The sequence below is a fragment of the Nocardia sputorum genome (assembly GCF_027924405.1).
GTDB classification, from domain to species: domain Bacteria; phylum Actinomycetota; class Actinomycetes; order Mycobacteriales; family Mycobacteriaceae; genus Nocardia; species Nocardia sputorum.
Map to the genome: position 1 here is coordinate 6,404,628 of NZ_AP026978.1, position 55,769 is coordinate 6,460,396.

Sequence of the window (55,769 nt, forward strand, 5' to 3'; positions counted from 1 at the left end):
GTACATCGAGTCGGCGATGGACTTCACGGTGTCGAGGCCGACCAGGTCGGTCAATGCCAGCGGGCCCATCGGGTGGGCGCAGCCGAGCACCATCGCCTTGTCGACGTCCTCTTTGGTGGCGAAGCCGGACTCGACCATGCGGATCGCCGACAGCAGGTACGGCACCAGCAGCGCGTTGACCACGAAGCCGGAACGGTCGGCCGAGCGCACGACCTGCTTGCCGAGCACGTCGCCGGCGAAGGCCTCGGCCCGCGTGGAGACCGACTCGCTGGTCTTGAGCGTGGTGACCAGCTCGACGAGCGGCAGCACCGGGACGGGGTTGAAGAAGTGCATGCCGACCACGCGCTCGGGGTTCGCCGTGGCGACCGCGATCTTCATGATCGGGATGGAGGAGGTGTTGGAGGCCAGCACGGCCGAGGGGTCGGTGACGACCTTGTCGAGTTCGGCGAAGATGCTCGTCTTGACCTTCTCGTCCTCGAGCACCGCCTCGACCACCAGCTGGCGGTCGGCGAAATCGCCGAGGTCGGAGGTGAACCGCAGGCGCCAGGCGGCCTGTTCGCGTTCGCGCTCGGTGATCTTGCCGCTGCTGACGCCACGATCGAGGGACCGCAGGATGCGCGCGCGGCCCGCCGCGGCCAGTTCCCGGGTCTGCTCGTACACCAGTACGTCGACGTGCGCCCTGGCACACACCTCCGCGATTCCTGCGCCCATCTGGCCGGCGCCGATGATGCCGACGCGTTGGATCTTTTCGCTGCTCACGTCCCGCTCCTGCTGGGTTGTCTGGCTCTGGGGTGGCTGGTCTGCGAAGGTGTCGCTCCGGTGTGAGCGCGCCCTTCGATGGTCCAAGGTATAGGGATGCCCTCCCCGCCGGGGCTGTTCAGCGGGGAGGGCAGTACACCCCTACCGGAGTAGAGGAATGTCGGTTTTCACGTCGGGAACCTCACTTCCCTCGGCAAGCACCTGATGTGTTTTCGAATGCCCCGCGCGTCGTTTCTCTGCGCGGTCCACGACGCGCGGGACATTCGACCAGCCGCGCCCGGGGCGCGGCCCGTCAACTCAGTGGAACTGGCCCTCTTCGGTGGAACCCTTGAGCGCCGCGGTGGAGGTGTTCGGGTCGACCGTGGTGGCGATGGTGTCGAAGTAGCCCGCGCCGACCTCACGCTGGTGCTTGATGGCGGTGAAGCCACGCTCGGCGGCGGCCTTGAACTCGCGCTCCTGCAGGTCGACGAAGGCGGTCATGCCCTCGCGGGCGTAGCCGTAGGCCAGGTCGAACATGCCGTAGTTGAGCGAGTGGAAGCCGGCCAGGGTGATGAACTGGAACTTGAAGCCCATCGCGCCGAGCTCACGCTGGAACTTCGCGATGGTCGCGTCGTCCAGGTGGGCCTTCCAGTTGAAGGACGGCGAGCAGTTGTAGGCCAGCAGCTGGTCCGGGAACTCGCCACGGACGGCCTCGGCGAACTTGCGCGCGACCTCGAGGTCCGGCACGCCGGTCTCCATCCAGATGAGGTCGGCGTAGGGGGCGTAGGCCTTGGCACGCGCGATGCAGGGCTCGATGCCGTTCTTCACACCGAAGAAGCCCTCGGGGGTGCGGGTGCCGTCCAGGAACTCACGGTCGCGCTCGTCCACGTCCGAGGTGATCAGGGTGGCGGCCTCGGCGTCGGTGCGGGCGATGATCACCGACGGCACGTCGGCGACGTCGGCGGCCAGACGCGCGGAGGTCAGGGTGCGGATGTGCTGCTGGGTCGGGATCAGCACCTTGCCGCCCAGGTGGCCGCACTTCTTCTCGGAGGCCAGCTGGTCCTCCCAGTGCACACCGGCGGCGCCGGCGGCGATCATGGCCTTCTGCAGCTCGTAGGCGTTCAGCGCGCCACCGAAGCCGGCCTCGGCGTCGGCGACGATCGGGGCCAGCCAGTTGGAGACGGCGGTGTCGCCCTCGACCTTGGCGATCTCGTCGGCGCGCAGCAGCGCGTTGTTGATGCGGCGGACCACCGACGGCACCGAGTTGGCCGGGTACAGCGACTGGTCGGGGTAGGTGTGGCCGGACAGGTTCGCGTCACCGGCGACCTGCCAACCCGACAGGTAGATGGCCTTCAGGCCGGCGCGGACCTGCTGGACCGCCTGGTTGCCGGTGAGGGCGCCGAGGGAGTTGATGTAGTCCTCGTTGTTGACGAGATCCCACAGGATCTCCGAGCCGCGGCGAGCGAGGGTGTGCTCCTCGACGACGGTGCCCTGGAGCTTCGACACCTGCTCCGCGGTGTAGTTACGGGTGACGCCCTTCCAGCGGGGGTTGGTGTCCCAATCCTGCTGGATTTCCGCGGCGGTCCTCGGGGTGCCGGTGGTCGACATCTGTGACTCCACTTCTTCGTTCGGTCCATGCCGCCCGGTCGAGCTACGAGGCAGCTCGTACTGCTGGAGCGGCAATTTGCAGGCTTGCTAGGCCCTTGGGGTGTACTTCCACACGATGGCACACGAAGAAATGGCCGTCTACCTGTTGTTAATGTGAATCTAAGCTAGGTTTTCAACAGGCTTTGCTAACCCTGCAAAATTTGCCACCGAATTGCAAAGGTGCAATCTACTGGCTGGTAGCCCTGACGTGGGGTTTTAGCGTAACGCTCGTACTGTTAGCGATCACCGGGCGGGTCCCCTTACCCCGGCGCCACCATTCCCAACTGTGAGGACCTTCACAGAACTCCTGTGGCCCACGCCACGCGTCGATCACCGGCAATGATCGCCCGGCTTCCTCGGTTCCGAACCGGAGCGCGTCTTCTCCGCCCGCGATGCGCGCTCCGCAGCTGCCCGCCATGCGCCCTCCGCAGCTGCCCGCTATGCCCGCTTCTCGGCACCCGCCATGCGCCCACAAAGCCGTCAGTCGGATTCCTCGGGCCATCCCCATAGCCGGTGTCGTCGCGCGGAGTCCGGCGTGATGCGCCCGGCCGCGATCAATGCCGCGAACGCGGCGCGCTTGCGAGGGCAGTCGTGGTCGCGATGCAACTGCATCGCGCGATGAGCATCAGAGAGCGTGAACGACTGCCCCGGACGATTACATGTCCACGCCTCCGGCCAGACCACCGGCCGCAACGAACAACGCGCCCGCGCAGGTCCGCGCGCGGGGCCGGGACGGCGCGGCCGGGCGATCGGCCAGACACAAGCGACGCCGACCACGACGAACGCGCCACCCCCGACCACCGCGAGAATGCTGTGCACTATCTGCCAGACGCCCACGGCTGCTCGCCTTCCACAGCACAGCCGTTGTCCGCGCCCGCCGGAGACAGCGCCAACTGCGCGAGCCCGTCGAGCACCTGCTGAAAGGTCGCCACTTCCGGCGTCCCTTCGAGCGCCGGTCCACGCCCGCTGTGGTCGAGCGGGAAAGCGATACCGCGACGATGAGCGCGTTCTCGCGGGCTGAACCGCTGCGGAACGATCCGGCCGCTCTGCACCAGCGTGGAGTAGGCGACCCACTTCCAGCCGCACCGCTCGATCCGGCAGGCACGGTGACGCTGCATCTGCTGGTGCGCCAGCTCGAGATCAGCGGACGCGCAGACGCGCGGCGGAGCCAGGATCACGTGTCGATGCATCACGCCGCCCCCGCTCCGGCGGTCGGAGAAGTCTGCGCCGACCGCGCCCACGTGCTCTGCGGGCAAACGGTTTCCAGATCGAACCCCACATCGCAGACCAAGGCGGGCTGGTTGTCCACCTGCTCGAGACCGAAGACAACGATCGCCTCGATCGCGAGCCCACTCGCGATCGCGAGCACGTACCCGACCGGATCAGCGACGTCGACCGGCGGACGAACCGTGTAGACGTAGTGATAGCCGAGCGTGCGAGCATGCCGCTGCACCGCGTCGGCATGCCGCGGTGCGTCCGCGCCGGACACGTCACCGCGAACCAGCCCGATCGCTTTCGGCTCTTCTCCACTCGCGGCCGAGCGAAGACACGACCCGACATCCACGACTTGCCTGTTCATCGATAACCCCCAGCATCTTCGTAGCGATACGTCCGACCTGCGGCACGGCGCGGTTCCCGCGAGCGCCCCAGCCGCCTGGCGCACACCGAGTACAGCATCATTCAGCCCGAAAATGGAGTGATAACAATATGATTGGACACAGACAGATTCACTCCAGATCAACTGGAATGACTTCATAGCACTGCTAACGAAAGGTGGGGGGTTCGCGTGGCAGCCCAGACGACGACTCTTCCGCGCAGACTGCTGGCTCGACGCCTCCTCGAGCTGCGCGAGAACGCCGGACTCACCAGGGACAAGGCGGCCAAGCTGTCCGAGATGAGTTCGCAAACGTTGTGGCGCTTGGAGAACGGCCAGGTCGCCATGGTCAAGAAGATGGTGATCCGAGCGCTGTGCGACGTGTACGACGCGAGTGACGACGACCGGCAGGCGCTGCTGTGGCTGGCGGAAGAGGCACGCAAGACCGGCTGGTGGCAGTCTTACAGCGACGCGATGTTTGCGAACACAGACTTGTTCGTCGTGCTCGAACAGGCCGCCTGCCGTGTCACGTCGTTCCAATTGACCCTGCTCCCAGGTTTGGTGCAGACAGCCGACTACCGACGTGCCGTTGCCAAAGCTTTCATCCCAGCGTTGACCGATGACGCAATCGACCGGCACATAGAGTTGCTCACCAAACGACAAACACGCCTTCAGGAACCACCTGACCGATTCAGCCTGGACGTGAGACTGAGCGAGGCGACGTTGCGCCACCAGATCGGTGGCGCTGCGGTCATGGCAGCCCAGTCCAGTCACTTAGCGGAACTGAGCGGCTTGCCGAACGTATCCATCCGAATCGTTCCGCTGACCGCCGGTTCCTACCTCGGGCTAGAGGCAGGTTCCTTTGTATTGCTCGAGTTTCCCGAACACCCGAACCCGTCGTTGACCGAGCCGCCTGTGGTCTACGTAGAGGGCTACACTGGGGCGCTGTACCTGGACAAACCCGACGAGATCGATCAGTACCAGACCGCGCGATCAAGTGTCGAGAGTGCGGCACTGAACGAGGACGAGTCCAGGGCGCTGCTGGTGGTAATTGCAGAGGAGTACGGAGCGTGAGTGCCGACCTATCGACGGCGAAGTGGTTCAAGAGCAGCCGCAGCGGCACGGGCAAGGACTGCGTCGAGGTCGCACATCTCACCGGAGGCATGGTCGGGGTTCGCGACTCCAAGAACTCCACCGGACCAGCGTTGATCTTCACACCCTCCGAGTGGGATACCTTCACAGCAACAATCACCGATGGTGGGTTCGACTTCTCAGAGTGAGCACGCTTCCCCCATAGACGACGCCGTCGGGGCACTACCCACCACCGAGCCGGCCGCCGTCCAGGAGGTTCACGGCACCGGCGGAGATTGCGTGGAGGTTGCGCACCTCGACGGCGGCATGGTCGGAGTCCGTGATTCCAAGGACCCCACCGGCCCGGCGCTGGTCTTCACTCCAGGCGCGTGGGACGCCGTCATCTCTGGCGTGCAGTACGGGCAGTTCCACCCGCCCGCCTGACCTCGGTTCTCGGAGTCGATGACGACGCCGGAAACACTAACGGAGTGGTTCGGCAGGTCAGCCGTCGATCCCCGACGAGTCGCAGTCCAGACATTCCTTGCGGGCTCAGCCTATCCCCTCGTCGAGATCAGCGCACATGTCGTTGCCGCGAGCCAGAGACCCACGCTGTCAATAGGTTTCAACCTTGACCATGCGGAAGTCGATACGTAACCTGAGTCTGGGATCTACCTCGGAATATGCATCCGAGACAGGGGGAACGATGTACTCGATGCGCTTCTATTCAAATGTGCAGTTGTGGAAATTTCTCGGAGCAGTTCTAATCTTATCCGCTGGATGGATTTTGGGCGTTGGAACGGGTGTTGCAAGCGCCGGTGTCGGCAGCTGCGAGGTCAACGTTCACAATGTGCATCAATCGAAAGGTTCACCTGGCCTGATGGACGTCAAAGGAACGCTCATCTGCCAGGGTGATGTCGAACGCGCAGATGTGTTCATCTACTACGTCAAAGTGGACGGGGCGGAGTGGGTTCGTATCGAGAGCAGCATTGCTCAGAGAACAGTGTACTCGCCTACAGCAGGAAAGAAATATACCGTCATGTCGCAGAATGGAACCCCCTGCGTACCAGGGGAGTACATCGGAGTAGCAGAAGGGTATCTGACCGTGGACGGGAAGACAACTAAGAACTATCAGAATGGGTTTGGGCCACGATCGACGGTGACCTGCTGATTCGCCGGCAAAGGAAGGGTGGCTAGACTTCGTGGATGATTTCGATCATGTCATGTCGGACTTGTATTCGTGGATGTCGACAGAGTACAGGACCGCCGGGCACATCTTGTTCGATGAAGGTTCGGATATCGTTACAGCGATTCCCAGAGGCGGATCAGGGTTATCCATCGCCTTGACCAAACAAGAGGAGGGAATTCGCGTTGATCTCGGACTCAATGTGTCATTCCTGGCACCACGAGACGACCCGTTCGAGCTATCCGACATCCTTGCTATCGTGAAATCGCTTATCGAGTCAGGGATTTCGATTTCGATTCCCATCAATCCGTTCGGGGAGCCGGTAATACGCTACACACTGGAATTCCAGAACGGCGTGCTGAGCTCGAAGGTCCCAGGACATGATTACGTAGAATTCACGATCGGAGGTTGGCCGCCGTTCGACGCTTCCCGATACATTTAGCACGGCATGAGCCCACTTCGATCGCATCGCATCGCACTATTCACGTCAACGAATGTAGTGCGGTTTACAACCAGCAGATTCCTACTGACAATCGCGCCGCCATAGACTCCGCTATCACCACCGCCCTATTCGAATTCTGACCCGAAACGCCCCTGACCGCAGACCGTGAGTGGCACACCAGCGTGGGGCCTTCTCGACGTATGCCGCAACCATGTGCCACTCGCGAACCACTCAGGAGGCGGGCGGGGGGTGGACCGCGCGCCAGTGTTCGGCGATGTCGATGCGGCGGGTGATCCAGACCTGGTCGTAGGACTGGATGTGGTCGAGTAGGCGCTCCAGGGCGGCGGCGCGGGCGGGGCGGCCGATGAGGCGGCAGTGCAGGCCGATCGAGAGCATTTTCGGACTGCCTTCGGCGCCTTCGCGATAGAGGACGTCGAAGGCGTCACGGACGTGGGCGAAGAACTGTTCGCCGGTGGGGAAACCGGCGGGTGAGGCGAAGCGCATGTCGTTGGTGTCCAGGGTGTAGGGCACCACCAGGTGGTCGCGGTCGTGTACGCGCACCCAATAGGGCAGGTCGTCGGCGTAGGAATCCGCGTCGTAGGCGAAGCCGCCGTGCTCGACCACCAGTTCTCTGGTATTCGGGGAGTCGCGGCCGGTGTACCAGCCCAGCGGCGGCGCGCCGGTCAGCTCGGTGAGGATGCGCACCGCCTCGGCCATGTGCGCGCGTTCGGTATCGCGATCGGTGAGCTGGTAGGACTTCCACCGCAGGCCATGGCAGGCGATCTCGTGGTCCAGTTCCCGGAAGGCCGCCACCGCCTCGGGGTTGCGTTGCAGCGCGCGGGCCACCGCGAATATCGTCAGTGGCAGTCCGCGTCGCTCGAAGACGCGCAGCACCCGCCACAGCCCGGCGCGGGAGCCGTACTCGTAAAGCGACTCCATGCTCATATGACGGTTCGGGAACGCTTCGGCGGGCGTCATCTCCGAGAGGAACGTTTCGGAGTGTTCGTCGCCGTCGAGGACATTGTTCTCGCCGCCCTCTTCGTAATTGAGCACGAATTGGACCGCGATCCGCGCCTCACCCGGCCATCGCGGGTCCGGCGGGTTCGGGCCGTACCCGACGAAATCCCTTGCAGTACGCTCGGCTCCGGCAGGCGCGACGCGCGGTATCGACTTTCGCTCGCTCATGCGCCGAGCTCGCCGTACAGTCGCAGCCGCGCCAATCCGCCATCCGGGTAGATGTCCAGGCGCACTTCCTCCACGGACGCGGCCATCGGCGCGATCGGGAACCGGTGCCTGGTGTCGGGTAGCAGGGCGGTGCGCGGCAACAGCTCCAGCTCGGTGCCGTCGTTGGTGCGGCCGGTGAGCCGGGCGGCGCCCGGACTGTTGCCGAGAAAGTAGGAGGTGTCCAGTTCGGCGAGCCGGATCAGTCCGGGTCCGGCCAGGCGGATGCGCACCCAGTCGTTGCCGTCGTCCCGGCGCCGGGCGGTCTCCCAGCCCTCACCCATGGACCGGGCCCAGCCGGGATACAGCAGCTGGTTGGGCGAGCTGTAGAAGCGATTGGAGCAGTCCAGCACCAGCGCGCCGTTCTCCAAGGCGGCCAGATCCAGCGGGCGGAGCCCGAGCAGACGCGGATCGGGCCTGCCCTCGCCGTGCACGCACAGCCTGGCCACGCCGCCGTCCGGGTGCATCGCGAGTTTCACGTGGGTCCAGCGCTTCTCGTTCTCGACCGGGAACAGGTTGCGGCTGTCCCCCGCGACCGGGGAGCGATCGACCAGCATCACCCAATCATCACGCGCGGCAATGGCTTCCGCTGGAAGATAGTCCTCGATCTCCAACGCGGACACCGAGACGGCGGGCGGATAGTTGCCCTTGAACCACGCGGTGTCCACGACGATGCCGCGGATCACGCCCGGCACGCCGAGCCGCACGATCGCGGCGTCGTCGCCGGGCTGCCCGCGGTGCCTGCGGGTCTCCCAGCCGTCGTAGATCTGCCCTTTGTGCCCGAAGGTGGACGGACGGTACTGCGCGGGGCCGGGGTTGATCAGGTTCTCCTTCTCCGCGAAGAATTCGTCGTTCGCCCAGATCACCGAGCCGCCGAGCGGCCGGACCGCCAGATCCGGCAGCAGGGTGAACTCCGCGTCCTCGCGCCCGGCGTCTCCCGGGATGACCCCGTTCGGATGGCCCGTCACGGCGTCTCCGCAGGCAGCGGCGCCCGTGCCGCCAGGGCACGCAGGACCGCCTCGGTGAGTTCCGCAGCGCCGGCGTCCGGGCGGGCGCCGCACTCGATGCCGCGCAGCACGGTCGCGGCCAGCGCTTCGGCGGTGGCGGGTTCGTCGACGACGTCGCCGCCGCGCCGAGCCAGGTAGTCCAGCAGGCGCGGAACCGCGACGTCGATCGCCCGGCGGAAGAAGTCGAAGGTGGCCAGCCAGCGGGTGACCAGGTGGCCCGGATGCATGTCCCAGCCCTGGTAGTACCCCCGCCGCAACGCCCGGGTGACCAGCCGGTGGTGGTTGCGCAGCGCGGCCGCGGGATCGCCGTCGGGCACGATCTGCGTGGATCCGTCGCACACCCACACCCCGGTCTGCGCGGCCGCCACCTGCATCACCGCTTTGGCGTAGTCGGCGGCCGGGTGGTCGAGCGCTTGATCCGGCGCGGCGACGCCACAGGCGGCAGTGTAGTCGTAGGTGCCGAAATGTAATGCGCTACAACGACCTTCGGAGAGAGTGAGCATGGCGGCTACCGGGGCCGTGCCGTCCGCGCCCAGGATCGCCTGCGGGCTCTCGATCTGCAGTTCGAAGCGCAGACTGCCCTCGGCGATGCCGTACGCGCGCTCCACCCCGACGCACAGCTGAACCAGAGCCGAAACCTGCTGTACGGCACGCACTTTCGGCACGGTGAAGACGAAGCCCGGGGGCACCCCGCCCACGCCCTCCAACACGAGATCCAGCGTGCGGAGCGCACGACGACGCTCGCCGCCGCCCAAGCCCTTCATCCGGATGCCGCTGCTCGCCGGACCCGCGGAGCGCCGCGCCCAGGCCGCGAGCACCGCACCCGCCGCCGTGGCCGCGCGGTCCTCCTCGGCGTCGGCGCGCAGGCCGTAGCCGTCCTCGAAGTCGATGCGCAGATCTTGAACCGGGTCCGACTCCAGTCGTTTACGCACGTCGGGAAGTGAGCCGCTGGCGTCGAGGGAGGCCAGCAGATCGTGGTGGCGGTCGAGCAGTTCGACCGCGGCCGCGCCCCACTCCCGCGGAGTCTCCTCCGCGACCCGGTCGGCCGGGACGTACACGGTGTGGATCGGTTGCGAGCGGCCGTTCGATCCGGGATACCTGCGGCGCAGTTCGGTGTCCACCGTGTCGAGCATCGACTCGATCCGCGCGCGGACGTTCTCCGGCACCTTCGTCATCGTGATCCCTTCTCCCGCAGTGCGGCCCAGACCCGGTCCGCGGTTATCGGCAGCCGGTACAGCCGCACGCCGACCGCGTCGCGGATCGCGTTGGCGAGCGCGGGCGTGACCGGGTTGTACGGCGATTCGCTCATCGACTTGGCGCCCAGCGGGCCGAGCGCGTCGGCGGTCTCGGCGAAGTAGACCTCCGTGCGCGGCACGTCGGCGAACTGCGGCACGTGGTAGTGCCGCAGGGTCCGCGCGCCGACCACGCCGTGCGCGCTACGCATGTCCTCGTACAGCGTGGTGCCGACGGCCTGCGCGACACCGCCCTCGACCTGCCCGCGGCACTGCACCGGGTTGAGCACCGTCCCCGCGTCGGCGGCCTGGATCGACTGCAGGATGCGCACCTGCCCGGTGCCGGGATGCACGGCGACGCGGAATGCCTGCACATTGAAGCTCACCGACCTGGGGCTGCCCCCGTGCTCGGCGTGAGCGACGAGATCGCCGCCGGTCAGCAGTTCGGCCGCGGGAAGCAACCGGTCACCGCAGTGCACGCCGCCGGAGGTCAGCGCGCAGTCCCGCTCCGGGACGCCCGCCAGTTCGGCCGCTCTGGCCAGCAGGAGCCCGCGCAACGCGCACGCCGCCGCGTACACGGCCTTGCCCGCGACCACGATGCCGGTGGAGCCGAACGCGCCGGTGTCGTGGTCCACCAGGTCGGTATCGGCGTGCCGGACCACGATGCGGGCGATCTCGGTGTCCAGCGCGGTGGCCGCGAGCTGCGCGTGCACCGTCGTCGTGCCGTTGCCGAATTCCGCTGTACCGCAGCGGATCTCGTAGCGACCGTCGGGCAACAGCGCGGCCGTCGCCGCCGACCGGTGGCCGCGCGGCGGGACGGTCGCGATCATCGCGGCGGCCATGCCGGTGCCCACCCGCCACTCGGGGCCGGGCGCATGCACGTCGTTGCCGCGCAGCAGCGCCCGTTCGGCGAGGTCCAGGCACTGGTCCAGGCCGTAGCTGCCGAACATGAGGTCGCTCTCGTTCACCGCCGCGCCGACGAACCGGTCGCCGGGCACCACGACGTTGCGGCGGCGCAGTTCGAACGGGTCCATGCCGAGCGCGTGCGCCAGCTCGTCCAGCGCCGACTCCACCGCGAAGATCACCTGCCCGAGGCCGTAGCCGCGGAACGCGCCGGAAGGGACGTTGTTGGTGTACACCACCCGCGCGTCGACCCGCTTGTTGGCGCAGCGGTACAGCTCCACCGACTCGCCGACGCCGTGATACATCACGCCGCCGCTGTGGTTGCCGTAAGCGCCGGTGTCGGCGAGTACGTCGACGGCCAAGGCGGTGAGTACACCGGTGGCGTCGGCCCCCGCCGTCACCTCGACCCGCATCGGATGACGGCACGTGGCGGAGGTGAACTCGTCGGAGCGGGTGAACTCGTACTGCACCGGTCTGCCGGTGCGCAGCACGGCCAGCGCGATCAGGTCCTCGGCCAGCATCTCCTGCTTCGCGCCGAATCCGCCGCCGACCCTGGCCGCGAGCACCCGCACCTGCGCCGCGTCCAGCCCGAACAGCCGGCACAGTTCGTCGCGGACCAGGAACGGCACCTGCGTGCTGCACCGGATGACGAGCCGTCCGGCGTCGTCCAGCCAGCCGACCCCGCCGTGCGTCTCCAAGTGCACGTGCTGTCCGCGTGGGGAGTACCAGACACCTCGCACTACCTGAGCCGCGGCGGTCAGTCCCGCCGCGACATCGCCCACCTCCCCGTGCAGCTCGGCGATCAGGTTGCGGGCGGAATCGGCGATCCGGGCCGAGGCCGGTTTGTCGCCGTGCAGTTTCGGCGCGTCGGCGCGCAGCGCGTCTTCCGGCTCGAAGACGGCGGGCAACACCTCGTAGTCGACTTCCAGCAAGCGGCATGCCTCACGGGCGATCGCGACGCTGTCGGCCACCACCGCGGCCACCCGCTGCCCCACGAACCGGACGGTCCGGTCGAGCACGTAGGTGTCGTCGGGGTCGTCGGTGCGCGCTTCGTGCCGCGCGGTGGAGAACGGCACGTCCGGCGCATCGGCATGGGTGAATACCGCGTGCACGCCCGGCAGCGCCTCGGCGGCGGCAGTGGCGATCGAGCGGATGCGCGCGTGGGGGTGCGGGCTGGTCAGCACGGCGAGGTGCAGCGGAGCGGTCGGCGGCGCGCTCTCGCCGACTCGTGACCGATCCTCCGCGCGCGAGCCGACCTGCGGTAGGTCCAGCGTGAACGGCTCGCTGCCGGACACGAGGCGCGGCCCGGCCAAGGCACCGCCACCGGAGCCCCCGCCGGTGACGGTCGGCTCGCCCAGCGCCGCGCGGATGGCGCGGTAACCCGTGCAGCGGCAGAGGTTCCCTTTCATCAATTCGGCCAGTTCGTCGCCCGGCACGTCGACCTGCTCACCACCCCGGAGCCCCGCTGCCGTGACCACCATGCCCGCGGTGCAGAACCCGCATTGGAAGGCGGCGTTGTCGACGAACCGGCGCTGCACCGGGTGCGGGTGCTCGGGCGTCCCGAGCCCGGCGGCGGTGACGACGGAACGCCCGTCGGCGCGATACGCGGGAAAGACGCAGGAGTGCACCGTCATTCCGTCGACCAGCACCGAGCAGGCTCCGCAATCGCCCGTGTCGCACCCCTTCTTCACCGCCAGGGCGCCACTGTCCCGCAGCGCCGTCCGCAGGCACTGGCCCGGCCGCGCCGTGACGTCGACGGTCCTGCCGTCCACTTCGAACCGCATCAGGATTCCCGCAGTTCGGCGGCGACCTCGTGGGCGAGCATCCCGGTGACGTGCGCGCGCCACTCGGGCGAGCCGTGCGGATCGTCGAACCAGAGGGCGGGATCGATGCCGTCCACGGCGTCGCTGATCGCGTCCGCGGTGAGCGGCTCGGCGAAGTCCAGGACGACGGGCCTGGTCGTGGCGGCCGTGATGGTGATCGCGCCGCGGCCGTCCCGTTCCCGCCGTCCCATCACCACGGAGCCGGAACGGCCCAGCGGAGCGAGCGCGATCTTCCGGAAACTCGTGCGCGCCAGCAGACTCGACCGCGGCAAGTGAATCGAGCGCAACACGTCACCGGGCCGCAACACCGTGCGTCCCGGCGCCAGGACGAACTCCCGCAGCGGAATGCTCCGATCGGCACCGTCCGCAGCCCATACCTGCGCCTTCCCGTCGAGCGCGACCAGCGCGCCGAGCACCGCGCCCGCGGGCAGGGCGAGGCAGACGTTCCCCCCGACGGTGGCGGTGCGCCAGATCTTGTGCGAGGCCAGCAGCGCCCGGCACGACCGTGCGAACAGCGCGGTCCCCGGCCACGGCTCGTGCAGCACCGGCATCCCCAGCTCGCGTCCCGGCGCCGCGCCGGCGAACTCGGCCAGGGTGCAGGTCGCCGCGATCTCCAGTCCGTCGTCCCGGATCTCGAACGAAGGCCACCCCAAGCCGGTGATGTCCACCAGCCGCACCAGTCGATGCTGCGGCTCGGAGAACAGGAAGGTCCCTCCGGCGAGCACCGCGGCCGACGGGCCGAGCGCCGCCAGGTCCGCCCGCTCGCGGGCGATCACCACCTCGCGGATCGTGTCCAGGTCCACGTCTCACCTCGTTCCTGCCTCTCCGTCACCGTAGAGCCAGTCGGTTGCCGCCATATTGCGCGCGACGCACATCAGATTGCGCGGCCGTTATCTCGCCACACGACGGCCGCCCGCGGGCGGGAACCATCCCCGGTCGAGCATTCCGTCCACCACGGCTCCCGCCCGGCCGCTACGAGCCGTCCGAGCCGACACTGCTTCAGTATCGCTCGTTCCACCTGACCAGGCACGACACCTCGCCCAGTCGGGCAGGTGCGATCTTCGTCAGGTCGGCAGGCGAGCCGCGCGCGCCCTCAACCCGCCTTCGCGAGCAACGCCGCCTGCGCCCGTGCCACCTCGCCGGCGACCACGTCCGTGTCGACCGTCCTGACCTCGCCGTCGCGCACCACCTCGCGTCCGTTCACCAGCAGCGCCGCCAGCGGCGGGGCCGAGCCGAGCACGAGGGCGGTCACCGGATCCTGGATCCCGGCGTGCGCGGCCGTGTCCAGGCGCCACAGCGCCAAGTCGGCCAGTTTGCCCACCTCGATCGAACCGATCTCGGCGGCGCGGCCCAGCACGCGAGCCCCGCCCATGGTGGCCAGTTCCAACGCGGTGCGCACGGTCATCGCGTGCGGGCCGCCCCGGTTGCGCGCCCACAGCAGCGCGTGGCGCGGCTCCTCGATCATCGAACCCGCCTCGTTGCTGGCCGCCCCGTCGACACCGAGACCCACCGGGACGCCCGCGCGCACCAGGTCGGCGGTGCGGGCGACGCCCGCGCCGAGCCGCGCGTTCGACGTGGGGCAATGCGCCACGCCGGTGCCCGTTTCCGCCATGGCGTCGATCGCGTCGTCGTCCAGGTGGACGGCGTGCGCGTACCAGACGTCGGGACCGAACCAGCCGAGCCGCTGCATGTACTGCGCGGGCGTGCAGCCGAAGGCCGAGGCGCAATAGTCCTGTTCGTCGGCGGTCTCGGCGAGGTGGGTGTGCAGCCGGACCCCTGTCGCGCGGGCCAGCGCCGCCGACTCGCGCAGCAGGTCCGGTGTGACCGAGAAGGGCGAGCACGGCGCCAGCGCGATCCGCAGCATGGCGTCGAACGACGGGTCGTGCCAGCGCGCGACGGCCTCCGCGCTCGCGGCGAGGATGTCGTCCAGGCGTTCCACCAGATGATCGGGCGGCAGCCCGCCCGCACTCGCCCCCAGGTCCATCGAGCCGCGACAGGGGTGAAACCGCAGACCGACCCGCGCCGCCGCGGTGATCTCGGCGGCGAGCGGGTCACCGCCGTCGCGGGGGAACACGTAGTGGTGATCGGTGGTGGTGGTGCACCCGGTGGCGGCGAGGGCGGCGAGTGCGCCCGTGGCCGCCACGCGGACCGCGTCCTCATCGATACCCGCCCAGACGGGGTAGAGCTTTCCCAGCCACTCGAACAGCGTGTGGTCGGTGGCCAGGCCCCGGGTGATCCATTGATAGAGATGCTGATGGGTGTTCACCAGCCCGGGCGTCAGCAGGCAGCCGCGCCCGTCGATGCGCCGCGCACCGCCCACTTCCGGCGGGTCGCCCGCGCCGACCGCGTCGATCCGGTTGCCGCGCACGACGACGTGGCCGCTGACGTACTCGGTCCCGTGCGGGTCCACGGTCGCGACGGCGCAGTCCGCGATGACGGTCACCTGGTCCACGCGAGGCCCGCTTCCGGCGCGTCGGCACGTGCCACGGTGGCGTGGATCAACCCGTAGGGCCGGTCGTCGGCGTGGTACACCTCGCCGCGGTTCTCGATGCCGAAGCGGGCCAGGTCGTACTCGAAGTGATGCTTGTTCGGCGCGGCGAGCCGGATCTCGGCCAGCACCGGGTAGGCCGCCAGCGCGGCCTTGCCCATTTCGAACAGGGTCTGTTGCAGGGCCTTCGAGTGCAGCGTCGCGAAGGTCTCCACCAGCCGCGCCCGCACGCCCGCGTAGACCTCGTCCCAGTCCACGCCCGTGCTGCTCGCGAACCGCCATTCGGCCACCAGCGCGGTGGCCAGCATCCGATCATGGGTCGGCGCGAGCACGGTGAAGTCGTCGGTCAGGAAATCCGCGAACTCCGAGCCGGTCGACTTGAGGATGGTCAGGTCCTTCACCCCGCCGACGACCCAGGCCCGTCGTTCGTCGCCGCTGCCGGTCACGGTGACGGCCGCGGTGCGCACGTCCGGCCCGCTGCGCACCCAGGTGTGGTCGTGCTCCACGCCGCCGACCGACACGCGCCGCCAGGCGTATTGGTCGACCTCGACGCGCGCGCTGCGCACCGGTTCGATGTCGGCGACGAAATGATCGGCCAGCGCGAGCGCGTAGTCCTCGATGGCTCGCAATCCCGGCTGCTTCGCGAAGGCGTAGGCCGTCTGCTTCTGCGTGTCGGTGGGCAAGACCTTCGCCTGGTCGCCGGACACGTACGCGTCGGCGAAATCACCGCGCAGCACGGTGGACACGTTCACGTCGCGGATCTCGTGCCGTGCGCTCTGCCGGTAGATGCGGACGATCCGGTTCTCCGCCTTGCCGTATCTGTGGCCGGTCAGCTCGATCGGTCCGGTCAGTTCCATGCTCGCTCAGCTCCCTCGATAGGTGGAAAAGGCGAAGGGCGACAACAGCAATGGGACGTGATAGCGCCGCTCATCGGTCATGGTGAACGTGATGCTCACCTCCGGATAGAAGGTTTCGACCCCCTGCCTCGTGAAGTAGGCGCCGGTGTCGAACACCAGCCGATAGGTTCCCGGTTCGAGCGCTTCGCCCAATGCGCGGATCCGCCCGTCCGCGCCCGTTTCGCCCGAATCGAGCTGGCGCGCCTGCTGGTACAACGTCACCGTGACGCCCGCGGCGGGCGTACCCCGCACCGCGTCCAGCACGTGGGTGCTCAGCGCGCTCACGACAGCTCCGCCAGCAGCGCGCGCAGCCGGATGCGGTTGATCTTGCCCAATTCTGTTCGCACGACTCGCCTTTCGGTTTCGGGATCATTGCGCAACCGGGCGGCGAGCAGCGCGAGCAGCTCCTCGCCCGACTTTCCGCTCGCGCACACCAGGTAGATGTGCCCGAACCGTTCCTCGTAGACGCGGTTGCCCTCGGCGAGTGCCGCGCGTACCGCTTCGTCCGCTCCCGCCACCCCGGCCTGCTCCCGCGCCGAGGCCGTGGAATGCGGCCGCTCCCCGATCCTGGGATGACCCGCCAGCGCCAGCTCGAGTTCGGACTCCGGCAGCAGCGCCGACAGCTCCTCCGCCGCGTCGAGCAGCGCCTCGACCCGCCGGTACGGACGGCCTGCGACCACCGACCGCGCGAAGCCCGGCGCCGAGCAGCAGCGGAGCACCGCCTGGTAGGCCGCGTCGTCGGACAGCGCGTCGAACGCCGCGATCCCGGGTCGCCGATCCGTCATCGGACCAGCATCGAATACGACCCGGCGAGCCGCCACCGGAAGGGGTCGGATCGCTGTCGGCGTGTCGCTCCCGGACGCGCCTGAGCACCGGGTTTCCCATCGTGCGGCGCAGACCGGCCGGTATTACCGTTTACGCATGGCCGACCCTGATCGCTCCGCCGTCGCACCGTGCGCCGGCGTCGTGCTCGCCGCGGGCGCCGGAACCCGCTACGGAAAACCCAAAGTGCTCGCCGAGGGCGGCGCATGGTTGCGAGCGACGGTCACCGCGCTGCGCGGCGGGGGCTGCGACCCGGTCATCGTGGTGCTCGGCGCGACCGGCCCCACGCCGCGGATCGTCGAACTGCCGCCGGGGGTGCGGCACGTCTGGGCGGCGGACTGGGCCACCGGTCTGAGCGCCTCGCTGCGGGCGGGTCTGATCGCCGCGTCGAGCACGCCCGCGCGCTACGCCGCGATCATGCCGGTGGACACCCCCGATGTCGGCGCCGACGTGGTCGCCCGGGTGCTGAACGCCGCGCTGGCGGCACCCGGCGGCCTGGCTCGTGCTGTGTTCCACAACACACCGGGCCACCCCGTTGTTATCGCCCACAAGCACTGGAACGCGGTGTGCGGGGCAGCGGCGGGAGATTCCGGAGCCCGGACATATTTGACCGGTAGAGACGATATGGTGTGCGTCACGTGCGACGATTTGGCGACGGGCGTCGATCGTGACTTCCCGGCCACGACCGCACGGTGATCGGAGCTAGCTGATGCGGGACATCGTCGACGACCTGTTGCGGGTGTGGCACTCGGGCCGGACCGGCGGACTTGGCACCATCGTGCGCACTGTGGGCGCCGCCCCCTTGCCGGTGGGCTCCGCGATGCTGGTCGATCCGGACGGGGGCGTCTACGGATCGGTCGCCGCGGGCGGGCTGGAGGAGATCGCGTACGAGGCGGTGCTCCAGGCGGCGCGCACCGGGCGGCGCGCGATGCACCGCTTCGGCGTGGCCACCGGCCTGGAGGCGGGCGCGAACGGCGAGGGGATGATGGACGTCTTCACCGAACCGTTCTCCCGAAGACACTTCCCGGAGTTCCCGGATGTCGCCGCCGAGATCGCGGCGCACCGCAGGGTCACCGTCTTCACGGTGGTGTGGAACTCCGATGCCGACCTGATCGGCCAGCACCTGATCACCGACAAGAAGCACGCCACCGAATTGGTGGCGCTACCGGATTCGGACGTCTTCGTCTCCTCGTTCGCCCCGCCGCCGCGCCTGATCATCTTCGGCGCCAATTCCTTCGCCGCCGCACTCACGGTGCAGGCCAAGCTACTCGGTTACCGAGTGACCATCTGCGACTCGCGCCCCAATTTCGCTACGCCGGACTCCTTTCCCGGCGCCGAGGTGGTGGTGGACTGGCCGCACCGCTACCTCAACACCCTCTCCGCGGCCGGAGAGATCGACAGCAGCACGGCCATTGTCGTGCTGTCGCACGATCCCACCTTCGAGATCCCGCTCCTCACCGTGGCGCTACGACTACCCGAGCTCGGCTATCTCGGCGCCATGGGCTCGCGCCAGGTGCATATCCGGCGCATCGAGGATCTCCAGGCAGGCGGTTTCGGCCCGGAGACGCTCGCGCGGCTGCATTCGCCCGCCGGATTGGACATCGGAGCGCGCACCGCGCCCGAGATGGCCGTGGCGATCGCCGCCGAACTGCTGGCCGCCCGCGCCGCGCAACCGGCGCGACCGGCCGACCCATACAGCGGCGAGATCCCGATCACGCCGCGAACCGCTGTGGGACTTGGTATCTGATCACTTCAGGCCGGGATTCTCGGCGTAGACCTCGCGCAGCACGGACAGATCGAACAGCTGCGCGGCCTTGATGTCGATCTTCGCACTGCGGAGCGCGGCGACGTTCTGCTCGATCAGCGCGTCGGTCATGGAGAGCAAACCGTTGGCGGCCGTGTCCGCCGAGACCACCAGATCGTTCTGCGCGACAGCCTCTTTCGTCTGCTCGGCCAGATCCAGCTTCTGGTCCTTGCCGTACACCTCCACCGCGAGCCGGGCCGATTCGGCCGGATCCGCCACCGCGTCCTTCCACCCCTTGATCTCGGCGGCCAGGAACGCTTTGAGCTTGTCACGCTCCTTGTCGATGGTGGCCTGCGCGACCGTGAGCGTCTCGGCGACCAGCGGCAGGTTGTAATCGGCGAACAAGAAGTGCGCCGTCGGAAAACCCTTCGCAGCGAGCGTGATCGGTTCGTTGGTCACGTAGCTGACCCATCCGTCGACCTCACCGTTGGCCAGCGGCGTGGGGTCGAATTGCGCGGGCACGATGGTGACGTCGCCCGGCTTCATCCCGTTGGCGGTGAGCAGCGCGGTGAAGATCAGCTGGTTGGTGTCCTGCACACCGATCTTGCGGCCCTTCATGTCCTCGGGCGTCTTGATCGGTTTCGCCGCGGAGGACACGATCGCGAACGGGTTCTTCTGATACGTGGTGGCGACGATCTTGGCGGGCAGGCCCTCCAGGATCGCCGGTGCGGTGGTCTGTGGCGCGGACAACCCCAGCCACACCTTCCCGGTGTCCAATCCGGCCTCCACCGACGTGCTCGCCGCGCCGCCCGCGATCAGGTCGACCGAGCCGAAACCCGCCTCTTTGAAATAGCCTTTCGAATCGGCGAAGTATTCGCCCGCGAATTCGATGTTCTTCAACCAGGACAGCTGTACCGCGACGCCGCCGTATTTCGAGCCGTCCGCGGTGGTGCCGCCGGACGAGTCGTCGGAGCTTCCGCCGCAGGCGGCCAGCGCCCCCGCGCCGCCGAGCGCTGCGCCGGCGAACGCGGAGTAACGGAGAAACGAGCGTCGGTTCAGGTGCCCGAACGTGGAGCGGTGCGCGGGTGTCATGGGCCGAATCTAGGGGCAGCGCGTTTCATTTTCTTTACTTTGGCGTTCCGGGCGAGGAATTCGCCGGTCTGTTCGCTCAGAGTCGTCCGGCTTCCGGGCCGAAGCGGGCGAGCACCAGGTTCTCGACCACGCCGACGATCGCGTAGAGCGCCACCGAGACCAGCGTGACGATGACGATCGAGGCCCACAACTTGCTGTACTGGAACGTCGGGATCGCCCGGATCAGACTGGCGCCCAACCCGGTGCCGCTGCCGAGCCATTCCCCCAGCAACGCGCCGATCAGCGCACCCGGCACCGAGATCCGCGCGGCGGCGAACACCGAAGGCAGCGCCGCGGGCACGGCCACCATGCGCAACCCGGTCCACCGTGAACCGCCGTACGCGGTCACCAGTTCCAGCGCCTGCCGCGGCGCGTTGCGCAGGCCCGCCATGATCATGACCAGGGCGGGGAAGAACACCACGATCGCGGCGAGCACGGCGACCCCCGCCAGACCACGGCCGAACACCAGCACGATGATCGGCGTGAGCGCCACCAGCGGCACCGAGCGCAGCAGCATCGCCACCGGGAGAAAGGTCTGCTCGACGGCGGCGAACGACACGAACAGCGCCGCGACCACCAGCGCGGCAAGCATGCCCGCGCCGAACCCGATGGCCGCGTCGCGCAGCGTGATCTGCAGATCGTCCAGGATCGCCTGCCGCGCGGCGGCGGCGTTTGGCGCGGTCACCAAGTAGCTCCAGATGTCGCCGGGCGTCTTGCCGACCCGCGGCCCGACCTGCGGGAACGCCCGCAGGAAGACGTACCAGATCACCAGCATCAACAGCAGCGAGGTGGCCAGCGGGAACAGGAAGATCCCGATGCGTCGCAGCAGTTTCATCGGGCGTCCTTCCCGTGCCGGCCCGGCCGGACGTTCATCGTGCTCCCTGCGCGGTCCACGGCGCGGCCAACCGTGCCGCCAGCGCCACCAGCGCGTAACCGAGCCCGGCCAGCGCCGCGGCGGCCAGCGCCATGCCCCAGGTGCGCGGCACGTTGTAGGAGGTCTGCGCGGCGGTGAGCGCCACCCCGATCCCGCTGTCCACGCCACCGAGGTACTCGCCGATGATCGCGCCGAGCACCGCCGACGGCGCGGCGATCTTCAACGCCGCGAACGTGCTGGGCAGCGCCGCGATCGCCCGCACCCGGTACAGCTGCTGCCAGCGTCCGCCGCCATAGGCGCGCACCAGATCCAGGCTGGTCCGGTCGGCCGAACGCAACCCGGCGACGGTGCCGACCATCGTGGTGAAGAAGCAGTACATCGCCGCCAAGAACACCGTGGGGGTGCGTCCGCCGAAGACCACCAGGATGATCGGGCCCAGCGCGAGCAGCGGCGTGCAGTAGCTCAGTATCGCCAGCTGGGTGGCCAGCGACTCGATCGGCGGCACCAGCACGATCAGGACGGCGAGCGCGATGGCCAGGCCGTTGCCCCAGACGAACCCTTGCAGCGCGCCGAGCGCGGTGATCCGGAAGTTGGGGCCGTACAGCTCCCATCCGTCGGTGTACATGGTGTGCAGCACCTGCCATGGGCTGGGTACGGTGCCGCCCGCGACCTCGAACGCCGCGAGCGCCCACCACACCGCGACCAGCCCGAGCACGCCGAGCACACCGCCGAAGCGCTTCATGCCGTGTCTCCCGTCCGTCGCACGCAGCGTGCGAAGAGATGCCGCCGCATCGGCCGGATGTGCGCGCTCGACCGCTGCCCGCCCGGTTTGCCGTGGCGCGGGCAGCGTTCGGGTCGGTGCTCGTTCATGCGACGCCTCCTTTGCCCGCGGTCCCGAACAGCAGCTCCGACAGATAGTCGTGCAGCTTGTGGAATTCCGGCGTCCGCATCATCTCCGGCAGCCGCGGGCGCGGAAGATCGATCTCGACCAGTTCCAGCACCCGCCCCGGCCGGGGACTCATGACGGCTACCACGTCGGAAAGGAACACCGCCTCCGCGATGCCGTGGGTGACCATCAACGTCGTCGCGGGCTTCTCGGTCCAGATCCGTAGCAACTCCAGATTGAGCCGCTGCCTGGTCATGTCGTCGAGCGCGCCGAAGGGTTCGTCCAGCAGCAGCACGGCAGGCCGCACCACCAGCGCCCGCGCGATCGAGACGCGCTGGCGCATGCCGCCCGACAGCTGCGCGGGCTTGGCCTTCTCGAAACCCTCCAGCCCCACCAGCCCGATCAGCTCGTCGATCTGCCCCGGCTCCGGCCTGATGCCCGCGACTTGCAAAGGCAACGCGATATTCGAGGCCACCGACCGCCAAGGCAGCAACGCCGAATCCTGGAACGCGATGCCGAGCGCATGCCTGCCGCGCAGCTCGCCGGGCGTCGCGCCGTCGATCAGCGCCGTGCCCGCGGTCGGCGTCTCCAGGCCCGCCAGGATGCGCAGCACTGTCGACTTGCCGCAGCCGGACGGGCCGAGCAGCGAGAGGAACGCGCCCTGTTCGGTGTGCAGATCGACACTCGCCAACGCCTGCACGGTCTTCCGCCCGACCCGGAAGGTCTTCGTCAATCCGCTGAGATGAATTCCGGTCCCCCCGGCGGTACCGCTCTCCGTGCTCATGACGGCCACGATAAGAGCACCCCGTTGCACGGACATTGCGAATCGCGCCGCCAGATTGCGCAATCGTTACGGTCCGCACCGCGGCTGCGAGGTGGATTTCGATCGCGGCGATCCGATCGGATGAGATACGCCCCGCGGCGGGTTACACGACAGGTGAACCCGATCATCACGCTGCTCGACGCCAAGCTGCACGTCGCGGGCTCGGAGATCCTCTGGCGCGAGGTGATCGGCAACGGCTTCGGTTTGGCGTCCGCGATCGGCGGCATGCGGCGGCGCGTGTGGGCCTGGCCGGTGGGCATCGCCGGGAACGCCCTGCTGTTCACCGTGTTCGTCGGCGGCGTGTTCCACACCCCGCAGCAGCTGAACATGGCGGGACAGGCCGGACGCCAGCTCATGTTCGTCGCGGTCAGCGTCTACGGCTGGTGGAGCTGGTACCGCCACGCGGCGCGGGAGACCGGTTCCACCCATCGCGGCGTCGACCCGCGCTGGGCGAGTACGCGCGAACGCGTGGTGCTCGTGGCCGCGATGCTCGCGGGCACGGCGGTGTTCGCTCAGATCTTCGCGTGGCTGGGTTCGTACGGTCCGTGGGCCGAGGCGTGGATCTTCACCGGCTCGGTCCTGGCCACCTACGGCATGGCACGGGGCCTGGCCGAGTTCTGGCTGATCTGGATCGCGGTAGACCTGGTCGGCGTTCCACTGCTGCTGCGGGCGGGCTACTACCCCTCCGCCGCCCTGTATCTCGTCTACGCGGGCTTCGTGGCCTGGGGATTCCTGGTCTGGCGGCGCGGCATCCGTCCCATCGCCGAGGCTTCGCGACCGCTGACGTCGGCCACGGCGAAGTAGGCTCGGGCGGCTACACCACGTCGACCCGCACGCCCGCCGCTCGGATGGCCTCCACCGCCGCCGGATCCGCGCCGGTATCGGTGACCAGCACCTGCACCTGCTCGATGCCGCAGATACGAGCCAGCGCGGTGCGCTCGAGTTTGTCCCCGGTGGCCACCACGATCACCCGGCCGGAACGCCGCACCATCTCGGTGGTGACCCCGGCCTCGTCGATGTGCCTGCACTGGGCGCCGCCCGCCACGGAGATCGCGTTCACGCCGAGCACGAGATCGTCGAGCCGCAGTTCGGCCAGCGCCCGTTCGGCCAGTGGCCCGTGCAACTCGTAGGATTCCCGCCGGGCCACACCGCCGAGGACGATCGTGCGCATGTGCGGCCGCAGCACCATCTCCCCCGCGATGTTCAGCGCATTCGTGACGATGGTGAGCTGCTCGTCACCAGCCGATCCGAGATCCGGGCGCCCGGCCAGCGATCTGGCCACCGCCGTGGTGGTCGTGCCGCCGTTCATCCCCACCACCGCGCACGGATCGACCAGGGACGCGGCGTGTTCGGCGATGCGCTGCTTGGCTTCGCCCGCACTCTGCCGATAACGGGCGGGCAGGTCATAGGCCACCGAGGTCGCCACCACACCGCCGTGCGTCCTGGTGGCCAGCTGCTGTTGGGCGAGCGCGGTGAAATCGCGGCGCACCGTCGCGGCGGACACGCCGAGCCGGTCGGCGGCCTCCTCCACCGAGAGCCGCCCGGATTCGGCGAGCAGTTCCAGCAACCGGCTCCACCGTTGCGGACGATCCGTGGGTCCGGTCATCTCACACCGGCCCGGTCGCGCGGGAAACCTGCTGTTTCGGCGAACACGCGAACAATATGACCACACCCCCGTGCCGGCCGTAGCGATCTCCCACGACCGGAGCCGGTCCGGTCCGGCTCAAGACACATCGGCCTCGACCGCGGGTCTCTCCCGAAGCACCGGTGTGGCGGGGAGATGTCCGGCCAGATCCCCCGTCGACGGATCGACCCGCGGGTGCGAAAGGCCGGAATGCACGAAATAGGCGATCTCCGAGCAGATTTCGTCCAGACTCACCGTCGAATCCGGCGCCGTGCTCTGCACCAGTTCCTGAGCGAGGGACGTGACCGCGCCGATCACCGCCAGCGCGAAAAGATCGAAGCGGCGCGGACCGGTCTCGCCGCGGCCGACGGCGCGCTCGGCCTCGCTGATCAGCAACGCCGACAGCAAGCGGCGCTGCTGCCTGCGCCACTCCTCCACTGCCGCGCTCACGCCGACCACCTCGACATAGCAGACTCGCGCCCGCCGGGCATCGGCACACGTGACACCCAGGTACGCGCGGAAACTCGCCACTATGCGCACGGGCAAGGGCTCGTTCTCGGTCGCCGCCAGGGCCGCGAGCGCGTACTCCAGCGCGCGGGAGGTGATGCGATTGCCCAAGGCGATGAGCAGGGCCTCGCGGCTGCCCATGTCCTCGTAGAAACTGCGCGTGGAGACGTTCGCCAGGGCACAGAGGCGTTCGATCGAGGTGGCCGCGTAGCCCTGGGTGCCGAATAGTTCGAGGGCGGCATCGATGAGGCGGGTCTGCCGCTGGGCAACCCGCTGCTCCTTGGACAGCCCGCCGTAGCTGCGACCGTCCTTGGGTCCGTGATCCCGCCGTGTCACCGTTCGATGCTACCGCGCGGCTACCTCCCGCCCGCGCGTGCGACGGTGCGGGCGTGGCGATTCCGTCCTCCGCGCGGTCCGGCGCGGGCACTATTTCACGCTACCCGCGGTCAGTCCCGCCACCAGGCGCTTCTCGATGACCGCGAACAGCAGCACCACCGGGATGATGCCGACGGTGGAAATCGCGAACACGTACTGCCACGCGGTGTCGTACTGACCGACGAACTTGGTCAGCGCCACCGACAGCGGTTGGTTCTCCGGCGTGGTCAGCACGACCAGGCTGGCGGCGAATTCGTTCCAGCACGCCACCAGCACGAAGATCGTCGCCGTCACGATGCCCGGCCAGACCAGCGGCAGACTCACCCGCAGCAGCGTCTGCGCGCGGCCGAGTCCGTCGAGCATGGCGGCCTCCTCGATCTCGACCGGGATCGCGGCGAAGAAACTGTGCAGGATCCACACCGCGAACGACAGGTTGAACGCGGCGTTCACCAGGATCATCGCCAGCCAGGTGTCGTTGATGCCGAGCGCGAAGAACTCCCGGATCAACCCGGTGACCAGCACCGTCGGCTGCAACATCTGGGTGACCAGCACCACCCCGAGAAACACTCCGCGCCCCGGAAAGCGGTGCCGCGCCGTGTAGTACCCCGCCGGGATCGCCACGGCCAGCACCAGCGCGGTGGCGCACACCGCGATGATGATCGTGCTGGCCAGGTTGAACGGCAGGGGCGTCTCCGGGGTGTCCCACATGGTGGCGTAGTTGTCCGGATGCCAGGAGCGCGGCAGATATGTCGGCGGAATGCGCAAGATCTCGGCCCTGCTCTTCAGCGAACCGAGCACCATCACGAGGAACGGCAGCAGGAACACCGCCGCGAGCACCACGCCGACCGCGGTGAGCTCCCAGCGGCGTCGCGCGGGCACCGCTTCGACGACCGGCGTCGCGGTTTCCCGTTCGAGCACCTCCACCTGCGCCGTCACCGGTCCACCTCGCGAGTCGGGCGGACCAGCTTCGCGTAGATCGCGATGACGACGATGATCAGCGCGAAGTTCAGCACGCTCATCGCGGCGGCCGTGTCGACCTGCTGGTTCTGCCGGATCAGTTTGAACGTCAGGGTAGTGGTGGTGTCCGCCGAGAACCCGGCGATGCTGCCGGTGATCACTTGCAGGATCGGCAGCGAGTTGAACACGTTGATGATGTTGACGACGGTCGCCACCGCGATCGCCGGACGCAGCTGCGGCAGGGTGAGATAGCGGTAACGCTGCCACGCGCTCGCGCCGTCGACCCGCCCCGCCTCGTCGATCTCCGCCGGAATGGATTGCAGCCCGGCCAGGATCGTGTAGGTGGTGAACGGCACCGACACGAACACCGCGACGCCCATCGCCACGAGGAACGCCTGCGTGGGCTGCTTGGTGAACCCGTAACCGCGGTCGAGCACACCGATGTCGACCAGGAACCGGTTCGCGATGCCGACGTCGGGGTCGAGCATGTAGTAGAAGATCGTCGTGGTCATCACCACCGACGCGGCCCACGGCACCAGGATCGCCATTCGCACGGCGGTGCGTCCGGGGAAGTCCTTGCTCAGGAACTGGGCCAGCGCCGCGGACAGCACCAAGGTGACCAGCACGACGCCGACCACCCAGACCACCGTGTGGACCAGCACCGAGCCGAGTTCCGAGATCCCGAACAGTGCCCGATAGTTGGCCAGCCCGGCGTTGCCGCGGTCCTGGCCGTAGGCGCTGAGGTCCCTGGTGCTGGTCCACACCATGTAGCAGGCCGGGAAGGCGACGACGGCCGCGATCAGGACCAGCGACGGCCCGATCCACGGCAGCGCCGCCGGCAATCCTCTGCGCCGCACGTCAGTTCGCGGCTTCCTGGATCCGGCGCAGCACCTGAGCCGGGTCCGCGCCCTGTGCGATGGTGCCCATCTGCTGACGAATGGCGCCCTGCGCCGCCGCCCATTTCGGGTTGTTGCTCGGATAGAACCGCGCCACCGGGAGCGTGGCGGCGAACGCCTTGGTCACCGGGTCCTCGGCGAGCGCGGCCGCGGCGCTCTGGGTGATCGGGATGAAGCCCTCGTGCTTGACGAAATCGGCGTACACCGCGGCCGAATAGAAGAAGTCGAGGAACTTCTTGATCGACTCGGCCTTCGCGCCGTCCTTCTTGAACGCCATCAGGTGATCGGCCACGCCGAGCGTGACCGGCGATCCGGACTTGGTCGGCGAGGGCGCGGTCGCGTACCGCAGGCCCGGGTTCTTCGCCAGGATCTGGCCGATGGTGGGCGGCAGCGCTTCGATCATGCCGATCTTGCCCTGGATGAAGGCGTTGATCACGTCCTTGCGGTCGGTCGCGCCCGGGTTCGGCTGGGTGGCACCGGCATCGATGAGCTCACGCATGGCTCGCACCCCCTCCAGGTTCGCGGGGGTGTCCACCGTGATCCGGTCGCCGTCGGCCCAGGAGCCGCCCGCGCCGAAGGTCCAGATGGAGGTTTCGCCCTGCGCCTCCTCGCTGCCCAGCGGCAGCCCGTACCCGGAGACGCCGCCGCCGAGCGCCTGGATCTTCTTCGCCGCGTCGGTCAGCTCGGCCCAGGTCTTCGGCGGCCGGGCGATGCCCGCCTTCTCGAACAGTTCGGCGTTGTAGAACAAGGTGCGGGTGGAGGCGAACAGCGGCAGCGCGTATTGCGTGCCGTTCAACGCCGCGTTCTGCGCGAAAGCGGGCTGGATGTCGGCGAGCACCGGCGCGGAGACGATGTCGGCGGCCGGGTAGAGCAGGCCGTCGCTCGCGAAACTGGCGTAGGCGTCGATGTTGAGCAGGTCCGGGGTGGTCGACGGCGACTGGAGCTTGGTGCGCACCACGTCGTTGATCGAATTCCAGGACTCCATCTGCACGTTGACGGTGATGCCCGGGTTCTGCTTCTGGAATTCGGCGACGATCCCGTCCCACAGCGCCTTGGTGCCCGTGGCGCCGTCGCTGTAGGCGGGGGCGAGGAAGTTGATCGTGGTGGCGGAGTCCGCGGCGGTTTTCGAACCGAACCCGCAGGAGGAGAGGGCCAGCGCGACGCCGGTGACCATCGCGACTCCGGCAAGCACGCGGTGAAACGGTCTTTTCACGAGCAGAACCTTTCAGATTTACCCACCCGGCGCCAGCGGAGCCGCCGATGATGGGAGGACGCACCGTCCGTGCACCTCAATGTAATCCGAATCGTGATCAAATGTGACCGATTTGATCGCATATTTGACATAAACGATCATCGGGATGAAGCTGTTCAGGTGCCTACGCCTGAGCCGCATCTGGCCACCGAAGTGGCGACCCAGCCGGACGACTGGACGCACGCCGCGACCATCGCAGCCGATCACCACGCCGCGCTACCGAGGCCGGGCGAGCGTGTCGCGGTGATCGGCTGCGGCACTTCGTATTTCATGGCACGCGCGATCGCGGCATTGCGCGAGGGCGCGGGCCGGGGGATCACCGACGCCTGGCCCGCCAGCGCCGTGCGCGCTCGCGACTACGACCGCTACCTGGTGATCTGCCGTTCGGGCACGACCACCGAGGTGGTGCGCGCCATGCGGGACATCCCCGCGCGCATCCCGCGCGCGGTGATCTGCTCCAGTCCCGGCACACCCGTCCTCGAACTGGGCGACCCGATTCTCATCGACCAGGTCGACGAGCGATCGGTGGTGCAGACCCGGTTCGCCACGACCACCCTCGCCATCCTGCGCAGCCATCTGGGCGAAGACCTCGCGCCGGTGATCGCCCAGGCGCGCGCGGTACTCGCCGAGGATCCCGCCGAATCGCTGCGGTCGGTCCGCGCTGCGGAGCAGATCAGTTTCGTCGGCATGGGATTCGCGGCGGCCATCGCCGACGAGGCGGCGCTCAAGCTGCGCGAATCCTGCCAATCGTGGACGGAGGCGTATCCGGCGACCGAGTACCGCCACGGCCCGATCGCCATCTCCGCACCGGGCCGCGCGGTCTGGGCCTTCGGACCCCTGGAGCCGGACTTCGCCGCCGACGTCACCGCCACCGGCGCGCACTTGGAACACCGCGATATCGATCCGATGGCCGACTTGATCCGGGTGCACCGGCTCTGCCTGCTGCGTTCCGCCGACCTGGGACTGGACCCGGACCACCCGCGCGGCCTGAATCGCTCGGTGGTGCTGAAGTCGTGACCGGGGGCGCGCGATGACGCCGCGGGCGGATACCGCGGTGCTGCCGAGCGACGCCCTGGTGCTCGGCGTGGACGTCGGCGGTACCACTATCAAAGGAGAGGTCACCGACGGCGCGGGCACGGTGCTGGCCGTGGGCGCCGTCGCCACGCCCCACGGCACCGCCGCCTTCGACGCCATGGGCGAATTGGGCGATCGGTTGCTGGCCGACCTGCCGGAATCCGACCGCCGCCGGGTGCGCCGGGCGGCCGTGGTGCTGCCCGGCATCGTCGACACCGCCCGATCGGTCGCGGTGTTCAGCAGCAATGTCGGCTGGCGGGACGTGCACGTGGGCGACCGCTTCACCGAGCGCTGGGGTGTGCCGACATTGATCGAACACGATGTGGCCGTCGCAGGTTGGGCGGAATGGCGGTACGGCGCCGGGCGGGGTTACGACAACGTGTGCGTCGTCGTTCTCGGCACGGGCATCTCGGGGACCCTGTCGGTCGGCGGACGATTGGTGCGCAGCAGCTACGGGCAGGTCGGCGAGTACGGGCACGTGCCGGTGCGGCGCGTGGGCGGATTGCCCTGCGCTTGCGGCAATACCGGTTGCGTCGAGACGGTCGCCTCGGGCGCGGCCATCGCGCGGGCCTACACCCGGCGCACCGGGCGCGAGACGAGCGGCGCGGCGGAGATCTTCGCGCTCATGTCCACCGACCCCGACGCGGCCGCCGTGGTGGCGGACGCGGTCGACGCGCTCGCCGACGGGCTGGTCGGCATCGTGCACGCGGCCTGCCCCGAACTGGTCGTCCTCGGCGGCGGGCTCGCCGGCGCGGGCGCGGCGCTCACCGAACCACTGCACCGAGCCCTGTCCGACCGGCTCCGCCTGGTCCCCGCGCCCCGAGTGGTGCTGGGCGAATTCGGCGCCCGCGCCGGACTGGCGGGCGCCGCCCTGTTCGCCCGTCGCGGTGCGTTGACATGACGGGTCGCGCGGATGAGCCAGTGCTACCCCACGCCGGAGAAACCGTCGCGCCGCGCCGACTTCCAGCGCGGTCCGAGGCCATTCGGCTGTTCACTCGATGCCTTCTGACCAGCACAGCCGAAACGCACGCCGACCGGTCCCGCCCGGCGGACGTCACCCACCTCGCGGGCCAGGGGGCACTGACATGACCGCACACACCGAGCTGATCATCCGAGGGCGCATCGTCTCGGCGAGCGTCGAACTCGACGACGGGGTGGTGCTGGTATCCGGAAACCGGATCGCGGCCGTGCGGTCGTTCGCGCAATGGCGAGCGGCGCATCCCGATTTACCTGAGCCGCCATTTTCTGGCACCGTGCTGCCGGGGCTTGTGGACATTCACAATCACGGCGGGTTCGGCTATCGGTTCGATACCGTGCACGCCGCGGACGCGCGGGCCGCCGCACAATCGCACCATGCGCACGGCTCCACCACAGTGGTGGCGAGCGTGGTCACCGGGCCCGCCGCGGAGATGGTGGCGCAGACCGCCACCCTGCGCGAACTCGCCGAAGAAGGCGTGCTCGGCGGAATCCACGTCGAAGGGCCGTTCCTGGCGCAGGCGCGCTGCGGTGCACAGGATCCGCGATTCCTGTGCGATCCCGATCTCGGGCTGACCGACCGGCTGCTGGCCGCCGGAGGCGCGCATCTGCGCACGATGACGCTCGCGCCGGAGCGTCCCGGCTACACGGCCGTCGCGCGGCGGCTGACCGACAGCGGTGTGGTGGTCGCACTCGGCCACAGCGACACCGACTATGCCTCTTTCCGGAATGTTCTGCGGCCGCATGGATCAGGAAGCATCGTGACGCACTTGGCCAACGGCATGCCGCCGCTGCACCATCGGGGCCCGGGCCCGGTCGCCGCGGCACTGGTGGCCGCGGCGGCGGGGGACGTCGTCGTGGAGCTGATCGGCGACGGCGTGCACGTGGATCCGGGCTTCGCCGCGCTGGTGTTCGCGACCGCGCCGGGGCGCGTCGCGCTGGTCACCGATGCCATGCAGGCCGCGGGCCTCGGCGACGGCGAGTACCGGCTCGGCCCGCAGCCGGTGACCGTGCAAGACGGGGTGGCGCGCATCGCCGGCGGATCGATCGCGGGCGGGGTCAGCACCTTGCTGGAGTGCGTCGCGCGTGCCGTCCGCGAATCCGGTGTCCCGCTGCGGGACGCGGTGCGCGCGGCCACGTCGGTCCCGGCGGCGGCGCTCGGGCTCACCGACATCGGTGACCTGCGGCCCGGCCGATTCGCCGACATATTGACAGTCAGTGACAATCTCCACTTGCGCGGGGTGCTCAGACGTGGACAGTGGTTGACGTGATCCTCACCGTGTCAATGAATCCCGCGTACGACATGACCTATCGCGTCGAACGCTTCGAACGCGGGCAGGCCCATCGGGTGCGGTCGGTGGAGCAGCGCATCGGCGGCAAGGGCATCAACGTGACCCGGGTGCTGAATCAGCTCGGCAAATACGCGAGGGCCACCGGATTCTCCGACCACGCCTTCGCGGCCGCCGCCGAGCTGGAGATGCCGGTCGACTTCGTGCACGCGCTGCCCTGGGTGCGCCGCACGGTCGTGATCAGCGAGTCCGAGGACGGCACCGCCACCGCGCTGTGGGAGCCGGGCGCCAGGGTCTCCAATCCGCACGCCGCGGAGCAATTGGCCGTCCGGGTGGCGGGCCTGCTGCCCGAGATCGCCGGGTTGGTCATCTCCGGGTCGCTGCCGGGCGGCATCGAACCCTCGCTGCCCGCCGAGATCGCCCGCACCGCCATCGCGGCCGACGTGCCGACCATCTGCGACGTCGACGGCGAGGCACTGCGCTTGGCGGCGCAGGTGCCGGGCATCGTCCTCACCCCGAACAACGCGGAGTTGCGCCGCCTCACCGGCACGCAGCCGCAGACCGACGATGAGATCCGCGCCGCCGTGCAGCCGCTGATCGACAACGGGGTGCGCGCCGTGATCGCGACCCGCGGTCCCGAGGGGATCGCCGCGGTGACCGCCGACGGCGCGTGGTCGGCGGCGCTGGCCGAACCGCTCGCCGGGAATCCCACCGGCGCGGGCGATGCCGCGGTGGCGGCCGTGATCGCGGCCCTCTCGTCGGAACCGCGCCCGGACTGGCCCGCCCTGCTCGCCGACGCCGTAGCCACCTCCGCGGCCGCCGTAGTCATCCCGGTGGCCGGTGAGATCGACCGCTGCCTGCGCACCCGCCTCGCCCCCACCGTCCGAGTCCGCGAACTGGACTTACCCACACCGCAGAAGGCTTCCCCATGACCGCCGCGCCCAGTAGCGCGCCGATCGCCCGTGGACCACTGCGCGCGGGCAGGCGGGACGCACGACGCGGGGTCGTGCCGCCGTGGCCCTCAGTCCGTCTTGCGTGGCTCACCCGGCGCAGCGTCGACACGGTACGCGGTGAACTCACCACGGACGCACCAGCCCCCGTTCCGCAGGACTGCGTCGAAGCGGCCCCGGGGTCGCAAGTACGCCGTTCGCTCTACCGAAAGCACGCACTATGCCGCTGACCTCGATACCCGACCTGATCGCCGTGGCCCGGCCTGGCGGGCTGGGCGCGTTCAACGTGATCACCCTCGAGCACGCCGAGGCGATCGCGGCCGCCGCGGAATCGGCGAAGCGGCCGGTGGTGCTGCAAGTTTCGGAGAACACCGCGCGCTATCACGGCGGCATCGCCCCGCTCGGGCTCGCCTGCCTGCGCATCGCCGCCGACAGCGACGCCGCGGTCGCGGTCCATCTCGACCACGCCACCAGTGCCGAATTGATCCGCCGGGCGGTCGATCTGGGCATCCGATCGGTCATGTACGACGGCTCCGCCCTCGACTACGCCGACAACGTCACCGCGACCACCTCGATCACCGCGTGGTGCCACCAACGCGGTGTGCACATCGAAGCCGAACTCGGGGAGGTGGGCGGCAAGGACGGCGTCCACGCGCCCGGCGCGCGCACCGATCCGGACGAGGCGGTCGAATTCGTGAGCGCCACCGGTGTCGACGCACTCGCGGTCGCCGTCGGCTCCTCGCACGCCATGCACACGCGCACCGCCGAACTCGACAACGACCTGATCGCTCATCTGGCCGCGAAGGTCCCCGTACCCCTGGTCCTGCACGGGTCCTCCGGCGTCCCCGACCACGGCCTGCGCGCCGCCGTCGACCACGGCATGACGAAAATCAACATCGCCACCCGCCTGAACATCCGCATGACGGCCGCCATCCGCGAGCGCCTCACGCAAGACCCCGGCCTCGCCGACCCGCGCGAGTATCTCACCCCCGGCCGCGCCGCCATCCGGTCGGAAGTCGAACACTTCCTCCGCCTCCTCGCCGTTTGACCCGCACGAGAACGCGTCCGAATGATTGGCTGAGGAGATGATCATTCGACACGTCACGGTCGACTGTTCCGACCCCTTCGCCCTCGCGTCGTTCTGGAGCGCCTTCACCGGATGGCCGGTAGCGGACGGCAACGGACCCGACGCCGACTGGGTCGTCCTGGAGGCGCCGGAAGGAACACCGGGACTCCTCTTCATCCGAGTACCGGAGACGAAGGTGGTGAAAAACCGCGTCCACCTGGACTGGATGCCCACTACCCGCACCCGCGACGAAGAAGTCGACCGCGCCCGCACCCTCGGCGCAACCCTCTACGAAGACCACCGAACCCCCGACGGCCTCGGCTGGGCCACCCTCCGCGACCCCGAAGGCAACGAATTCTGCATCGAACACCACCACTGACCCGCCACGAGTGGCATACCAACGAAAGGTTCTCTCGCCGGCTACACCCGCACCAGCGAGTGGCGGCGTAAGACCATCAGCTCCGGTGCGGTAAACCGCCCGAGGCTTCACCAGTCCGGGACCCCGTTGGACGGGAAGCACGATCACGGTCAAGTGAGCACCCCGACGGTGATCCGGCCCGTTTCGAGCATCCGATCGAACTTGTGCGTCTGACCCCAACGCCGACCACGAGTCGGTTCGCTCTGAAGGACCGAACTTGCTCACGTTCTGGGGCCGTTGAAATGCTGCTGCTCACCTGCGATCCCGGGCGGCTCGGGCACAAGCCGGGGTCGACCTGCCCGACGATGGTGCTAGAGTCGGCGACGTGACTGCCGGGTCGGCTATACGCCGTGAGCGAGATGGGTTCCCGGCAGCTCCTTGATCGTGTGGCGGGCTCGAGGCCCGCCCCCTCCATGGCATCACCAGATCGAAGTCCATGGAGAAAGGAGTTACACATGCCGCATCCACAGGTGGATGTGCGTTTCGACCACACGATCATCGCCGCTCGAGACAAACACGAGTCCGCACGGTTCTTCACCGAGATCTTCGGCTTGCCCGAGCCGCAGGATGCAGGGTTTTTCGTCGCGGTGTATCTGACCGACGGACGGGTGCTCGATTTCGCCGAACCGCCCATCGATTTCCCCGGCCAGCACTACGCATTCCTGGTCAGTGACGACACGTTCGACCAGATCATGGAACGCATCCGTGCGCGGGGTATCACGTACTGGGCCGATCCGCAGATGCGCAGACCCGGCGAGATCAACACCAATCACGGCGGCCGGGGCGTGTATTTCGATGATCCGGCCGGCCACCACCTCGAAGCGCTCACCGCCCGCTACGACGGCTACCCCAGCCTCACATGACGGGCCCGGGCTGCGCCAGACCTGTCCCCGGCGCAGCCCGGACCCCGGACTCCTACCGCTCGCGACAGCCGCTCGCATAAATGATCAGATGCGAGAGTTCTGCGACAACCCTGGACCGACCACCGAACCCGCAGGACGCCGCTCCTGGACTCCCCGCCACCAGCTCCCACACCTTATGCACTGAGGTAACCAAAAGAGATAACGAACAATGGTACGGACGTACCGTTGTGATCGGCCGGCGGCGCGTGCGAGGGGTTTGCGCGCCGTCGGCCGGTCGGGGTGGTGGGCAGGGCAGTTGCCCACCGGTGAGGCTGTCGATGGTCGCTTCGCATCGACGGGGCCACTCTTCCGGGTGGAGCTGTGTGTCGGATGTAGCGAAGCTGAGAGTCGGCTGGGAGATGCGTCAGGCGAGGTCGGTGGTGCGGAGTGCCGTGGTGAACGCATCCCACTCGGTCGGCGCGAACGCCAGCGTGGGTGACGCACCCGGCGCTCCTGCAAACTTGCTGTCGCGGACCTGAACTCGACCGCCGTCGAAGCAGACCTCTACGCAGGTCTGACTGTCATTGGAATACGAGGATTTGAACCAACCGGTACTGCTCACTCGATCGACTGTAATTCAGCGGCGGTCGCTCGAATGAGCGCCAACGATTCGTCACGGGGCAATGCGGTCGATCGTGCCCGCTCGAAGACGAAACCCAAGTCGCGCACTCTGGTTTCCTTTCGGCTCTCGTCGTCAACGATGATCTGGCCGAATACCGCCGACTCGTGCCACGCGAGCGTCGGCAACCGCGGGCTGGCGAAGTCCAGTAGATGGTAAGTCGAGCTTGCTGCGACGCTGTCTGCGGCGGTGAACGGAATAACCCGCAGTTCGATACTCGCGGAATGCGACTCGAGGACGTCGGCCAGGTGGATCAGTTGACGCCGTAGCACACCTGGACCGCCGATCTGCTGCCGGAGCGCTGCTTCGCCGACAACCGCCCGTAGGGAAACAGGTGCCTCGCCCGCCAGCCGTCGCTGCCGATGCAGTCTCGCTTCGACACGCTGATCGACTTCGATCGCTCGCACCGTCGCCCCTGCCGAAAGCATCAGTGCCCGAATGTATTCCTCACCTTGCAGCAGGCCAGGCATCATGAGGCCCTCATAGGTCCGGATCGATTCGGCGCCCCACTCCATCCCGTAGTAGCGAAGGATGTCGTCCCCGAACAAGGCCGAGTAACGGCTCCACCAGCCGCGTCCTCGTGCGGTTTCCCGCAGCGTCAACAGTTCCCGCTGTTCATCGGCATCGATCTCGAGGATGTCCAGCAGCCGTTCCAGCTTGTCCTTCGGGAGCAAGTTGCGCTCGTTCTCGATATGCGACCAGTACGCGGCCGAGACATCCAACGCTCTGGTGATCGACGCAGCGCCGATACCCAACTCCAGCCGTCGCTGCCGAAGCCGAAGCGCGAGCTCCCAACGCGCAACCGCAGGTGACAGCGCCATGTCAGCACGATACAGGCGGTAATGCCGTGCAATCACTTCCGTAAAGTGATTTGTATAGTTTACGATTCGAGTGTTGCGCATCACAGCGGGGGCTCTGCACGACTCCTCGCTCGGCGGGGATGGAGGGGGTTCGATGTCTGTGCACGTCGTCGACCGGACGTGGATCGTGAGTGATCAGACGCCGCATCAGGCGCGGCGGGTCAGTGACGACGCGTGGGTCGTGTCCTATCTGCGTGGCCGGATGGTGACCACAGAGCAGGCGGCGGCGGCTATCCAAGCGGCGGAGATGGTTTCGGCGACGGAGGAACTGGCCCGCCGCGTCGGACTCACGGCGCTGGAAGCCGTGGGGCTCGTCGTCCTCGAATCGCCCTGGGACACCGAGCCATTGCGCAAACGCTACCGATTGCCGCGTCCGGGCGGGCGGCATCGTCGATGATTCGCGTCCCGCGTGACGCCCGGCGCGACCATTCGATCCAGGGGGTTATCGCAGTGGAACCACTGCCGACCAAAGAGCTTGTCCTGCAAGCCTGCCGCACCGCGCCGCGTCGCGCCCACCCGATCCTGGAATCCGCCCACCTACTCGCGGGCTTGCACGAGCGCAGGCTGCGTTGCGACCTGGGCGGCACGAACGACATCGACCAGCACCGCGCCCGCCTCGTGCTCGCCATCGACCGCTGGGTCGCCACCGAGGCGCCGCCGCCGCACGGCGGCGCGCACATGCATACCGAAACCGTGGGGATGGTGGTCGACCGGCTCGCCCAGTTCTTCGCCTGCGCGCACGAAATCCTGTCCGGGGCGCCGGAATGGGCCGTACACAACGCCTGGGAGCGTCTCGCCGAACTGGCCATCGGCTACGAGGATCTCGCCTACGAAGTCGCGGCGGGCGTGCGCCGCCTGCCCTACCTCAGCGGCCCGCGCGAACAGACCTGACTCAGGCCGAGTCCGGGTCCGGCCAGGCGTTGGCCTCGACCCGGGCGCGCACCCGGGCCACGTCGGCTTCGGACGGCATGTCGTTGGTGATCTTGGTGATCATCACCTGGATGTCGGTCTGGTCGATGTCCGCGCCGCCGGAGCCGGTCAGCTCGGCGGCGATCCGGGCCACTTCTTCGTCGGACAGACGGCGGCGCAGCAGGGCGAGCAACGGGATGTAGTCGGCCTCCGGCACGCCATCGGGATATCCGGCCCGCAGCCAGCCGATGATCGCGCTGAGGAAGGGGTGCATCGGCGGCGGCTCGGTCAGTCGGAATCGGCGGGCGGATCGGCCAGCGGCCATCCCCCCGCGGCGAGGTGGGAGGCGACGCGTGCGACGTCGCCGTCGTCCGGTTGTTCCTTGGCGAACCGGGCGATGGCCTCCTCGATCTCCGCGTGCGTGATCTGGCTGGACGGATTGGACGCGACCAGTTCCTCGGCGATCGCCACCACCTCGTAGTCGGTGAGGTGCCGGTGCAGCACGGCGAACAGGGCCACGTAATCCGACTGCGGAACGCCCTGTGGGTAGCCTGCCCGCAGCCAGCCCACGACTTTGCCGAGCAACTTCGGCCGGACCGGGACCGGTTTCACTGGATCCGTCACGCTGGCACTCCTCACGCCTGGCCGAACAAATGGATGCCGAGTCTGGCGGCTATGAACGCTTTCGCGGTGTACAGGATCCCGCCGACGATCGCCACGACGACCAGCACGAAGCATGCCAGCGCGACCGCGAGCGCGGGATAGTTGCGCCGCACCGTGCCCGTACCCGCGTCGGTCGTCACGGTCATCGACCAGAACCGCACGCCGACCGCGAAGATCATCGGCAGACCCGCGCCGAGCACCACCCCGGCCAGGGTGACTTTCCACAGCGCGTTCAAATTCGTGACGAGAGTGTGCACGCTGATCCTCCTACACCTGTGATCGGTTCGAGTCCGCCGGTGCGGGCCGGTCCGGCGCGACCGCGGGCGAATCAGCCCCGTCACCTGGCCACTCGTTGACGTTGCCGGTGTGCACCGGGTCGCGCCGCGACCGCAGGTACATCAGCGCCGACAGCCCGATCAGGATGCCGAAGACCACGAGCACACCGGCCAGCCCGCCGATGAGATGGGCGATGGCCCAGCAGATCGCCCCGGCCACGGCGGCCAGCGGCAGCGTGAGCAACCACGCGACCACCATCCGCCCCATCACGGCCCAGCGCACTTCGGCGCCCTTGCCCAGGCCCGTGCCCAGGATGGAGCCGGTCGCGGTCTGCGTGGTGGACAGCGGCAACCCGAAGTGCGCCGAGGTCAGGATGATCGCGGCCGAGGCGGATTCCGCCGCGAGTCCCTGCGGTGAGTCGATCTCGACCAGGCCCTTACCCAGCGTGCGGATGATCCGCCAGCCGCCGAGGTAGGTGCCCGCCGCGATGGCGAGAGCGCACGCGGCCATCACCCACAGCGGCAGGTCGTCGTCCTTGGTGAGCGTGCCGTGCGCTACGAGCGCGAGGAAGATCACGCCCATCGTCTTCTGAGCGTCGTTGGTGCCGTGCGCCAGCGAGACCAGCGAGGCGGAGCCGATCTGCCCCCAGCGAAAGCCTTCGGTGACCTTCTCCTCCTCGGCGGCGCGGGTGATCCGGTACACCAGCCAGGTGCCGATCGCCGAGACCAGCGCGGCGACGACGGGTGCGAGCACCGCGGGCAGGATGATCTTGGCCAGCACGCCGTCGGACCCGGACGCCCAGATCACCCCGCTCCAGCCGAGCGCGGCCAGCGTCGCGCCGATCAGACCGCCGAACAGCGCGTGCGACGAACTCGACGGCAGTCCGAACAGCCAGGTGAGCAGGTTCCACAGGATCCCGCCGACCAGGCCTGCGAACACGATGACGATCAGGTCCTGGCCGCCGACGGCATCCAGCCGCACGATGCCCTTCGCCACGGTGGCCGCCACCGCCACCGACAGGAACGCGCCGACGAGGTTCAGCGCCGCCGAAAGCGCGACCGCCACTCTCGGCCGCAGCGCGCCGGTGGCGATCGAGGTCGCCATCGCGTTGGCGGTGTCGTGGAAACCGTTCGTGAAATCGAAGGCGAGTGCTGTGACGATGACGATCAGCAGAACCAGTAATTCGACGGTCACGCCTCCAGTGTGCTGCACCCCCGAACGCGATGGCCATGCCGGTTACCGGAAGTTCGTCCGACTCGCATGAACTAGTCTGGTTCGCCCCGCTCAGCCGGTTCGCGTGCAGTTCGGGGCGACCGGCCGACCGGCGAACCGATCGTCGATCCACGAGTTCGCGCCGGGGATGCCGCTGAGGCCGACCACGAAGTGTTCGCCGAGATAGACCTGGAAGTCCACCGGCGTCCCGGCGCCGCACCAGTCCGCGTAGAGCTTCTCCGCCCCAGCCAGCGGCACCCACGGGTCGTGCGTGCCGTGATAGAGGAACACCGGGACCGTCGGCGCGCTCGCGCCCAGCCGATTGGCGGCCAGGATCTCCCTGACCATCGGCAGCTCGGTGGGCGCGGCGGCATGGGTGAGCGCCTGCACCGGGATCGGCGCCACGACACCGCCGAACTCCTCCGCGACCATGCACAGGTCCTTGCCGATCTGGGCCAGCCGCCAGCCGTCGTCGTTCATCAGATCGAGCAGCTCCGGGTATTCCCGCGCAAGGCCGAGCGTCGCGGCGAGAAAGACTCCGGACGCCGCGTTGCGGCCGTTCATGGTGGACAGCAGCAGGTCGAAGTCGGCGGGGACACCGCCGAACGCCGCGCCCACCAGATTCAGCTCCGGCGCGTACCGCGGGGCCAGCTGGGCGGCCCACCCGCTCGCGATGGCCCCGCCGGAGTAGCCGGTGACCACGGTCGGAGCATCCGGTCGCAACCCGAACTCCGGCGTGTGCACCACGGCCCGGATCGAGTCGAGCACGGCGTGCCCGGCCATCAGCCCCGCCGCGTACGCCTGCCGCGGGCCCTGATGGTCTGGCACGAGCACGGCGTAGCCCTTGGACAGAGGAATCTGGGCGGCCCACAACTCGGCCCACAATTCGTTCCTGAGCTCGTACGACGGTGCGCAGCGATGCCCGAGCGAGTCGATCGCGGCATTCAGCGACAGCACCGGGCGCGGCCCCGGCCCGGGCCACGGCGCTCGTGGCACGAGCAACGTCGCGACCACGGGCACCGGACGATCCTTGGAATCGGTGGAACGGATCAGCAGTTCGGTCGACTGCAACGGCAACAGAGTCAGGCCGGTGCCGCCCCGGCGGGACGCCAGAATCGTTCCGGGCGGCAGACTCTCGAACCCTGGCGGCGGCGTGTAGAACGCATCGCCCAGGGGCGTGGGCAGGATCCCGGAATACTCCCGCGACGGGGTGAGGAACTGTTCGATCGGATTCGCCTGCGCGGGCGTGCCGACCGCGCTCACCGCCACGGCGCCCAACAGCGCCACGACCAGCCGGACCGACCGCCTGCACCGCAGAATTCGCATCATCCCACCCGCCCGCCGATTCCTTGTCCGGAAGTACGAACCGGCCGGACCACTGCATTGTGGCGGCCATCCGGAACCTTGCGCTGCCCATACTTACAGTGGCTCGACGTGCTCGGCACGCCGACACGCGCCCGCCGCGGGAGCGTCCGCGCTTCACATCACGGCAGCAGCGCGCGAACGGTATCGATGGTGTCCGCTTCGGCCGGTTCTTTGTCGGGGCGGTACCGCACCACACGCGCGAACCGCAACGCGACACCGCCGGGATAGCGCGGGCTGACCTGCACACCGTCCAGGGCGATCTCCACCACGAGTTCCGGCCACAGATACACCGTGTGCTGATCGCGCGAGCGCTCGTGGCGCGGGAATTCGGTGGTCTGCCACTGCAACAGCGCGTCGGTGAGTCCTTTGAACGTCTTGCCCACCATGACCGGCTCGCCGGTTTCCGGGTCACGCGCGCCGAGGTGCAGGTTCGACAAGTAGCCCGTGCGGCGGCCGTAACCCCATTCCGCGCCGAGCACGATCAGGTCGAGGGTGTGCGTCGGCTTGATCTTCTGCCAGGCCCGGCCCCGCCTGCCCGCCGCGTACGGCGCGGTCAACGACTTGATCATGACGCCCTCGTGGCCCGCGGCCAGCGCGGCGTCGAAGTACTCCGCGGCCGCCTCGGCATCCGGGCGCAGCAGTGCGGGGATGGTGTGCTCGCCCGCCACCCGCGTCAGCGCGGCGCGCCGCTCGGACAGCGGAGCGTCGAGCAGGTCCCGGCCGTCCAGGTGCAGGCAGTCGAAGAAGTACGGATGCAGCAGCAACTCCCGGGTGGAGCTCACCTCGGCGAAGCGGCTCATGGTCTCCTGGAACGGACGCGGCCGCCCGGCGTCGGTGAGCGCCAGCGTCTCCCCGTCCAGCACGACGCTCGTGCAGTCCAAGCCCGCGACCAGCTCGACCAGCTCGGGGACGCGCGCGGTGATCTCGCGCAGCGTCCTGGTGAAGATGCGCACCCGGTCGCCGTCCCGGTGCACTTGGATGCGGGCGCCGTCCAGCTTGTGCTCGACGCTCACCTCCCCCGCGAACTCGGTCATCGCCTCGTCCAGGGTCGCGCCGGGGGAGGCGAGCATGGGCTGGATCGGACGGCCGACTTCCAGCCGGAATTCCGCCAGCGCGGCGGCGCCGCCGGTCAGCGCGGCGACGGCGGTGACCGGTAATCGGCCCGACAGCATGTACGCCCGGCGCACCAGATCGGGCGGCACCTCGGCGGCGACCGCCACGGCCTCGGCGACCACGGCGGTGAGCGCTCCTTGGCGTAGTTCCCCGGTGAGCAGGCGCAGCAGGAAGCCCTGTTCGTCGGCCGTCGCCGCGGACCACAACGCCGCGAGCAACTCCTTGCGCCGGGCGGCGGACCCCGCGCCGGAGGTGCCGGCCAGTTCGGTCAACGCGGCGTGCACCGCCGCGACGGTCAGCGTCGCGACCGGCGCGGGCGGGTGGTCGAGCGTGGTGAGCGTGCGCCAGCCCGTGCCGATCCGCCCCTGCGGTAGCTCGCCGGACGCCCAGGCGACGACGGGCGCGAGCTCGTCCGGGGCGGCCGTGGTGAGCAGCCCGGACAGCACGGCGATCTTCGTCTTGCGTGACCTGGTCGCGCGCACGGTCTCCGAGGCCACGACGACGTCCGAGAACAACACCCTGCCGACGGTAGCCGCCGGGTCCGACACTTGTCCGCGAGGAGTGTTAATCGGAAATTGGCACGGATGCGAAAGCAGCCATAAGCTGGACGCATGGCCAAGACTTTCGTCGGCGCTCGGCTGCGTCAGCTGCGGACCGAACGCGGGCTGAGCCAGGTCGCGCTGGCCCAGCAGCTGGAGATCTCGGCGAGCTATCTCAACCAGATCGAGCACGACGTGCGCCCGCTCACCGTGCCGGTGCTACTGAAGATCAGCGACGTGTTCGGCGTCGACGCGACCTTCTTCTCCGCCCAGGACGACACCCGGCTCATCGCGGAGCTCCAAGAGGTCGTGATGGACGAGGAGCTGGGCATCGAGGCCGACGCCCAGGAGATCGCGGATATGGTCTCGGCGCACCCGAGCATGGCCCGCGCGCTGGTCAACATGCACAACCGCTACCGCAACACCTCCGCCCAGCTGGCCGCGGCCACCGAGGACCGGTTCGCCGACGGCGCGGGCAGCGGCGCGATCAGCAAGCCGCACGAGGAGGTGCGCGACTACTTCTACCAGCGCCAGAACTACATCCACGAGCTGGACACCGCCGCCGAGGACCTCACTACCCGCATCCGTTTCCACGGCGGCGACGTGAACAGCGAGATCGCCAGGATGCTGCGCGGCCACGACGTGCGGATCACCGAACGCATCGACCTCGGCGAGGGCGTGCTGCACCGCTACGACCCGCAGACCCGCAACCTGGAGATCGCGCCGCATCTGTCCGGCGGGCAGCGGACCTTCAAGCTGGCCGCCGAGCTGGCCTACTTCGAGTGCGGCGAGCTGCTGGAGAAGCTGGTCGAGGAGGGCAATTTCGCGTCCGAGGACGCCCGCAAACTGGCGATGCTCGGGCTGGCCAACTACTTCGCCGCGGCGACGGTGCTGCCGTACACGCATTTCCACGAGGTCGCCGAGGATTTCCGCTACGACATCGAACGGTTGTCGGCGTTCTTCACGCAGAGTTACGAGACCATCTGTCACCGGCTCTCCACGCTGCAACGACCGTCGCTGCGCGGCGTGCCGTTCTCGTTCGTGCGGGTCGACCGGGCGGGCAACATGTCCAAGCGCCAGTCCGCCACCGGTTTCCACTTCTCCTCCAGCGGCGGCACGTGCCCGCTGTGGAATGTCTACGAGACCTTCGCCTATCCCGGCAAGATCATGACGCAGATCGCGCAGATGCCCGACGGCCGCAAATATCTCTGGGTGGCTCGCACCGTCGAACGCCGCGCCACGCGTTTCGGACAGCCGAGCAAGACCTTCGCCATCGGCCTCGGCTGCGAGCTGCGCCACGCGGGCCGCGTGATCTACGCCGACGGCATCGATCTCGACGAAGTGCAGCCGACGCCGATCGGTGCGGGCTGCCGGGTCTGCGAACGCGCCAACTGCCCGCAGCGCGCGTTCCCGCCGTTGGGCAAGGTGCTCGACATCAGCGAGCACCGCAGCTCGGTTTCGCCTTACGTGCTGAAGTAGCAGGTTGTCGCGTGACCGGACCGGATGATTCGCGGTACCCCATGCCCGCCTCGATAGTGCTGATCGCGACGCCGGAGGGTTGGCGCCACAGCGTCCTGGACACGCGAGACGGACTGCTCTGCGGCCATCTGACGAGTGTCCCCGCCGATGCCGCGCCCGACCAGGCGCGGGCAGCCGCGGTCGCGATGCTGCGAGAGATGGCCCGGGAATTCCACGGCGTGGCGATCGAGGTCGCCTGGTACGGCCGGGAAGCGTTGAGCGGCGAAGTGATTGCGGTAGGTAGCTGGTCCTGAACACACGTCCGGGCCGGTCTCACGACAGCGAGACCGGCCGGATGCCATGGTCAGGCGGCTTGCGCCCGGCGTTGCATACGGAGACCGACCACCGTCATCCCCAGCGCTGCGACGAGCAGCAGTGCCAGCGTCCAGGCCAGAGCCGCGAAACCGTGGGGTGCGGCGGCGGCCGCGACCAAGGGACCGATGGTCGCGCCCACATAGAAGCTGAACATCGCGACCGACATGGCGGCGGCGCGGGATTCGCCGCCCAGCTCGCCCGCGCTCTGCAACACCGCCGGTGCGATGATGCCCAGACCGCCGACCAGAACGGCGAGCAAGACGGCCAGGACGACCGGATGGGCGCCCTCGAAGGTCGCGATGACCATCGCCGCGGCGGCGATCAGCACGCCCAGCACGATCTGCCCGTGCTTGGACAGCCTGGCCAGCGGCACCGCGAGCAGCGGAAGCGCGACCATCACCGGCAGCGCGCCCGCGCGCAACGCGAGCAGTTCACCGGAACCCCGGACCACGCCGGTCAGTTCCAGGCCGGTGTACACCCCGACCATCACCGCCATGCTCATCGCGCCCGCGATCAGCATCGGCACCAGCGCCCGGATGCGCAGCACCGCGGGAATCGCGGCGTAGCTGTGCCGCAGCGGTTTGTCCCGGCCGGTGGGCGCGTCGGCCAGCAGCGCGGACCACAGCGCGAGCGCGAGCACGGCGAAGCCGAGCGCGGAGGCGACGAATACCGTGCGCCACGGGAACGCGCCGACCATCCATTGGGACACGATCTGCGCGACCACCGTCGCCGCGAGGAACGACGTGGCCACCGACATGGTGGCCACGGCACGGTGCGCGGGCGCGATGCGCGTCGCCACATAGGCCATGATCGCGGGCGGAATCGAGCCGACCACCAGGCCCTGCGCCACGCGCAGACCGACGGCCAGCGGCGCGCTGAACGCCAAACCGGTCAACAGTGTGACCACTGCGGCGACCAGCATCCCGGTGACCAGCACCCGCCGGTGACCGTAGCGATCCGAGAGTGGGCCGAACAGGACGAACCCACCGGCGTATCCGAAGGCGAAGGCGCTGATGATCCAGGTCATCGCCGCCGAGCCGACGCCCCAGTCGGCCCGCATGGCGGTGAAAAGCGGGATCGGAACGTACATCTGGCCGGTGGCCAGCAGGGCTGCCAGGACGAAGAAGGGCAGGGTGCGCCCGGTGTGGGCACGCGCCGAGGGGTCGCCGGTGCGCGTCCGGGCCGGAGCCGCGGAGTGGAAGGTGGACATTGCCATGGGACGAAGGTAGGCCCGGAAGACTCATGTTGTCAACCAAATAGTTGGTTTAATGGAATGGTAAAGTGTCCGTCATGACGGCCACGATGAAACGCAGTGACGCGACCAGGCAGGCCCTGTTGCGCGCCGCCCGCGACGAATTCGCGCAGTACGGGCTGGCCGGCGCGCGGGTCGACCGGATCGCGGAGGCGGCGGGCGTCAACAAAGAGCGGATCTACGGGCTGTTCGGCAGCAAGGACAAGCTGTTCGACGTCATCCTGATCGAGACGCTGCGCGAGTTCATCGAGGTGGTGCAGCCGCTGGCCGACACCGAACCCGGCGCGTATGTCGGCAAGCTGTACGACTACCACCGGGACAACCCCCAGCTGTTGCGACTGATGCTCTGGGAGGCGCTGCATCGCGGCGCCGACGCCCACGACATCGACGGCTGGCGCGCCGCCCACTACGTGCGCAAATTCGACCGGGCCCAAGAGCAGTTCGACGTGGACTCCGCCGACGCGGGCCGCCTGCTGCTGGCCCTGTGCGGCCTGGCCAACTGGTCACTCGCCGTTCCACAGACCACCAAGCTCCTGCTCGGCGAGGCCGCCGCGGAGGACAGGGACGCCACCAGAGCGTTCCTGATGGAGTTCGCCAGGGCGGCGATGCGCCGCGACGCGGGTGCCGGCGAACGGGAAGCACGCCTGCCCGAGGTCGAACTGGTCAATGACTTGACCGCTGGCGACGAACCGTCCGGCGTCGATCGCGCCGCACAGCGACTACGCGACGCCCAAGCCGCCGCCGACGCCGCCCGCGAAGAACTCGCCACCGCCCTACGCGCCGCCCACGCCGCGGGCGCGAGCGCCAACCACCTCGCCCGCCAGGTCTCCGGCACCCTATCCCGCCCCGTAGTCCTGAAACTCCTATCCCAGCCCTAGGTCAGAACGCGGCTTCGTCCAGGTTCATGATGTCGTTGTCGAGCGCGGCGATGATTCCGCGGACCGCGGCCAGGGTGGGCAGCGCGTTCTTGGCGAAGAAGCTCGCGACGGCGACCTTCCCGGTGTAGAAGGCGCGATCCTTCTCCGGGGTGTCGGCGGCCAGGGCGGCGGCCGCGATCTCCGCCTGTACCAGCAGCCGCCAGCCGATGAGCAGGTCGCCGACCGCGAGCAGGAAGCGCACCGAGCCCAAGCCGACTTTGTACAGTTCGGCGGGATTCTGCTGGGCGGCCATCAGGTAGCCGGTGAGCGAGGCGGCCATCGCCTGCACGTCCTCCGCGGCCGTGCGCAGCAGTGCGCGCTCGGTGTCGAATCGCCCGGTCTTCGCGTCCAGGAACGCCGCGATCCGCGCGTTGAGGTGGCCGAGCGCCACACCCTGGTCGCGAATGATCTTGCGGAAGAAGAAGTCCTGCGCCTGGATGGCGGTGGTGCCCTCGTAGAGCGAGTCGATCTTCGCGTCGCGGATGTACTGCTCGATCGGATAGTCCTGCAGATAGCCGGAACCGCCCAGGGTCTGCAGCGACTCGGTCAGGTACTGGTAGGCCCGCTCCGAGCCTACGCCCTTGACGATCGGCAGCAGCAGATCGTCCACCCGGTGGGCCAGTTCGGGGTCGGCGCCCGAAACGAGTTGCGCCACATCGGCGTTCTGATGCGCCGCGGTGTAGAGGTATACCGCGCGCAGCCCTTCCGCGTAGGCCTTCTGCATCGCCAGCGAACGACGCACGTCCGGATGACGAACGATGGTCACGCGCGGCGCGGCTTTGTCGGTCATCTGGGTCAGATCCGCGCCCTGCACCCGCTCCTTGGCGAAATCGAGCGCGTTGAGGTAGCCGGTCGACAAGGTGCCGGAGGATTTGACGCCGACCATCATGCGCGCGTTCTCGATCACCTGGAACATCTGCGCGATGCCGTTGTGCACCTCGCCGACCAGCCAGCCCTTGGCCGGAGTGCCGTGGCCGCCGAACGTCAGCTCGCAGGTGGGCGAGGACTTCAGGCCCATCTTGTGCTCGACCCCGGTGACGTACACGCCGTTGCGCTCACCGAGTTCCAAGGTCTCGTGGTCGAAGAGGAATTTCGGCACGTAGAACAGCGACAGGCCCTTGGTGCCCGGTCCGGCGCCCTCCGGCCGGGCGAGCACCAGATGGAAGACGTTCTCGGCGGTGTCGCCGACTTCCGCACCGGAGATGAACCGCTTGACGCCCTCGATATGCCAGGAGCCGTCCTCCTGGCGGATCGCCTTGGTACGACCCGCGCCCACGTCGGAACCGGCGTCGGGCTCGGTCAGCACCATGGTGCCCTGCCAGCCCTTCTCGAAGCCGAGCGTGGCCCAATGCCGCTGCTGCTCGGTGCCCACGTTGTACAGCACGGACGCCATGACCGGGCCCATGTTGAAGAACGACGCCGAGGGATTGGCGCAGGTGATCATCTCGGCGACTGCCCAGACCAGCGCCGCGGGCGCGGGGGTGCCGCCCATGCCCTCCGGCATGCCGAGCCTGCTCCAGTCCGCCTCGCGCACGGCGGCGACAGTCTTGCGCAGCGGCTCCGGGACGGTGATCGAGAAGGTGGCGGGGTCGTAGCCGACCGGATCGCGATCGGCCGCGGCGAAGGAGTCCGCCACCGGCCCCTCGGCCAGCCGCCGAACCTCCGACAGGATCTCCCGGACGGTGTCGGAATCGAGGTCGCCGTAGGCGCCGGTATCGAGGAGCTTGTCCAGTTCGAGCACTTCGAACAGGTTGAATTCGATATCCCGCAGGTTCGCCTTGTAGTGGCCCACCTTGTCCTCCTCGACTCGGTCCGCAGTTCGCCGCCGCGGCATTGGGACGGTTCAGACGTCTACGAGTCGAAGCGTGCCGCATCGCGGCGACGCTACGCAACCGTAGCCAGATCCACCCTGGCCAGCGCGTTTGCCAGGACCTCACAACTGTTCGCCGCACGTTTACGGAAAAGGTTCACACGAGCGAAACAGACGAAACGGACTTGTCATCGAGAGATATTCCGGCGCAACAACTCCTGTCTACCGTTCGCATCACGAATACAGCCGTTGTATACAGCCCCGTCTACAGCCGTGACCGGGGCGAAGACGGCGGTGTTCGACGCGGCGCCCTGCCGACGCCGCCGCAACACCTGATGAGGAGAGGGTTCGCCCCATGCCAGATTTCCGTGCCACCCGTCGCTCCCCGCGCTTGGCGCGAGCGATGGCGGTGCCCACCGCGATCGCGCTCGCCGGCCTGTTGCTGACCGCCTGCGGTGCCAAGGACGACGCCTCGACCACCGGCTCGGGCGCCGCGTCCTGCGTCGACACGTCGAAGGACACGATCAAGGTCGGTTCGCTGCACTCGCTGTCCGGCACGATGGCGATCTCCGAGGTCACCGTCGCCAACTCCACCAAGCTGGCCGTCGACCAGATCAACGCCGCGGGCGGCGTGCTCGGCAAGAAGATCGATCTGGTGCTCGAGGACGGCGCCTCGGACCCGAAGACCTTCGCGGAAAAGGCCGAGAAGCTGATCAGCTCCGACTGCGTGGCGGCGGTATTCGGCGGCTGGACCTCGTCGAGCCGCAAGGCGATGAAGCCGAAGTTCGAGAGCCTGAACTCGCTGCTCTACTACCCGGTGCAGTACGAGGGCCTGGAGGACAGCAAGAACATCTTCTACACCGGCGCGACCACCAATCAGCAGATCGTCCCGGCGCTGGATTACCTCAAGCAGAAGGGCATCACCTCCCTCTACCTGGTCGGCAGCGACTACGTCTTCCCGCAGACCGCCAATCGCGAGATCAAGGCCTACGCCGCCGCCAACGGCATCGAGATCAAGGGCGAGGACTACACCCCGCTCGGCTCGACCGACTTCTCCACCATCGTGAACAAGGTCCGCACGGCCAAGGCCGGCGCGGTGTTCAACACCCTGAACGGCGACTCCAACGTCGCCTTCTTCCGCGAGTACAGCAACGCGGGCCTGAAGGCCGCCGAGATGCCGGTGGTCTCGGTGTCGATCGCCGAGGAAGAGGTCGCGGGCATCGGCGCCCAGCACATCGCCGGGCAGCTCACCGCGTGGAACTACTACCAGACCGTCGATACCCCGGTGAACAAGAAGTTCGTCGCCGACTACAAGGCCGCCTTCGGCGCCGACAAGCCGACCTCGGACCCGATGGAAGCCGCCTACGCGTCGGTCTACCTGTGGAAGAACACCGTCGAGAAGGCCAAGTCGTTCAAGGTGGAGGACATCCAGGCCGCCGCCGACGGCGTCAGCTTCGAAGCGCCCGAGGGCCTGGTCACCATCGACGGCTCCAACCACCACATCACCAAGACCGCCCGCATCGGCGAGATCCGTCCCGACGGCCTGATCTACACCGTGTGGGACTCCGGCAAGGCCGTCACGCCGGACCCCTACCTGAAGTCCTACGACTGGGCCAAGGGCCTGAAGTAGTCCGCGGCTGTCCGCGGCCCAGCTACCGGTGCCCGCCGAGCGATCCAAGTCGCCACGGCGGACACGCGGAGCGCAATGAGGGGGGCCGCGGGCAGCATCGGACAGGCAGACATCAACGCGGCAAATCCAACACAGGAGCCTTCCCCATGGATGTTGTGATCGGACAGCTCTTCACCGGGTTGAGTCTGGGATCGATACTCTTGCTCGCCGCGCTCGGCTTGTCCCTGACCTTCGGGCAGATGGGCGTGATCAACATGGCGCACGGCGAGTTCATCATGGCCGGTTGTTACACGACCTACGTTGTGCAGAAGGTGATCTCGTCGGCGGGCGTCTCGCTCGTCGTGTCGCTGCTGATCGGTTTCCTCGTCGGCGGCCTGCTCGGCGCCGCGTTGGAGATGGGCCTGATCCGCTGGATGTACGACCGCCCGCTGGACACCCTGCTGGTCACCTTCGGCGTCGGGCTGGTGCTGCAACAGCTGGCCCGCGACATCTTCGGCGCGCCGGCCAAGAACGTCGTCGCGCCGGAGTGGCTCAGCGGCGGCGTCACGATCCTGGGCGCGGTGGTGCCGAAGACGCGCATCTTCATCCTGGTGCTGGCGGTCGTCGCGGTGACCGCGCTGGCCGCGGTCCTCAAGGCGACGCCGCTGGGCCGCCGGATCCGCGCGGTGGTGCAGAATCGCGGCCTGGCCGAAACCTCCGGCGTGTCGAGCCGTTTCACCGATATCAGCACGTTCTTCATCGGCTCGGGTCTGGCGGGTGTGGCCGGTGTCGCGCTCACCTTGATCGGCTCGACCAGCCCGACCATCGGTCAGAGCTATCTGATCGACGCGTTCCTCGTGGTGGTGATCGGCGGGCTCGGCCAGATCAAAGGCACGGTGATCGCGGCCTTCGCGCTGGGCCTGCTGAATTCCTACATCGAGTACTCGACCACCGCGTCCATCGCGAAGGTCATCGTCTTCGTCGTCATCGTGATCTTCCTGCAGGTGCGCCCGCAGGGCCTGTTCACCGTCCGGACAAGGAGCCTCGCATGACCACGCTCGTCCAGCGGTGGCGCGCGCACTCCGCGCTGAGCGCGCTCGCCGGATTCGCCGTCGCCGCCGTGCTGTTGTTCGCGGTCGCGCCCGCCGTGCTCAGCGATTTCCGGCTCAATCTGCTCGCGAAGTTCCTGTGCTTCGCGATCGTCGCGGTGGGCATCGGATTGGCCTGGGGCCGAGGCGGCATGCTCACCCTGGGGCAAGGCGTGTTCTTCGGCATCGGCGCCTACATCATGGCCATGCATCTGCAGATGGCCGACGCCGCCCGGCTCGGCAACGACGTGCCGGAGTTCATGGAGATCGCGGGCATTCGCGAATTGCCGTCGTTCTGGCAACCGTTCGCCTCGGCTCCGGTGGCGCTGCTCGGCATCCTGGTCCTGCCCGCGCTGGTCGCCGCGGCGCTCGGCTACGGCGTCTTCAAGCGCCGCGTGAAGGGCGCCTACTTCGCGATCCTCAGTCAGGCGCTGGCCGCCGCGCTGGCCATCCTGCTGACCGGTCAGCAGGCCATCGGCGGATTCACCGGCTTGTCGGATTTCCGCGCCTTCTTCGGCTTCAAGCTGTCCGACCCGGTCAACCGGCGCATGCTGTTCTTCTTCGCCGCGGGCACGCTGCTGGTGGTGGTCGCGCTGGTGCGGCAGCTGATGCGCAGTCGGTACGGCGAGTTGCTCGTCGCGGTGCGCGACCAGGAGGAGCGGGTGCGTTTCCTGGGATACGACCCGGCGAACGTCAAGATCGTGGCCTACGTGGTCGCCGCGTTCTTCGCGGGCATCGCCGGTGCGCTGTTCACGCCGATCGTCGGCATCATCTCCCCCGCCGACATCGGCGTAGTCCCCTCCATCGCGTTCCTCATCGGCGTCGCGATCGGCGGCCGGACCACGCTGCTCGGTCCGGTGCTCGGCGCGATCGGCGTCGCGTGGGCGCAGACGGCGCTGTCGGAGGAGTTCCCGTCGGGATGGACGTATTTGCAAGGCGTGCTGTTCATCGTGGTGGTCGGTTTCGTCCCGGCGGGCCTCGCCGGACTGTGGCCGTTGCTGAAGGGACTGCTGGAGAACAGATTCCGGCGAACCGCGCCGACCGCGACGGTGGTCGTCGAAAAGCTGCCGGAACCCGCGACGGAGAAGGTGGAATCGCGATGACCGAGACGACGCACGAACCGAAGCTCGGCGGCAACGCCGGAATGTCCAGCGAGTACCTCGAGATCCGCGGCCTCTCGGTGAGTTTCGACGGATTCAAGGCCGTCACCGATGTCGATCTGACGGTGTTGCAGGGCGATCTGCGCTTCCTCATCGGCCCCAACGGCGCTGGCAAGACGACGCTCATCGATGCGATCACCGGGCTGGTCCCGGCGACCGGTTCGGCGCAGAAGACCGGCGTGGAATTGCTCGGCAAGAAGGTGCATCGGATCGCCCGGCTCGGCGTCGGGCGGACATTCCAGACGGCCAGCGTGTTCGAGCAGCTCAGCGTGCTGCAGAATCTCGACATCGCCGCGGGCGCGGGCCGCTCCGCGCTCACCATGCTGCGCCGCCGCAGATCCGTGCTCCCGGCGATCGAGGAGGCGCTGGAGACCACCGGACTGGCAGGCCTGCGCGACAAGCCCGCCGGGGTACTCGCGCACGGGCAGAAGCAATGGCTCGAGATCGGCATGCTCCTGGTGCAGAACGCGTCGGTGCTTCTCTTGGACGAGCCGGTGGCCGGGATGAGCGCGGAGGAGCGCGAGGAGACCGGGAACTTGCTGCGCCGGATCGGCGGCGACCGGGTGGTCGTAGTGGTCGAGCACGACATGGATTTCATGCGCGCCTTCGCCACCTCGGTCACCGTCCTCGCCGGCGGGAAGGTGCTCAGCGAGGGAACCGTCGAACAGGTGCAGGCGGACCCGAAAGTGCAGGAGGTCTACCTCGGCACCGCCGCGGCCGTCGGAACCGAGCTGGAGGACGCGTCGAGCGCGCCGAGCCCGGACTCGGCCCGGAAAGGGGACAGCGATGCTTGAACTCACCGATATCCACTCCGGCTACGGCCGCACCGAGGTGATCCACGGCGTCTCGATCACGGTCCCGGACGACAGCGTGGTGGCCGTCATGGGACACAACGGCGCGGGGAAGACCACGCTGCTGCGCACCGCTGTCGGCCTGATCGGCGCGAAGTCCGGCCGGATCGAGTTCGACGGCGAGGCCGTCACCAAACTGTCGCCGTCGCGGCGGGTACGCCGCGGGATCGCGTACGTGCCGCAGGGGCAGCAGAGTTTCCCGCAACTGACCACCGCGGAGAACATGCAGGTGGTCGCGGACGGCCGCAAACGCGGCAAGGCGCTGATCGACGAATCGCTCGACCTGTTCCCCGCGCTGCGCGAGCTGCTGACGCGCAAGGCGGGCCTGCTGTCCGGCGGGCAGCGCCAGCAACTGGCCATCGCGCGGGCGCTGATCACCGAGCCGAAACTGCTCATCCTGGACGAGCCGACCGAGGGCATCCAGCCGTCGGTGGTCGCCGAGATCGAGCGCACCATCATCGATCTCACCCGCCGCGGCGGGCTGAGCGTGCTGCTGGTCGAACAGCACATCGGCTTCGCGTTGCAGGCGGCGCAGCGCTACTACGTGCTGCGGTCCGGCCGGGTAACCGCCACGGGCGCGGGTGGGGCCGGCGCCGAGAGCGACGTCCGCTCGGCGATGGCGATCTGAGCACCGCCGTGGCCCACCACAGGGGCCGGATCCCGTTGCGCGAGCAGGTGTACGACTCGTTGCGCCGGGATCTGGCCACCGGAGCCATCGTGCCGACCGAGCGGCTTCGGGAGGAGCGCCTCGCCGAGGCCTACGGGGTGTCGCGCACCCCGGTGCGGGAGGCGTTGGCCCGCTTACAAGCCGACGGCCTGGTCGAGCGTCTCGCCGACGGCCTGTATCCGTACCGGCCGAGGCTCGACGAACTCGATCACCTCTACGAGTTGCGCCTCGTCCTGGAAACCAGGGGCATGCGACGCGTGGGGCCGCCCGGCACGGCGCCTGCGCACGATCTGGATCTCGTGCGCGCGGAGCTCGACGCCTGGCGCGCACTGCGCGACGACCCACCGGAACCTGGACCCGCGCTGGTGGCCGCCGACGAGCGGTTCCACACCACCTTGCTGGCGGCCGCGGGCAACGCCGCACTCGCCGACGCGCTCACCGCCGTGCACGTCCGGGTGCGCCCGGTGCGCACGCTGGACGTGCCGACGCCGGAACGGATCGCCACGATGACCGCCGAGCACATCGCGGTCGCCGAGCATCTGATGTCCGGCGCCGTGGATGCGGCGCTGGACACGCTCACCGCCCACGTCACCACCTCGCGCACGCACGTGCTGGCCCGTGCGGAGCACGCGCTGCGCCTGACCAAACTGGGCCGCGCCGTGCGGGATTGACCGCTCAGCAGCTCTGTTGGAAGGGGAAGCACTGGGTGGGCCGGTACGCGGGCGGCGACGGCGTCGGGCTCGTCGTGCCGGTCGCGGGGATCGGCTGCGCGGAGTCGTGCGCGAGCGCGGTGGCGATCACGCCGAGCACGAACAGGACGCCGACCACGGCGATGACGACGACGGACCACCCGGCATACGCCTGGCTCTTCGTCGCGACGCCGGGCGTCGGCTCGACTCGAGGCTTCGGTGTGCGCGCGATGGTGGTGACCGGCTCCGGCGCGTGCTCCTCGAAACCCGCTTCCAGGAGTTCCGCGCGGGACGGGGCGAGTTCCGCCAGACCGAGCGCGCCGCACGCGCCGATCACCCGGTCGGCGGTCCAGTCCCGCGGTCCCGCGGAGAACCCCTCCAGGTAGATACGCAGTTCCGTCGCGTCGGTGACGTTCCCGACGACCACGTCCAACCCCGGGCGCAGATTCGTGCGCGCCGGGCGCACCACGGCTCCGCGGAACGGGACGAGCACCACCGCGCCGCTGATGTGCCCTGGATCCTGCAGCGCCCGCTCGAGCATGCGCTTGACCGCGTACATCCCGTGCTCCACGCGCTCGGCGGGGCTCCCGGACTCCGGGTCGTCCAATTCCACCGGCGCGTCGCTGATCTTCCACGGCCCATCGGCCGGTGTGCTCAGAATGCCGCTCTGCCTGCGCTGGAATCCATGCACTTCCAGCACGGTCAGGCCACGCGGGGTCCACACCACCGCGTCGACGCGCCGATTGTCCGCCTCGATATCGACCACGGCGAGGCCGGTCGTCGGATACGACCGCAGGCACGCGACGAATTCCCGCTCGGCGCCGGAAAGCTCCGCTCCGGGCCTGATCCTCACCAGCATCTAATCCCCTGCCGACCTGTTGTCCACACCTGACGCCACGGTGACCAGCACCGGTACTGATGATGACGGGGTACCCCGCCGAAAACCACTCCGAAAGCAAAAGAATGGTGGCGCGCTGCACGGGATACTGCCAAGTAGGCTCTCTCTCGGTCGGCACCGACGCCGGCCACAGACCACGCGGAGGTGGCAACCGGCATGGTTTCAGCGCTGCAACCACGCATCTCACCCGGACGGCTCCGGGAACTCGGCCCGCTCAACTGGGTTGTCTGGCAGGTGCTTTCCCGCGCCGCGGGCACCGGCGACGCCCATTTGTTCAGCACGCTCGGCCGTACCGGGGGACTGTTCCGCGGCTGGCTGCACTATTCGGGCAAACTCATGCCGGGCGGGCGGCTGCCCCGCCACGAGTCGGAACTGGTCATCCTCCGGGTCGCGCATCTGCGCGGCTGCGACTACGAGATGGACCATCACATCCGGCTCGGCCGGCGCGCCGGGGTGACGAGCGAGATCCTGGAGCGGCTGCGCGAGGGCCCGGCGGCGGCAGGCTGGTCGGACAAGCATCGGGCGCTGCTGGCCGCCGTGGACCAACTTGTCGAGACGCGCGACCTCGACGACGACACCTGGGCCGAGCTGGCGAAGCACTACGACGAGCGCAGCCTGATCGAAATCGT

61 protein-coding genes (2 of these 61 cut by a window edge) are annotated in these 55,769 nt (G+C 68.6%); 27 read left to right on the forward strand and 34 right to left on the reverse strand.

Going from position 1 to position 55,769, the window contains the following annotated elements; translation table 11 throughout:
- The 5 genes from QMG86_RS28795 to QMG86_RS28815 all read right to left on the reverse strand — a co-directional run.
- A protein-coding gene (locus QMG86_RS28795) for a 3-hydroxybutyryl-CoA dehydrogenase (RefSeq protein WP_195084172.1) crosses the window boundary here: on the reverse strand, positions 1-759 show its 5' portion. It extends 111 nt beyond the left edge of the window; only the first 759 of its 870 coding nucleotides appear in the window; the start codon lies at positions 757-759; its stop codon lies off the left edge, out of view.
- A 297-nt stretch (positions 760-1,056) separates the two neighbouring features.
- Positions 1,057-2,346, reverse strand: coding sequence for an isocitrate lyase (gene aceA / locus QMG86_RS28800; protein ID WP_174183431.1), 1,290 nt, complete (start codon positions 2,344-2,346; stop codon positions 1,057-1,059).
- Positions 2,347-2,865: 519 nt separating this feature from the next.
- The gene (locus tag QMG86_RS28805) at positions 2,866-3,222 is read right to left on the reverse strand and encodes a hypothetical protein (protein ID WP_281875879.1); all 357 of its coding nucleotides are present in this window, start codon (positions 3,220-3,222) and stop codon (positions 2,866-2,868) included.
- On the reverse strand, positions 3,204-3,575 hold the full coding sequence (locus tag QMG86_RS28810; protein ID WP_281875880.1) for a hypothetical protein: 372 nt from the start codon (positions 3,573-3,575) through the stop codon (positions 3,204-3,206). The genes QMG86_RS28805 and QMG86_RS28810 overlap by 19 nt, the downstream gene beginning before the upstream one ends.
- Positions 3,575-3,964, reverse strand: coding sequence for a hypothetical protein (locus QMG86_RS28815; RefSeq protein ID WP_281875881.1), 390 nt, complete (start codon positions 3,962-3,964; stop codon positions 3,575-3,577). The genes QMG86_RS28810 and QMG86_RS28815 overlap by 1 nt, the downstream gene beginning before the upstream one ends.
- 207 nt (positions 3,965-4,171) lie before the next feature.
- Here QMG86_RS28815 and QMG86_RS28820 point away from each other — a divergent pair, with 207 nt between their 5' ends.
- The 5 genes from QMG86_RS28820 (at position 4,172) to QMG86_RS28840 (ending at position 6,675) form a co-directional block, all read left to right on the forward strand.
- A complete protein-coding gene (locus QMG86_RS28820; protein ID WP_281875882.1) occupies positions 4,172-5,053 on the forward strand; it encodes a helix-turn-helix domain-containing protein in 882 nt (293 codons plus the stop codon).
- A complete protein-coding gene (locus tag QMG86_RS28825) occupies positions 5,050-5,259 on the forward strand; it encodes a DUF397 domain-containing protein (RefSeq protein WP_281875884.1) in 210 nt (69 codons plus the stop codon). Before QMG86_RS28820 ends, QMG86_RS28825 begins: the two co-directional genes overlap by 4 nt.
- Positions 5,260-5,350: 91 nt before the next feature.
- Complete coding sequence (locus QMG86_RS28830) at positions 5,351-5,494, forward strand: DUF397 domain-containing protein (protein WP_281875886.1); 144 nt, start codon at positions 5,351-5,353, stop codon at positions 5,492-5,494.
- 268 nt (positions 5,495-5,762) lie between these two features.
- Positions 5,763-6,218, forward strand: a complete 456-nt coding sequence (locus QMG86_RS28835; RefSeq protein ID WP_281875887.1) for a hypothetical protein — start codon at positions 5,763-5,765, stop codon at positions 6,216-6,218.
- 31 nt (positions 6,219-6,249) lie between these two features.
- A complete protein-coding gene (locus QMG86_RS28840; protein ID WP_281875888.1) occupies positions 6,250-6,675 on the forward strand; it encodes a hypothetical protein in 426 nt (141 codons plus the stop codon).
- A gap of 231 nt (positions 6,676-6,906) precedes the next feature.
- Here QMG86_RS28840 and puuE read toward each other — a convergent pair whose 3' ends face one another.
- The 9 genes from puuE to uraD all read right to left on the reverse strand — a co-directional run bounded on the left by puuE (position 6,907) and on the right by uraD (position 17,030).
- Positions 6,907-7,860, reverse strand: coding sequence for an allantoinase PuuE (puuE, locus tag QMG86_RS28845; RefSeq protein ID WP_281875889.1), 954 nt, complete (start codon positions 7,858-7,860; stop codon positions 6,907-6,909).
- Positions 7,857-8,864: an allantoicase gene (gene alc, locus QMG86_RS28850; protein ID WP_281875891.1), complete on the reverse strand. Its 1,008-nt coding sequence runs from the start codon at positions 8,862-8,864 to the stop codon at positions 7,857-7,859. Before alc ends, puuE begins: the two co-directional genes overlap by 4 nt.
- Positions 8,861-10,078, reverse strand: a complete 1,218-nt coding sequence (locus QMG86_RS28855) for a DUF6986 family protein (protein ID WP_281875892.1) — start codon at positions 10,076-10,078, stop codon at positions 8,861-8,863. Before QMG86_RS28855 ends, alc begins: the two co-directional genes overlap by 4 nt.
- Complete coding sequence (locus QMG86_RS28860) at positions 10,075-12,822, reverse strand: molybdopterin-dependent oxidoreductase (RefSeq protein ID WP_281875893.1); 2,748 nt, start codon at positions 12,820-12,822, stop codon at positions 10,075-10,077. The genes QMG86_RS28855 and QMG86_RS28860 overlap by 4 nt, the downstream gene beginning before the upstream one ends.
- On the reverse strand, positions 12,822-13,664 hold the full coding sequence (locus tag QMG86_RS28865) for an FAD binding domain-containing protein (protein WP_281875894.1): 843 nt from the start codon (positions 13,662-13,664) through the stop codon (positions 12,822-12,824). The genes QMG86_RS28860 and QMG86_RS28865 overlap by 1 nt, the downstream gene beginning before the upstream one ends.
- A gap of 290 nt (positions 13,665-13,954) precedes the next feature.
- On the reverse strand, positions 13,955-15,313 hold the full coding sequence (locus QMG86_RS28870) for an 8-oxoguanine deaminase (RefSeq protein WP_281875896.1): 1,359 nt from the start codon (positions 15,311-15,313) through the stop codon (positions 13,955-13,957).
- Positions 15,301-16,206, reverse strand: a complete 906-nt coding sequence (gene pucL / locus QMG86_RS28875) for a factor-independent urate hydroxylase (protein ID WP_281875897.1) — start codon at positions 16,204-16,206, stop codon at positions 15,301-15,303. The genes QMG86_RS28870 and pucL overlap by 13 nt, the downstream gene beginning before the upstream one ends.
- 6 nt (positions 16,207-16,212) lie before the next feature.
- The gene (gene uraH, locus QMG86_RS28880; RefSeq protein ID WP_281875898.1) at positions 16,213-16,530 is read right to left on the reverse strand and encodes a hydroxyisourate hydrolase; all 318 of its coding nucleotides are present in this window, start codon (positions 16,528-16,530) and stop codon (positions 16,213-16,215) included.
- Positions 16,527-17,030, reverse strand: coding sequence for a 2-oxo-4-hydroxy-4-carboxy-5-ureidoimidazoline decarboxylase (uraD, locus tag QMG86_RS28885; protein ID WP_281875899.1), 504 nt, complete (start codon positions 17,028-17,030; stop codon positions 16,527-16,529). The genes uraH and uraD overlap by 4 nt, the downstream gene beginning before the upstream one ends.
- Before the next feature lie 136 nt (positions 17,031-17,166).
- Here uraD and QMG86_RS28890 point away from each other — a divergent pair, with 136 nt between their 5' ends.
- Both QMG86_RS28890 and QMG86_RS28895 read left to right on the forward strand, forming a co-directional pair.
- Positions 17,167-17,763 (forward strand): nucleotidyltransferase family protein, encoded by a 597-nt coding sequence (locus QMG86_RS28890; protein ID WP_281875900.1) that lies wholly within the window; start codon positions 17,167-17,169, stop codon positions 17,761-17,763.
- 13 nt (positions 17,764-17,776) lie between these two features.
- Entirely contained in the window at positions 17,777-18,814 is a 1,038-nt protein-coding gene (locus QMG86_RS28895) for an XdhC family protein (protein WP_281875902.1), read from the forward strand.
- On the opposite strand, the gene QMG86_RS28900 is transcribed toward QMG86_RS28895, so the two are convergent.
- The 4 genes from QMG86_RS28900 to QMG86_RS28915 all read right to left on the reverse strand — a co-directional run bounded on the left by QMG86_RS28900 (position 18,815) and on the right by QMG86_RS28915 (position 22,486).
- Complete coding sequence (locus QMG86_RS28900) at positions 18,815-19,903, reverse strand: ABC transporter substrate-binding protein (protein WP_281875903.1); 1,089 nt, start codon at positions 19,901-19,903, stop codon at positions 18,815-18,817.
- Positions 19,904-19,979: 76 nt separating this feature from the next.
- The gene (locus QMG86_RS28905; protein WP_281875904.1) at positions 19,980-20,777 is read right to left on the reverse strand and encodes an ABC transporter permease; all 798 of its coding nucleotides are present in this window, start codon (positions 20,775-20,777) and stop codon (positions 19,980-19,982) included.
- Positions 20,778-20,811: 34 nt separating this feature from the next.
- A complete protein-coding gene (locus QMG86_RS28910; protein ID WP_281875906.1) occupies positions 20,812-21,558 on the reverse strand; it encodes an ABC transporter permease in 747 nt (248 codons plus the stop codon).
- 124 nt (positions 21,559-21,682) lie between these two features.
- On the reverse strand, positions 21,683-22,486 hold the full coding sequence (locus tag QMG86_RS28915; protein WP_281875908.1) for an ABC transporter ATP-binding protein: 804 nt from the start codon (positions 22,484-22,486) through the stop codon (positions 21,683-21,685).
- Positions 22,487-22,639: 153 nt separating this feature from the next.
- On the opposite strand from QMG86_RS28915, the gene pnuC reads away from it, so the two are divergent.
- Complete coding sequence (gene pnuC, locus QMG86_RS28920; RefSeq protein ID WP_281875910.1) at positions 22,640-23,329, forward strand: nicotinamide riboside transporter PnuC; 690 nt, start codon at positions 22,640-22,642, stop codon at positions 23,327-23,329.
- 10 nt (positions 23,330-23,339) lie between these two features.
- On the opposite strand, the gene QMG86_RS28925 is transcribed toward pnuC, so the two are convergent.
- From QMG86_RS28925 to QMG86_RS28945, 5 genes are all read right to left on the reverse strand, one after another.
- Entirely contained in the window at positions 23,340-24,131 is a 792-nt protein-coding gene (locus QMG86_RS28925; RefSeq protein ID WP_281875911.1) for a DeoR/GlpR family DNA-binding transcription regulator, read from the reverse strand.
- A gap of 117 nt (positions 24,132-24,248) precedes the next feature.
- On the reverse strand, positions 24,249-24,992 hold the full coding sequence (locus QMG86_RS28930; protein WP_281875912.1) for a TetR/AcrR family transcriptional regulator: 744 nt from the start codon (positions 24,990-24,992) through the stop codon (positions 24,249-24,251).
- A 90-nt stretch (positions 24,993-25,082) separates the two neighbouring features.
- Positions 25,083-25,967 carry a carbohydrate ABC transporter permease gene (locus QMG86_RS28935; RefSeq protein ID WP_281875914.1) on the reverse strand — a complete coding sequence of 295 codons (885 nt, stop codon included), beginning with the start codon at positions 25,965-25,967 and terminating at the stop codon, positions 25,083-25,085.
- A complete protein-coding gene (locus QMG86_RS28940; protein WP_281875915.1) occupies positions 25,964-26,845 on the reverse strand; it encodes a carbohydrate ABC transporter permease in 882 nt (293 codons plus the stop codon). The genes QMG86_RS28935 and QMG86_RS28940 overlap by 4 nt, the downstream gene beginning before the upstream one ends.
- Position 26,846: 1 nt before the next feature.
- The gene (locus tag QMG86_RS28945; RefSeq protein WP_281875916.1) at positions 26,847-28,097 is read right to left on the reverse strand and encodes an extracellular solute-binding protein; all 1,251 of its coding nucleotides are present in this window, start codon (positions 28,095-28,097) and stop codon (positions 26,847-26,849) included.
- Positions 28,098-28,256: 159 nt separating this feature from the next.
- Between QMG86_RS28945 and QMG86_RS28950 the strand changes: the two genes are divergently transcribed.
- The 7 genes from QMG86_RS28950 (at position 28,257) to QMG86_RS28980 (ending at position 34,771) form a co-directional block, all read left to right on the forward strand.
- A complete protein-coding gene (locus QMG86_RS28950) occupies positions 28,257-29,153 on the forward strand; it encodes an SIS domain-containing protein (protein ID WP_281875917.1) in 897 nt (298 codons plus the stop codon).
- A gap of 13 nt (positions 29,154-29,166) precedes the next feature.
- Positions 29,167-30,111, forward strand: coding sequence for an ROK family protein (locus tag QMG86_RS28955; protein ID WP_281875918.1), 945 nt, complete (start codon positions 29,167-29,169; stop codon positions 30,109-30,111).
- A gap of 184 nt (positions 30,112-30,295) precedes the next feature.
- Positions 30,296-31,456, forward strand: a complete 1,161-nt coding sequence (locus QMG86_RS28960; protein ID WP_281875919.1) for an N-acetylglucosamine-6-phosphate deacetylase — start codon at positions 30,296-30,298, stop codon at positions 31,454-31,456.
- A 14-nt stretch (positions 31,457-31,470) separates the two neighbouring features.
- Positions 31,471-32,406, forward strand: a complete 936-nt coding sequence (locus tag QMG86_RS28965; protein ID WP_281875921.1) for a hexose kinase — start codon at positions 31,471-31,473, stop codon at positions 32,404-32,406.
- Positions 32,407-32,644: 238 nt separating this feature from the next.
- The gene (locus QMG86_RS28970; protein WP_281875923.1) at positions 32,645-33,472 is read left to right on the forward strand and encodes a class II fructose-bisphosphate aldolase; all 828 of its coding nucleotides are present in this window, start codon (positions 32,645-32,647) and stop codon (positions 33,470-33,472) included.
- 37 nt (positions 33,473-33,509) lie between these two features.
- Positions 33,510-33,869, forward strand: coding sequence for a VOC family protein (locus QMG86_RS28975; RefSeq protein ID WP_281875925.1), 360 nt, complete (start codon positions 33,510-33,512; stop codon positions 33,867-33,869).
- A gap of 494 nt (positions 33,870-34,363) precedes the next feature.
- Entirely contained in the window at positions 34,364-34,771 is a 408-nt protein-coding gene (locus QMG86_RS28980; protein ID WP_434085482.1) for a VOC family protein, read from the forward strand.
- Positions 34,772-35,174: 403 nt separating this feature from the next.
- On the opposite strand, the gene QMG86_RS28985 is transcribed toward QMG86_RS28980, so the two are convergent.
- Together QMG86_RS28985 and QMG86_RS28990 are read right to left on the reverse strand one after the other, a co-directional pair.
- Positions 35,175-35,372, reverse strand: coding sequence for a DUF397 domain-containing protein (locus tag QMG86_RS28985; protein WP_281875926.1), 198 nt, complete (start codon positions 35,370-35,372; stop codon positions 35,175-35,177).
- Positions 35,369-36,250: a DUF5753 domain-containing protein gene (locus tag QMG86_RS28990; RefSeq protein WP_281875927.1), complete on the reverse strand. Its 882-nt coding sequence runs from the start codon at positions 36,248-36,250 to the stop codon at positions 35,369-35,371. The genes QMG86_RS28985 and QMG86_RS28990 overlap by 4 nt, the downstream gene beginning before the upstream one ends.
- A gap of 133 nt (positions 36,251-36,383) precedes the next feature.
- On the opposite strand from QMG86_RS28990, the gene QMG86_RS28995 reads away from it, so the two are divergent.
- A complete protein-coding gene (locus tag QMG86_RS28995) occupies positions 36,384-36,686 on the forward strand; it encodes a hypothetical protein (RefSeq protein ID WP_281875929.1) in 303 nt (100 codons plus the stop codon).
- 53 nt (positions 36,687-36,739) lie between these two features.
- Complete coding sequence (locus QMG86_RS29000; protein ID WP_281875931.1) at positions 36,740-37,180, forward strand: DUF4254 domain-containing protein; 441 nt, start codon at positions 36,740-36,742, stop codon at positions 37,178-37,180.
- A 1-nt stretch (position 37,181) separates the two neighbouring features.
- Here QMG86_RS29000 and QMG86_RS29005 read toward each other — a convergent pair whose 3' ends face one another.
- The 6 genes from QMG86_RS29005 to QMG86_RS29030 all read right to left on the reverse strand — a co-directional run bounded on the left by QMG86_RS29005 (position 37,182) and on the right by QMG86_RS29030 (position 42,345).
- On the reverse strand, positions 37,182-37,472 hold the full coding sequence (locus QMG86_RS29005; protein ID WP_281875933.1) for a DUF3349 domain-containing protein: 291 nt from the start codon (positions 37,470-37,472) through the stop codon (positions 37,182-37,184).
- A 14-nt stretch (positions 37,473-37,486) separates the two neighbouring features.
- Positions 37,487-37,822 carry a DUF3349 domain-containing protein gene (locus QMG86_RS29010; protein ID WP_281875934.1) on the reverse strand — a complete coding sequence of 112 codons (336 nt, stop codon included), beginning with the start codon at positions 37,820-37,822 and terminating at the stop codon, positions 37,487-37,489.
- Positions 37,823-37,833: 11 nt separating this feature from the next.
- Positions 37,834-38,118, reverse strand: coding sequence for a hypothetical protein (locus QMG86_RS29015; RefSeq protein WP_281875936.1), 285 nt, complete (start codon positions 38,116-38,118; stop codon positions 37,834-37,836).
- Between the two features lie 10 nt (positions 38,119-38,128).
- On the reverse strand, positions 38,129-39,331 hold the full coding sequence (locus QMG86_RS29020) for an inorganic phosphate transporter (RefSeq protein ID WP_281875937.1): 1,203 nt from the start codon (positions 39,329-39,331) through the stop codon (positions 38,129-38,131).
- 90 nt (positions 39,332-39,421) lie between these two features.
- Entirely contained in the window at positions 39,422-40,675 is a 1,254-nt protein-coding gene (locus tag QMG86_RS29025; protein ID WP_281875939.1) for a lipase family protein, read from the reverse strand.
- A 158-nt stretch (positions 40,676-40,833) separates the two neighbouring features.
- Positions 40,834-42,345 (reverse strand): ATP-dependent DNA ligase, encoded by a 1,512-nt coding sequence (locus QMG86_RS29030; protein ID WP_281875942.1) that lies wholly within the window; start codon positions 42,343-42,345, stop codon positions 40,834-40,836.
- 93 nt (positions 42,346-42,438) lie between these two features.
- Here QMG86_RS29030 and ramB point away from each other — a divergent pair, with 93 nt between their 5' ends.
- Both ramB and QMG86_RS29040 read left to right on the forward strand, forming a co-directional pair.
- Positions 42,439-43,845 (forward strand): acetate metabolism transcriptional regulator RamB, encoded by a 1,407-nt coding sequence (gene ramB / locus QMG86_RS29035; protein ID WP_281875944.1) that lies wholly within the window; start codon positions 42,439-42,441, stop codon positions 43,843-43,845.
- Positions 43,846-43,856: 11 nt separating this feature from the next.
- The gene (locus tag QMG86_RS29040; protein WP_281875946.1) at positions 43,857-44,138 is read left to right on the forward strand and encodes a hypothetical protein; all 282 of its coding nucleotides are present in this window, start codon (positions 43,857-43,859) and stop codon (positions 44,136-44,138) included.
- 50 nt (positions 44,139-44,188) lie between these two features.
- Here the strand turns inward: QMG86_RS29040 and QMG86_RS29045 are convergent, their stop codons facing one another.
- Complete coding sequence (locus QMG86_RS29045) at positions 44,189-45,415, reverse strand: MFS transporter (protein WP_281875947.1); 1,227 nt, start codon at positions 45,413-45,415, stop codon at positions 44,189-44,191.
- Positions 45,416-45,489: 74 nt separating this feature from the next.
- Between QMG86_RS29045 and QMG86_RS29050 the strand changes: the two genes are divergently transcribed.
- Positions 45,490-46,329, forward strand: a complete 840-nt coding sequence (locus tag QMG86_RS29050; RefSeq protein WP_281875948.1) for a TetR/AcrR family transcriptional regulator — start codon at positions 45,490-45,492, stop codon at positions 46,327-46,329.
- Between the two features lies 1 nt (position 46,330).
- On the opposite strand, the gene QMG86_RS29055 is transcribed toward QMG86_RS29050, so the two are convergent.
- Positions 46,331-48,160 carry an acyl-CoA dehydrogenase gene (locus QMG86_RS29055; protein WP_281875949.1) on the reverse strand — a complete coding sequence of 610 codons (1,830 nt, stop codon included), beginning with the start codon at positions 48,158-48,160 and terminating at the stop codon, positions 46,331-46,333.
- 373 nt (positions 48,161-48,533) lie between these two features.
- Between QMG86_RS29055 and urtA the strand changes: the two genes are divergently transcribed.
- From urtA to QMG86_RS29085, 6 genes are all read left to right on the forward strand, one after another.
- Entirely contained in the window at positions 48,534-49,808 is a 1,275-nt protein-coding gene (gene urtA, locus QMG86_RS29060; protein WP_281875950.1) for an urea ABC transporter substrate-binding protein, read from the forward strand.
- Positions 49,809-49,954: 146 nt separating this feature from the next.
- Complete coding sequence (gene urtB, locus QMG86_RS29065) at positions 49,955-50,839, forward strand: urea ABC transporter permease subunit UrtB (RefSeq protein WP_281875951.1); 885 nt, start codon at positions 49,955-49,957, stop codon at positions 50,837-50,839.
- Positions 50,836-51,978, forward strand: coding sequence for an urea ABC transporter permease subunit UrtC (urtC, locus tag QMG86_RS29070; protein ID WP_281875952.1), 1,143 nt, complete (start codon positions 50,836-50,838; stop codon positions 51,976-51,978). Before urtB ends, urtC begins: the two co-directional genes overlap by 4 nt.
- Positions 51,975-52,829, forward strand: coding sequence for an urea ABC transporter ATP-binding protein UrtD (urtD, locus tag QMG86_RS29075; protein WP_281875953.1), 855 nt, complete (start codon positions 51,975-51,977; stop codon positions 52,827-52,829). Before urtC ends, urtD begins: the two co-directional genes overlap by 4 nt.
- A complete protein-coding gene (gene urtE / locus QMG86_RS29080; protein WP_281875954.1) occupies positions 52,822-53,514 on the forward strand; it encodes an urea ABC transporter ATP-binding subunit UrtE in 693 nt (230 codons plus the stop codon). The genes urtD and urtE overlap by 8 nt, the downstream gene beginning before the upstream one ends.
- An 8-nt stretch (positions 53,515-53,522) precedes the next feature.
- On the forward strand, positions 53,523-54,224 hold the full coding sequence (locus QMG86_RS29085) for a GntR family transcriptional regulator (RefSeq protein WP_281875955.1): 702 nt from the start codon (positions 53,523-53,525) through the stop codon (positions 54,222-54,224).
- A 4-nt stretch (positions 54,225-54,228) separates the two neighbouring features.
- Here QMG86_RS29085 and QMG86_RS29090 read toward each other — a convergent pair whose 3' ends face one another.
- Entirely contained in the window at positions 54,229-55,101 is an 873-nt protein-coding gene (locus tag QMG86_RS29090; RefSeq protein WP_281875956.1) for an NERD domain-containing protein, read from the reverse strand.
- Positions 55,102-55,308: 207 nt separating this feature from the next.
- On the opposite strand from QMG86_RS29090, the gene QMG86_RS29095 reads away from it, so the two are divergent.
- Positions 55,309-55,769 carry the 5' portion of a carboxymuconolactone decarboxylase family protein gene (locus QMG86_RS29095; RefSeq protein WP_281881182.1) on the forward strand. The gene runs 73 nt beyond the window's last position, so only the first 461 of its 534 coding nucleotides appear in the window; its start codon is at positions 55,309-55,311; its stop codon lies beyond the right edge, outside the window.

Bases quoted from the DNA above. Each gene is read 5' to 3' on its own strand.
- aceA (WP_174183431.1), bottom strand. From the start codon at position 2,346: ATGTCGACCACCGGCACCCCGAGGACCGCCGCGGAAATCCAGCAGGAT.
- QMG86_RS28810 (WP_281875880.1), bottom strand. From the start codon at position 3,575: ATGCATCGACACGTGATCCTGGCTCCGCCGCGCGTCTGCGCGTCCGCT.
- QMG86_RS28815 (WP_281875881.1), bottom strand. From the start codon at position 3,964: ATGAACAGGCAAGTCGTGGATGTCGGGTCGTGTCTTCGCTCGGCCGCG.
- QMG86_RS28835 (WP_281875887.1), top strand. From the start codon at position 5,763: ATGCGCTTCTATTCAAATGTGCAGTTGTGGAAATTTCTCGGAGCAGTT.
- puuE (WP_281875889.1), bottom strand. From the start codon at position 7,860: ATGAGCGAGCGAAAGTCGATACCGCGCGTCGCGCCTGCCGGAGCCGAG.
- QMG86_RS28855 (WP_281875892.1), bottom strand. From the start codon at position 10,078: ATGACGAAGGTGCCGGAGAACGTCCGCGCGCGGATCGAGTCGATGCTC.
- QMG86_RS28860 (WP_281875893.1), bottom strand. From the start codon at position 12,822: ATGCGGTTCGAAGTGGACGGCAGGACCGTCGACGTCACGGCGCGGCCG.
- pucL (WP_281875897.1), bottom strand. From the start codon at position 16,206: ATGGAACTGACCGGACCGATCGAGCTGACCGGCCACAGATACGGCAAG.
- uraD (WP_281875899.1), bottom strand. From the start codon at position 17,030: ATGACGGATCGGCGACCCGGGATCGCGGCGTTCGACGCGCTGTCCGAC.
- QMG86_RS28890 (WP_281875900.1), top strand. From the start codon at position 17,167: ATGGCCGACCCTGATCGCTCCGCCGTCGCACCGTGCGCCGGCGTCGTG.
- QMG86_RS28895 (WP_281875902.1), top strand. From the start codon at position 17,777: ATGCGGGACATCGTCGACGACCTGTTGCGGGTGTGGCACTCGGGCCGG.
- QMG86_RS28900 (WP_281875903.1), bottom strand. From the start codon at position 19,903: ATGACACCCGCGCACCGCTCCACGTTCGGGCACCTGAACCGACGCTCG.
- QMG86_RS28905 (WP_281875904.1), bottom strand. From the start codon at position 20,777: ATGAAACTGCTGCGACGCATCGGGATCTTCCTGTTCCCGCTGGCCACC.
- QMG86_RS28910 (WP_281875906.1), bottom strand. From the start codon at position 21,558: ATGAAGCGCTTCGGCGGTGTGCTCGGCGTGCTCGGGCTGGTCGCGGTG.
- QMG86_RS28915 (WP_281875908.1), bottom strand. From the start codon at position 22,486: ATGAGCACGGAGAGCGGTACCGCCGGGGGGACCGGAATTCATCTCAGC.
- QMG86_RS28925 (WP_281875911.1), bottom strand. From the start codon at position 24,131: ATGACCGGACCCACGGATCGTCCGCAACGGTGGAGCCGGTTGCTGGAA.
- QMG86_RS28955 (WP_281875918.1), top strand. From the start codon at position 29,167: ATGACGCCGCGGGCGGATACCGCGGTGCTGCCGAGCGACGCCCTGGTG.
- QMG86_RS28960 (WP_281875919.1), top strand. From the start codon at position 30,296: ATGACCGCACACACCGAGCTGATCATCCGAGGGCGCATCGTCTCGGCG.
- QMG86_RS28965 (WP_281875921.1), top strand. From the start codon at position 31,471: ATGAATCCCGCGTACGACATGACCTATCGCGTCGAACGCTTCGAACGC.
- QMG86_RS28970 (WP_281875923.1), top strand. From the start codon at position 32,645: ATGCCGCTGACCTCGATACCCGACCTGATCGCCGTGGCCCGGCCTGGC.
- QMG86_RS28975 (WP_281875925.1), top strand. From the start codon at position 33,510: ATGATCATTCGACACGTCACGGTCGACTGTTCCGACCCCTTCGCCCTC.
- QMG86_RS28980 (WP_434085482.1), top strand. From the start codon at position 34,364: ATGCCGCATCCACAGGTGGATGTGCGTTTCGACCACACGATCATCGCC.
- QMG86_RS28990 (WP_281875927.1), bottom strand. From the start codon at position 36,250: ATGGCGCTGTCACCTGCGGTTGCGCGTTGGGAGCTCGCGCTTCGGCTT.
- QMG86_RS28995 (WP_281875929.1), top strand. From the start codon at position 36,384: ATGTCTGTGCACGTCGTCGACCGGACGTGGATCGTGAGTGATCAGACG.
- QMG86_RS29005 (WP_281875933.1), bottom strand. From the start codon at position 37,472: ATGCACCCCTTCCTCAGCGCGATCATCGGCTGGCTGCGGGCCGGATAT.
- QMG86_RS29025 (WP_281875939.1), bottom strand. From the start codon at position 40,675: ATGCGAATTCTGCGGTGCAGGCGGTCGGTCCGGCTGGTCGTGGCGCTG.
- ramB (WP_281875944.1), top strand. From the start codon at position 42,439: ATGGCCAAGACTTTCGTCGGCGCTCGGCTGCGTCAGCTGCGGACCGAA.
- QMG86_RS29045 (WP_281875947.1), bottom strand. From the start codon at position 45,415: ATGGCAATGTCCACCTTCCACTCCGCGGCTCCGGCCCGGACGCGCACC.
- QMG86_RS29050 (WP_281875948.1), top strand. From the start codon at position 45,490: ATGACGGCCACGATGAAACGCAGTGACGCGACCAGGCAGGCCCTGTTG.
- urtA (WP_281875950.1), top strand. From the start codon at position 48,534: ATGCCAGATTTCCGTGCCACCCGTCGCTCCCCGCGCTTGGCGCGAGCG.
- urtB (WP_281875951.1), top strand. From the start codon at position 49,955: ATGGATGTTGTGATCGGACAGCTCTTCACCGGGTTGAGTCTGGGATCG.
- urtC (WP_281875952.1), top strand. From the start codon at position 50,836: ATGACCACGCTCGTCCAGCGGTGGCGCGCGCACTCCGCGCTGAGCGCG.
- urtD (WP_281875953.1), top strand. From the start codon at position 51,975: ATGACCGAGACGACGCACGAACCGAAGCTCGGCGGCAACGCCGGAATG.
- urtE (WP_281875954.1), top strand. From the start codon at position 52,822: ATGCTTGAACTCACCGATATCCACTCCGGCTACGGCCGCACCGAGGTG.
- QMG86_RS29090 (WP_281875956.1), bottom strand. From the start codon at position 55,101: ATGCTGGTGAGGATCAGGCCCGGAGCGGAGCTTTCCGGCGCCGAGCGG.